Consider the following 55756-nt stretch of genomic DNA (forward strand, 5'->3'; position numbering starts at 1 on the left):
CGTATCTTCACGGAGTGCGTGCGCGCGGCCGGGATCACCGGACCGGCGTTCACCGGCAACGACGTCAATCTCGCCGCGCTCGCCGAGCACCGGCACGGCGCGGGGCGCGGCTCCCGGGACCTGCTGTGCGTGGCCACCGGGCACCGGGGCGTCGGCGGAGCGCTCGTGCTGGACGGCCGCCTGCACACCGGCAGTTCCGGCCTGGCCCTGGAGGTCGGCCACCTCACCGTCAACCCCGAGGGCAGACCCTGCCACTGCGGCAGCCGGGGCTGTCTCGACGTCGAGGCCGATCCGCTGGCCTTCCTCACGGCGGCGGGGCGCGAGCCGGGCCCCGAGGTCTCGCTGCTCCAGCAGGCCAAGGACCTGATCAGCAACCACTACGACGACCGGACGATCCGTACGGCCACCGAGGCCCTCATCGACCGCCTCGGGCTGGGCCTCGCCGGTCTGGTGAACATCCTCAACCCGGACCGCATCATCCTCGGCGGGCTCCACCGCACCCTCCTCGACGCCGATCCCGAGCGCCTGCGGGCCGTCGTCGCCGACCGCAGTCTGTGGGGCCAGAGCGGCGGCGTCCCGATCCTCGCGTGCACCCTCGACCACAACAGCCTGGTCGGCGCCGCCGAGTTGGCCTGGCAGCCGGTCCTGGACGATCCGCTGGGGGCGCTGGCCTAGGCCCTGCCGCAGACCGAGCCCGCCCGCGCACCCGGGCGGCGAGTCTCGCCGAGTAGGCTCGTGACATGCGGATCTCCGTTTCCTCGGACATGGACGAACCAGTGGCGCGCTCCCTCGTCACCGAGCTGCGCGATCGCGGCCACGAGGTGGTGACGTACGGTGCGCTGAGCCCCGGCGCCGACCCGCAGTGGGCCGCCTGCTCGGAAGCGGCCGCGCGCGAGGTCGCCGACGGCACCGTGGACCAGGCGGTGGTGTGCTGCTGGACCGGCACCGGTGCCTCCATCGCCGCGAACAAGGTGCCGGGCGTGCGAGCGGCCCTGTGCACCGACGCCTACACGGCGGACGGCGCCCGCCGCTGGAACGACGCCAACGTCCTCGCCCTGAGCCTCCGGCTGACGTCGGAGCCGCTGCTCAAGGAGATCCTCGACGCGTGGTTCGCCGGCGAGGCGAGCGGGGACGCAGAGGACCGGGAGAACGTGGCGCGGATCGGCCGACTGGACCTGGGCAGGTCCTAGTCCACCTCACGCCCCGGCAGACCGACGCTTCACAACCGCCGTGGCCTCGGCACGAGTTCGCCGCCGCAGTTGGGGCAGACGCCGCTCATCGTCTCGGTGCACGGAACGCAGAAGGTGCACTCGTACGAGCAGATGCGGGCCGGGGCGTCGGGAGGCAGCGGCGCGGTCTCGCACCGTTCGCATCGGTCGCGCATCTCCAGCGCCATGTCTTCCGCCTTCCTCGAGAACCGTCCGAACCGCCATCACCACTGCCGCCCCCGCGGCAACGCACCGCGCCCAGGCGCCGACAGATGCAGCACCTGGTACACCTCACCCTCCGCCTTGGGCAGGTCGCGCTCCCAGAGCGAGAAGTGGACCACCTCCCATGCCTGCGTGTCGACAGCGGCCGCGGCCAGCACGGCGCCGTCCTCCGCCGCCAGCCGCTCGGCCTCCTCCGCCGCGCCGGCCATGAACTCGGCCAACTCCACACCCTCCGGCACCGGTTGGCGCCGACGCACGGCGAGTGTGGCGGGGGAGCCCGCAGCGCCGCCCTCGGCATAGGCGAGCCCCGTCCACTGCCGTACCCGCGGCCGCCCGAAGTCGTTCACAGGCCCTTGGAAGGCGCCTCCCCACAGGAAGGCGTTCATGCCCTCCATGGTGTTCCAGAGGTAGAAGGGCCCGTACTGGTTGACCGGTGAGCCGTGCACACCGCGCTCGCGCAGCAGATACGTCTTGATGCCGAGGCCGTCCCAGCCGTCCAGCAGATGCCCGACGCGGGCCACACGGGAGCGGATGGCGTCCACGTCGTAGTCGGCGGGCAGCGTGAACTCGTACTGCATGGCGTGCATGCCAAGTCCCTTCTCGGGGCCGGATGGTCGGTCAGGTGCTCGTGCCGATCGCCGGGCTCGACGAAGTGGGGGTGTCGTCCCGCGGGGCGAGCAGCGACAGCAGCCCCCGGACGCTCGCGTCGAAGGCGGCGGGTGAACCGGACGCGCGGGCGAGGACGTAGCCGCCCTGGAGGGTCGCGACGATCGTCGCCGCGATCGACTCGCCGTCGAGGCCGGCCGCGAACCGCCCCTGCTCCTTGCCCTCCTCGACGATCCCGGCGAGCCGCTCGCGCAGCCAGTCGAGCGTCTCGTCGACGGGCGCCCGCAGCTCGTCGTCGGCGATCACGTCCGGATCCATCGTCAGCCGCCCGACCGGACAGCCACGCAGCACCTCGCGCTCGCGCCGCAGATACCCCTCGATGCGCTCGTACGGGGTGCCCGGCCCGTCGAGTACTCCCGCCGCGGTAGCCCGCATCTCCTCGGCGGTCCGCCGGATCGCGGCGAGCGCGAGATCCTGCTTCCCCTTGAAGTGGTGATACATGCTGCCCTGCCCGGCGCCCGAGCGCTCCAGGATGGCCTTCGGGCTGGTGCCCACATAGCCGCGCTCCCACAGCAGCTCACGGGTGGACTCGATGAGCCGGTCCGAGGTGCTCATGCGAGCACTGTACATACCAGTAGTTACAGAAGTCCAGGTGCTTCGGAGCCACCTGGCCGCCCCCTCCGGAGCAGCGGAACCGGCCCGTCGTACTCCCCGCGAGGTACACACACTGCCGCTGGCGGTACGACGACTCGGACCCCCTCCCGGCGAGAGCCTCGAGACATCACCGAACGACCCGACGAAACCGACCGAACCGACTCGGGAGATGACTCGAGATGCAGACCCTCGCACACTTCGCGGACGGCGGCCCCGGCCCGTGGATCCTTCTGTTCCCGCTGATCTGGGCGGCCGTCGTGGTCGGCGGCATCACGCTGCTGCGCCGCACGGTATGGCGCGGACGCCGCGGTCCCTGGCGCTCGGCCCCCGACGAGAAGTCCCCCATCACCGTGCTCGGCCACCGCTTCGCCTCCGGCGAGATCGACGAGGACGAGTACTGGCGCCGGCTGTCCGTGCTGGACGAGCAGTTCGGCCGTACGGGCAAGGGCGGTGCGGCATGACGACCACGACCGTCACGACGGCGACGCCGACGGCGGCCCGCGTCATCGACGCCGTGAAGGTGTACGGCAGCGGCGACACCAGCGTGCGGGCCCTGGACGGGGTGAGCGTCGACTTCCCGGTCGGCCGCTTCACCGCGATCATGGGGCCCTCGGGCTCCGGCAAGTCCACCCTGATGCACTGCGCGGCCGGCCTCGACACGCTCACCTCGGGCACCGCCCACATCGGGGACACAGAGCTGAGCAGCCTCGACGACCGTCGCCTCACCCTGCTCCGCCGGGAACGCGTCGGCTTCGTGTTCCAGTCGTTCAACCTGGTGCCGACGCTCACCGTCGCGGAGAACATCACGCTGCCGCTGGACCTCGCGGGCGGCAAGGGCGACCCGGAGTGGATCGACGCGCTGATCGACGTCGTCGGCCTGCGCGACCGGCTCCACCACCGCCCCTCCGAGCTCTCCGGCGGGCAGCAGCAGCGCGTCGCCGTGGCCCGTGCCTTCGCCGGCCGGCCCGACGTCGTCTTCGCCGACGAGCCGACCGGCAACCTCGACTCCCGCTCCGGCGGGGAGGTCCTCGGCCTGCTCGGCCGCGCGGTGCGCCAGACGGCCCGCACGGTCGTCATGGTCACCCACGACCCGGTGGCCGCCGCCCACGCCGACGAGGTCGTGTTCCTCGCCGACGGGCGCCTGGTCGACCGTATGGAATCCCCGACCGCCGACAAGGTCCTGGACCGCATGAAAGCCTTCGAGGTGCCGTCATGAACGCATCCATCCGCCTGAGCGTGTCCTCGCTGCGCGCCCACAAGCGACGCTTCGCCGGTACGTTCCTCGCGGTCTTCCTCGGCGTGGCCTTCCTCGCCGGGACGCTCGTCATGGGCGACACGCTCCGCGCCAGCTTCGACACGATGTTCGGCAACGCGACCAGCGGCACGGACGCCGTCGTCCGCAGCGCCGACGCGATCACCACACCCGGTGAGAGCCAGGGCGTACGCGAACCCGTCGACGCGGACCTCGTGAGCGCCGTCGAGCAGGTCCCCGGTGTCGCGGCCGCCGCGCCCAACATCCAGGGCGCCGGCCAGCTCGTCGGCAGGAACGGCGACCCGATCGGCGGCCAGGGCCCGCCCACCCTCGCCGGCAACTGGATCGACGACCCCGAGCTCAACGCGTACCAGCTCGCCGAGGGCCGCACTCCGCACAAGTCCGGCGAGGTGGTCATCGACCGCGGCACCGCCCAGCGCGGCGACCTGACGATCGGCGACACGACGACCCTGCGCACACCGGACCCCGTCAAGGTGACGATCGTCGGCCTCGCGACCTTCGGCGGCGAGGACGGCATGGCACAGGTGACCTTCACCGGCATGACCCGGGCCGACGCGGAGAAGTACCTCACGGCGCGGCCGGGCGAGGCGGCGAGCATCCAGGTGCGGGCCGGACCGGGCGTCAGCCAGCAGGAGCTGGTCGACCGGCTGAGTCCCGCGCTCCCCAAGGGAGTCGAGGCCATCACCGGCCAGGATTCGGCCGAGGAGAACACCGACATGATCTCCAGCCAGTTCCTGACCGTCTTCACCACCTTCCTCCTGGTGTTCTCCGGCGTGGCCCTCCTGGTCGCCACCTTCTCCATCCACAACACCTTCGCGATCGTCGTGGCCCAGCGCACCCGCGAGAATGCCCTCCTGCGGGCCCTGGGCGCCTCCCGCCGCCAGGTCACCTCCTCGACCCTCGTCGAGGCGACCGCCGTGGCCGTCACCGCGTCGGTGGCCGGGCTCGCGGGCGGCATCGGCATCGCGGCTGGGCTCCAGGCGCTGTTCCCGGCGATCGGATTCCCGTTCCCCGAGGGCGACTTGGTCATCAGCGGCCTGTCGATGGCCCTGCCGCTCGCGGTCGGCATCCTGGTCTGCCTCGGCTCCGCCCTGCTGCCCGCCGTACGGGCCGGCCGTACCGCACCGCTGGCCGCCCTGCGTGAGACGGCGGTCGACACCTCCGGTGCCTCCCGCTTCCGCGCCGTCACCGGACTGGGGCTCATCGCCCTCGCGGTGGCCGTGACGCTCACCGGCGTCCTGGTGTCCCCGTCCATCTGGCTGGCGGGTACCGGCGCGGTCCTCGCCCTGGTCGCCTTCGTGGTTCTCGGCCCGGTCGCCTCCACGACGGCCGTACGGATCCTCGGCGGCCCCCTCGACCGGCTGCGCGGTGTGACCGGTGGCCTCGCCCGCCGCAACGCCCTGCGCAGCCCGAAGCGCACGGCGGCCACCGCGAGCGCGTTGATGATCGGTGTGGCCGTGGTCTCGCTGTTCACGGTGTTCGGAGCCTCGCTGAAGGCGACCATGGACCAGACCGTGTCCCGGTCGTTCGCGGGCGACGTGGCCGTCAGCACCCCGTCGTTCGGCGCGGGCGGCAGCGGCCTGAGCCCGCGCCTCGCCGACGCGGTCCAGCGGCTGCCCGAGGTGGACACGGCAGTCGGTCTCGGCCGTGGAGTCGCGGAAGTCGACGGCAAGGGACGGGCGCTGACGGTCACGGACCCGATCGCCCTGGAGCGCACCTTCGATCTGGGCACCGTCCAGGGCTCCCTGCGCGCCCTCGGCACCGACGGCATCGCCATCACCGAGAAGGAGGCCGACAAGCAGAACCTGACGACCGGCGACAAGGCCCGCCTCACCTTCACCGACGGCCGGACGTCGACCTTCACCGTCCGCGCGGTCTACGGTCAGTCCGAACTCGCCGGCGACTACGTCGTCACCCGCGACGCCTGGGCCCCGCACCGCACCCAGGACGCCGACACCCTGATCGCCGTCTCCTTCAAGGACGGCGTCGGCACGGACGCCGGCAAGGCGGCGGTCGAGAAGGTCGCGGCCCAGTACGGCAACCCCGAGGTGCAGACCCGCGACGAGTACGCACAGTCCTCGGCGGGCGGCGTCGACATGATGCTCACCCTCGTCTACGCGCTGCTCGCCCTCGCGGTGCTCATCGCGCTCCTCGGAATCGCCAACACCCTGACGCTGGCGATCCACGAGCGCACCCGTGAACTCGGTCTGCTGCGAGCCGTCGGCCAGACCCGCTCCCAACTGCGGGCGATGGTCCGCTGGGAGTCGGTCCTGGTGGCCGCCTTCGGCACCGTCGGCGGCCTCGCGCTCGGCGCCTTCCTCGGCTGGGTCCTGGTCAGGGCCTCCGACGGCGCGAGCGACAGCGCGTTCGCCTTCGCGATGCCGCCCCTGCAACTGGTGGTGGTGGCCCTGGTCGGTCTGACGGCCGGAGCCCTGGCGGGCCTGCGCCCGGCACGCCGCGCGGCGCGCCTGGACGTACTGCGGGCCATTGCCACGGAGTGACCCGGCAGGGCCGGATTCACCCCCCTCACCGCCCGGTCAGCCCACCACGGCCGACCGGGCGGGAGCATGTCCCGGCCGACGCAGGTCCACCCGCTGCCCGACCTCCGCGAACTGCCGCGCGGGCTGCTCCACGGCCACCGCCGTCCGCCGCGGCGGACGCGCGGCCGATGCCCGGGTCGCCGCCGCGGCCGTCGGAAGGGTGAACCACACGACCTTGCCGGACTCGCCGTCCGGCCGTACGCCCCAGCTCTCGCTGACCGCGGCCACCATCGCCAGCCCGCGCCCACAGGTGGCGAGCGAGTCGGCGCTCTTGACGTCCGCCACGACCGGCAGCCGCGGGTCGTGGTCGCGCACCGAGACCATCAGCCGGTCGAGCAGCAGCTCGATCTCCACGGTGCACATCTTGTCGGGCCGGGCGTGCAGGTGGACGTTGGTCAACAACTCGGTCACACCGAGCGCGGCGCGGTCTATCAAGGGATCCAGATGCCAGTAGCGCAACTGCGCCGATACGATTCTGCGGACCTGACCGATCCGCGACGGCAGGGCTTGGAGCTCCACCGTGCAGTGCCTGCTTGGGTAACTGATCACGGCTGCGACTCCCCGACTGAAGTGGTCCGGAAGAACACGAAGTACGGATCCAGCAGGGTGCTTGAAGAAAACGGCCGCCTGCTGACATGGCCGGCGGGCTGGTTCGCAGCGTTATCGCCGGTAAACCCAGAGTGACGTGAGACCAGCGTGACGCAGGGGGTGACGTACCGCAACTCGCGGTGACTCAGACCTTGCGTCCGGAGGCCTTCCGTACGGCCTCGATGAACCGGCGCGCGGCGGGCGGACCCGGTTCGCCCGGCGCGGGGTCGTGATCGCCCAACGTCAGTGAATAGCGGTTGCCGTTGAGGTCCGCCAGTGCCTTGTCGTCCGGGGCGAACCAGGGCTTGGACGCCCGTACCGCCTGCACCGGCGCGCTGTCGATCTCGCTGCCGTAGCTGGTGAGCAACTGCACCCGCCCGTCGCTGATCCGTATCTGCCCGGCCCGGGTCAGCGAGCGCAGCCGCTTCCCGATCCGCACGCCCGTGGCCCTGAACTCCGGCTCAGCCATGCCCCGCCCCTCTTGGTGCGCCTCGGTGTGCCGGTCCGTCCCGCGTGGGCCGTGGCCGGCTCTGATCGTGATCCAGTGTGCCCCCGCCCGGGATCGCTGTCCCGTCCGATGCAGTCTGCCCGCGTACCGCGGCGAGCACCAGTGCGCACGTCACCCCTGGACGGGGCGCTCGGAGCACTCGCGCGAATGCGCCCCCAGGGGCCCGGTGAGAGCACTGGCCCAGGGCTGCCTTTGAGGCTCTCAAAGGTGTGTTTATGCAGGTGAGAAGCGTGCGGAAAGATGTCTATGCTCGAAGTGACGGCCGCGCGATTCGCCGCTGCCGCACAGCACGAGGAGCAGCGCCGTGAGTACCCTCCAGCAGACCCCGTCCGGCGTGACCCTCGACGTCGACCGCACCGACGCCGCCTACCGCGACTGGCTGAAAGAAGCCGTACGCAAGGTCCAGGCCGACGCCAACCGCTCGGCCGACACACACCTGCTGCGCTTTCCGCTGCCGGAGCAGTGGGGCATCGACCTGTACCTCAAGGACGAGTCGACCCACCCCACCGGCAGCCTCAAGCACCGGCTCGCCCGCTCACTCTTCCTGTACGGCCTGTGCAATGGCTGGATCCGGCCGGGCCGCCCGGTGATCGAGGCGTCCAGCGGCTCGACGGCCGTCTCCGAGGCGTACTTCGCGAAGCTGATCGGTGTGCCCTTCATCGCGGTCATGCCGCGCACGACGAGCGCCGAGAAGTGCCGCCTCATCGAGTTCCACGGCGGACAGTGCCACTTCGTGGACGACTCGCGGAAAATGTACGAGGAGTCCGCCCGCCTCGCGATCGAGACCGGCGGCCACTACATGGACCAGTTCACCTACGCCGAACGGGCCACGGACTGGCGCGGCAACAACAACATCGCCGAGTCCATCTTCCGTCAGCTGCGGCTGGAGCGGTTCCCGGAGCCCGCCTGGATCGTCGCCACGGCCGGCACCGGCGGCACCTCCGCGACCCTCGCCCGGTACGTCCACTACATGCAGTACGACACCCGCATCTGTGTCGCCGATCCGGAGAACTCCTGCTTCTTCGAGGGCTGGACCACCGGCGATCCGGACGTCACCTGCGACTGCGGCTCCCGCATCGAGGGCATCGGCCGCCCCCGTATGGAGCCGAGCTTCGTGCCCGGCGCCGTCGACCGGATGATGAAGGTGCCGGACGCGGCGAGCGTGGCCGCCGTACGCGCCCTAGAGCGGGCCATCGGCCGCAAGGCGGGCGGCTCCACGGGCACCGGGCTGTGGAGCGCGCTGAAGATCATCGCCGAGATGGTCGCCGAGGGACGGCAGGGGAGTGTGGTGACCCTGCTGTGCGACCCGGGGGACCGGTACCTCGACAAGTACTACTCGGACACCTGGCTGACCCATCAGGCCCTCGACATCGCGCCGTACTCGACCGCCATCGAGCAGCTGCTGGAGACCGGCGTCTGGCCCGAGTGACCCGCCGGCCTCAGCGTGCCGCCGCGGCCAGCCGCCGGTCCAGCGAGGTCACGGCGTCCCGGAACGCCCGGCCGAGGCCAGGCCGCGCGAGGCCGAACATGAACCGGAAGGGCGCCGTGCCGTCCACGGCGAAGGTCCACTGGACCCGGGTGCCGGTCCCCGCCGGAGCGAGCCGCCACTCCTCGACCATGGCTCGCGACCCGGGCGCGTTGGTGAGGTCGACGCGGTAGGCGTACGTCTCGGGGCTCTTCGCCACGAGGATCGTCTCCTCGAAGCGGGTGCCGCCCCTGAGCCGGACCTCGCGCCGGGCTCCGTCGTCGAGCGGGCGGGCCAGCGTCACCGCCGAGAACCACTCCGTCCAGCCCGGCACGTCCTCGGCGAGCGCCCGGTACACCGTCTCCGGGGAAGCGGATACCTCCCGCGCGAAGACATGCCGTACGGGCGCGCTCCCCACGAAGTCGATCCCGACCTCACGCAGCAGGTGAGCCATGGACGAAACCCCCTATGCCGACACCGCTCCGGGCAGCGTCACCATAGCTGGCGCCTCGTCAGATGTCTGCACCCTCATCGGGCTCACCGGCCACCACAAGCCGGCGCAGCTGCTCGGAGATCTCCGAGCGCGCGTCGGCCGCCAGCCCGGCGTCCGTCACCAGCGTGTCGACCTGCTCCAGCGCCGCGAACGAACTCAGCCCCACCACACCCCACTTGGTGTGGTCGGCGACCACCACGACCCGCCGCGCCGACTGCACCAGCCGCCGGTTGGTCTCGGCCTCCGCGAGGTTCGGCGTGGACAGGCCCGCCTCCACCGATATGCCGTGCACACCGAGGAACAGCACGTCGAAGTGGAGCGCCGCGATCGCCTGGTCGGCCACCGGGCCCACCAGCGAGTCGGACGGAGTGCGCACCCCGCCGGTCAGCACGACCGTGGCCGCGCCCTGCCGGGGGCCCGCTGTGCGCTGCGCGACGTGGAAGACATCGGCGACCCGCACCGAGTTCGTGACCACGGTGAGGTCGGGAACCTCGACCAGCTGATGCGCCAGCGCGTATGTCGTCGTACCGCCCGACAGCGCGATCGCGCTGCCCGGCGCGACCAGCTCGGCCGCCGCCCGCGCGATGTCCTCCTTGGCCGTCAGCTCCAGACCCGACTTGGCCTCGAACCCCGGCTCGTGCGTGCTGGCCTCGACCACCGGGACCGCGCCGCCGTGCACCTTCTCCAGTACGCCCTGCCGGGCGAGCGCGTCGAGATCGCGGCGCACCGTCATGTCCGACACACCGAGCTTGCGGGTCAGCTCATTGACCCGCACCCCGCCGCGGCGCCGTACCTCGTCCAGAATCAGGGCGCGCCGCTGCTCCGCGAGGAGGTTCTGATTCTCGCTCACGTACGCTCCGGTCCTTTCGCCGCTGCCGTCCGACATGCCCTGCCACCCCATCCGACAAGGCCATTCTCGCCCCTCCCGGGGCGCGGGGCGTCCCATCCTCGCACGGGTCGGTACAGGTGGCGCCACTGGCCGTCCCGACGCGCGCATGTCACTTCGGCATCTCCCGTTCCCCGGTCCGTCACACGGACCGGGGAGATTCCGTGAGGAGAGGTGTACGAGAGCGTCTCGGCGGAGATCCTTGTGCCCGCACGGCCACAAGCCGATGGCTCGTCACGGGGGAAGTACGAGAGATGGAACGTGCGCAGGAACGCGTCACGAAGAACGGGGCGGCTGCGGCGCCCGAGGACCCGAGAATCGCCCTGGAACTCCTGGTCCACGGCGTAGGCGGCACCACACCGCAGGAGATGCTGGACGATCCGCGGACCGTGCGGATCACCGGCGACGACACGGCAGCCGTCTTCCGCCGGGCCGACGACGTCGACGCCGAGGGCAGGCCGGACGACGACCGGGACGGGCCGGTGCCCGAGGCCTACGTCTGGTGCAACCTCACCTCGGGCAACAGCGCTCGCGCCCTGTGGCTGCTGTTATTGCCGTTCATGGTGGTGAACCTCGCCCACTGGATGCGCCCCACCACACACGACCGGGCGCGGACGGTGCGTCTGTACGGCCTGCTCGTGCGGCTCGCGGGGCTGACGCTGACGGTGCTGTTCGTCGCGGCCGCGTGCGAGGTCGCACTGGACCTCGCGGCCTGGCAGTGCGCGGGCACACACGCGTGCGCCGAGCGGCACAGCTGGCTGGGCTTCCTGTCCCCGACCGCCTCGAACGGCGGCTGGTGGAGCGACCCCGGCCGCAGGCTCGCCCTCGCGGCCGTGGTGCCCGCCGCGCTGACCGGCCTGTTGTGGTACCTCTCCCGCCGCACCTGGAGCGCATACGAGTCCCAGCAGCCGATGGCCCGTGAGCCCGAGCCGGACGAGGAGACCGGCGGCACCTCCCTGGGCCGCCCCGGCTTCTGGTACGGCCGTCGCCTGGTGGCCCGGCTGCGCGCTGCGCACACCGCCGCCGGCCTGCTGACCATCGCCGCCGCGGTCGGCTCGGCGGCGGCACGCTTCGACCGCCGGCCCGGCGGACCCGCGCTTCTCGACACCCTGGGATGGCTCCTGGACGCGGCCCTCGTCGGCTGCGCGGCCGTGGTGGTGTGGGTGGTCTGCCGCCGGGGCCGCAGCGAGAACCGCCTCGACCAGGAACTCGACTCGCATCTCGTACGACGCCTGCCGCTCGCCGCCCTCGTCCTGCTGGCGCTCGCCCTGGTGTACGCCGGGTGGGACCGGCCGGGCTGGCAGTCGACCGGCCGTCTCCCGGGCGACCCCACCTTCGGCGCCATCGCCTTCTTCCAAGGCCTGCTCGTCATCGTGCTCGCCGTCGTCGCCCACGTCCTCCACCGCACCCGGCCCCACGCGCGTGCCGCGATGCGCGGCCTCGGCGGACCGGCCGTGGTGATGCTGGCCTGCGCCCTGGGCGGGGTGATGTCCGGCGGGGTCGCCCAGCGGGTGGCCGACTGGCTGGACGGCACGGGCGCGTCGATCGTCGGCCCGCCCGTCCTGCTGACCTGGCAGGCTTCCGTGATCCCGCCGCTGCTGGTCCTCCTGCTGCTGCTCTGCGGCTGGCTGGCGTGGCGGGCCTGGCTGCTGCGCCGCACCGAACTGGGCACGGTGGAGCTCGACTACACCGGGGAGCCCCAGGACCCGGCACGGACCCGCCGTATCGCCACCACCCGTGCGATGGCCACGCTCACCGACCGCGCCCCCCTCGTCGTCGCCGTCACCTCCACCGCCACCCTGCTCCTGGGTGCCGGAGCCCTGGTCGGTGCCCTGACGACCGACGAGACACCGAGCGAGGCCGCCGACGGGACGTACGCTTTCGTCCACGGCGCCGCCGAGACCGCGCAGGCGCTGGGGTCCTGGCTGATCGGCCTCGGCTTCATACTGTTCGTCACCTGGGGCAGGCGCGCCTACAAGGACGCCTCGGCCCGGCGCACCATCGGCATCCTGTGGGACGTCGGCACCTTCTGGCCGCGCGCCGCACATCCGTTCGCGCCGCCCTGCTACGCCGAGCGCGCGGTGCCCGACCTGACCTGGCGGATGGCGACCTGGACCCGCGAAGGGGAGGGCCGACGCCTCGTCATCTCCGGGCACTCCCAGGGCAGCGTGCTCGCCGCCGCCGCGGCCTGGCAGCTGACGCCGACGGACCGCAGGCGGGTGGCACTCCTGACCTACGGCTCCCCGCTGGAGCGCCTGTACGGCCGCTGGTTCCCGGCCCACTTCGGCCCGGCGGCGCTGGCCTCCCTGCACGCCGAGGTCGACTGCTGGCGCAACCTGTACCGCGTCACCGACCCCATCGGGGGCCCGGTCCGGCTGTCCGACGGCTGCGACCCCGAGGTCGACCGTGAGGCCCTCAAGGACCCGCTGGCGTACGGCCGCACCGCCGAACACCCGCTGCCCGCCCCGATCCTCGGCCACGGCGACTACCAGGCGGACCCGGCGTTCGCGGAGGAACGGGAGCGGCTGCTGGCGCGGTTGAGGCCGGGGGTTCCGGCGCCGAGGCAGCAGGCCGCGGCCGAGAGCTGATCCGGTCGACCCGGGCGATCCGCCCGACCCGCGATGTCAGGTCAGGTCGGGCAGATCCTCGGCGTACAGCAGCGTCAGATCGTCCGTGCTGGGCTCCGGCAGCTGGGCGACCCGGCTCGCGTGCCGCTCCACCATGGCCTCGAAGGTCTGCCGTGCCGTACGGCCGTTGCCGAACGCCGGGCCCTTGGGGATCGCCGCGAAGTACTTCAGCAGGGCCTCGGCGACACCGGGGCCGAGCCGGTACTCGTGCTCCTCGGTCTGCTGCGCGACGATCCTCAGCAGCTCGTCGGGGCCGTAGTCGCTGAAGGTGATGGTCCGTGAGAAGCGGGACGCCACACCGGGGTTGACGGACAGGAACCGCTCCATCTCCGCCGTGTAGCCCGCCACGATCACCACGACCGCGTCGCGGTGGTCCTCCATCAGCTTCACCAGCGTGTCGATGGCCTCCTTGCCGAAGTCCCGGCCCGAGTCCTCCGGCGACAGCGCGTACGCCTCGTCGATGAACAGCACACCGCCGCGCGCCTTGTCGAAGGCCTCCTGCGTACGGATCGCCGTGGAGCCGATGTGCTCACCGACCAGGTCGACACGGGACACCTCGACCAGGTGGCCCTTCTCCAGGACACCGAGGGAGGCGAGGATCTCGCCGTAGAGGCGGGCGACCGTCGTCTTGCCGGTGCCGGGAGAGCCGGTGAAGACCAGATGCCGCTTGACCGACGCCGCCTTCAGGCCCGCTTGCTGACGGCGCCGGCCCACCTCGATCATGTCGGTGAGCGCGCGCACCTCGCGCTTGACGCTCTCCAGGCCCACCAGCGCGTCCAGTTCACCGAGGACGTCCTTGGAGGTCCGCGCCGGCTTCTCGGCCTGCGCGGCGGCGACGAGCGCCTCCTGCTCGGTGGCGCGCTGGCCGGGGATCGCGCCGAGGAGGCCGGGCGACTGGCTCGCCGTCTGCACGACGGGCTGCGGCGCGGGCGGCGGCTGCCTCAGGCCCGCGCTCTCGTCGCTGGTGCAGTCCTCGACGTCGGGGCCCGTCCCGGAGGCCGCGTCCGGGCCACCGTCCGCGAACTCGTAACCGCCGCGCGCGCACCGCTCCGTACGGCACTTCCGCAGCGTCGTACGGCAGCCGTCGATGACATGGAAGCCATAGCCGGCACTGCCCCTCACCCGGCAGTTCAGGAAGGTGCCGCGGCCGCCCGCCGAGACATAGAACCCGGCCTCCGCCGGGGAGTCGACCGTGCAGCGCTCGATGACGGGGTCGGCGCCCTTGGTGACGATCACGCCGGTCTGGGTGCCGTCCACGGTGCAGTTGTTGAGGGTGCCACCGCTGCCGTGGTCGCGGAACCAGGCACCCGTCGCCGCGTCCCGGATCCGGCAGTCGTCGAGCTGGGCCGTGGCGCCGTCGCTCACCGACACGGCCGTGTTGCGCACCTGGGACAGGTCGCTGTCGACGACGTCCGCGCGGGAGCCGCGGTCGAGGACGAACAGCGCGTCCGGCACGTCGTGCACCCGGCAGGAGTCCAGCACCGCGGTGGCGCCGTCGCTGACCCACACCGCGGGGTAGTCGCCCGTGCTGTCGAAGATCTCGCACTGGTTGGCGTCCACGCGTGTGCCGGGATCCCACACCGAAAGGCCGTTGCGGCCGAACTGACGCACCGTGGTGCGGGTCAGGGTGAGGACCGAACGGGAGCGCAGGTCGACCGCGTTCTCCGGGATGTCGTGGATCCGGCAGTCCGCCAGCGTCAGCACGGCGTCCGTGTCGAGCGTGACACCGTCGGCGGTGGTGCGGTGCACATCGCAGTCCGTGAGGTGGGCGGTGGCCCGGCCGGTGACCTGGACACCGGAGCCCCGGACCTCGTAGACCTCGCAACCGACCGCTTCCAGCGAGGAGTTCTCCCCGGTGGCCGTCAGCCCCGAGCCCGCGGCGTGGTGCACCCGGCAGCGCTCCAGACGGGGGTGCCCGCCGCCGCGCACGGCGATGCCCGCCTGACCGGCCGCGACGACCTCGCACTCCTCGAACACCCCGCCACCGCCGTCCAGTACGGCGATGCCGATGCCCGCGGGGTTGTCGACGGTGCAGCGCCGCACGGTCGGCCGAGCGCCGCCGCGCACCTCGATCCCTGCCGCGGACCGGGTGACGATCCTGACGTCCGTGAGTTCCGGGGCCCCCTCTTCGACGAGCAGCGCGGGCGCCGCCGCGTCCTGACCCTCCACATGCAGGTCCTGCACCACGGCCGAGGCGCGCACCGTCAACGGCACACCGTCCACGGGCGCGATCCGCACCGAGCCGGGGGAGCCCTCGGGGCCGCGCAGGGTCACCGCCCGCTGGACGACGAGGTTCTCCCGGTAGGTGCCGGGCGCGACGGTGAGGACGTCGCCGTCGGCCGCGGCCTCCAGGGCGGCGGCGAGCGATGCGTACTCACCCGTGCGGCGCCGCCACCGCGAGGTGCCGGTGTGCGTCACCTGGACCGTGCCCTGTGCCATGGCGTTGATGTGCCCCCACCTCGTAGTACGCGGGTTTGCTGCCGAAGAGTTCGGCCGGTCCACCGTAGCGTGCGCGCGGGCGGTGGGTTGACCAGAGCTGGAAGGCCGTCAGCTGCCGGTGCCAGTCCGGCCCCAGTCGGGGCCCGCCTTGTCCCAGGCCTGGTCCCAACGCTCGTACCGGCGACGGACCATGCGCCAGACGAGCAGCCGTCTGCCGCCCTCGACAAGACCGGCCGTCAGCAGGGCCGCCCCGAATCCGGCGAGCACGGCGTGCGTCGCGGCGGTCGCGGAGTCCAGCGGGCGGGCCACGGTGCGGCCCTGCTGGTCCGTCCATATCCGGAACCGGTCGCCCGGCCGCGGGCTGTCGAGGCTCGCCATGACCCGGCCCTGGCGCACGGTGCCGTCCGGTGCGGTCCATTCGGCCACGACCCGGGTGCGCATGTCCCGTCCGGTGGCCGCCTCGGGGTCCACGTCCAGCGGGGAGCCGTCCACCTCGCGGACCACCGTCGCCGTCACCAGGTGCCGGGACGTGCGCTGTTCACGCACGGACTGCTGCAGGGCGTCCTGGGCGAGGCCGCCGACCAGGGAGCCGGCCAGGGGCGTCACGACCAGGATCAGCAGCAGGGCCGCCAGGGCGACCCAGGCCTCGGCCAGATCGGTCGCACGGCGCAGCGGATTGTGCCGCCAGCGCCAGAGTCCGCTGATCGCGCGCATCGTCCGGCCACCCCCTTCCCGCTCCGTGATAACCCGTGGCGGAGTCGTTCACCCGCGAGCGCCGCCGAAGAGAGAGCGAAATCACCTGTGCCCCGGGGCCTCTCATGAACTTCTCACGAAAGGCCCAACGCGCGGGCACCCGGCCGAGGTTCCCGCCCTCCGTCACCCGCGGGGATCCTTCTCAGCTGAGAATCGTGACCGGGTCACCGACCCGGATCGTGCCTCGGGAGAGGGGCACCAGGTTCTGACCGAACAGCAGCTTGCCGCCCATGCGGCGGTGTCTGCCCAGGGTGAGCAGGGGCTCCCTGCCGCGCTCGGCGGTGGCCTGGTCGGTCGTGGTGACCACGCAGCGCCCGGACTTCTTAGGCGCGCGGAAGGTGACCTCGCCAATGGAGATGCGCGACCAGTCGTCCTCGGCCCAGGCGGCGGTGCCCGACACGACGACGTTCGGCCGGAAACGGTTCATCGGCAGCGGGCCCTCGTCCGCGTGATCGCCCTGTGCGATCAGGGAATTGAGGGCGTCGAGGGAGGCGGTGGTGGTGAGCAGCAGGGGGTAGCCGTCGGCGAAGCTGACGGTCTCGCCCGGCAGGGCGTACTCCGGGTCGACGGGCCGGCTCGTGGCGGGATCGGCCATGTACACGAGGCGCGTACCGACGCCGAGGTAGGCGCTGCACCAGGCGTGCGCGGTGTTGTCGGCGAGGGCCGCCTCGACCTTGTCGCGGAAGATCTCCACCGGCATCGTGCCGACCGTGCGGGGCACGGGCACCGTCAGCGGGTCCATGCCGGGCGCGGTCAGCCGAACGCCGCCGCCGGGCAGCAACTCGGCGGCGGCCAGCGCGAGGCGTGGCTGCTGGCGCTGTGTAACGACCTTTCCCCCGTCGTCTATCAGCATCCAGCGTCGATCTCCGGCCAGCCCCCAGGGCTCCACGACGGCTTCCGGGTGCGCTGTGCCCCGGAACGCCTTGACCGGATGAACGTGAATCGACTGCAGCTGTGCGTACCCCATGGGGTCATCGTGCCAGGTGGCACCGACAACCCCGGGGGGAACGGGTCAGTAGCCGCGGTACTGCTGGTTGTTGTACGGGTCCTGGTAAGGAGCCGCGGCGGGGCGGGGAGCCGCGGGGCGCATCGCCTCGTAGCCCATGCCGCCGGGCGCCACCGGCCGAGGCTGCTGTGCCTGCGGGCCCGGGTAGCCGCGCGGCGCGCCCGCCTGCTGCGGGATGTAGGCCGCGGGCGCCTGCTGCAGCGGAGAGGGCTGCTGGGCCTGCGGATAACCGTAGGAGGGCTGGGACGGCGCCGCCGGGAGGGCGGGCAGTGCCGACGGCAGCGCGGGCAGATTGCCGCCCGGCATGTCGTAAGCGGCGGGGACCCGGATCGGGGCGATCTGCGGGGTGCCCCGCTCGGCGACGAGCCTGTCGTAGATCGGGGTGTCCGGGAAGGAGGCGGAGTAGTAGCCGCCGCCATAGGTGGAGCGGGGGGAGGTCATGGCACATAAGGTAAGCCCACGATGTGCTGGTTGGGGAGACCGATAAGAGGGTTGTTTTATGTGTCCGTGGTGACGCCGGATCCCCAATGCGAGCGAACTCGGCAAAAAGGGACGCCAATCAGCGTGCGGATCGTGTAAATGCCGAGTTCCGGGCGGGTTACCGCGGGTTGACCACGGGTCTTTGCATGCCCCTCGTGGGACTTCGATGGCGCGGGGAATAGGTTGACCCTGTAGAAGAACCCAGTGGGCAGCCGGGACATGCCTGGCGCGGTGAGCAGGTGATGGGGGCGGACATGTCAATGCCGAAGGGATCGAATGTTCCGGTGCCGACGACGGCACTACGGGTCGAATTGGGCTGGCGTTCAGGGCCCGGCGTGCCCGATGCGGACGCCTCGGCGCTGCTCCTCGTCGGCGGAAAGGTCCGCTCCGACGGGGACTTCGTCTTCTACAACCAGCCCGCACACTCCTCCGGCGCCGTCCGGCACGAGGGCAAGCGGGACGCCGGTGGCCGGGTGACCGACAGCCTCCTCGTCGACCTCGCGCGCGTGGAGCCCGCCATCGAGACCGTCATCCTGGCCGCCTCCTCCGACGGCGGATCGTTCGGTCAGGTGCCGGACCTCTACATCGAGGTCAAGGACGCCGCCCAGGACACGGTCGTCGCCCGCTTCGACAGCACCGGCGCCACGGTCGAAACCGCTTTCGTACTCGGTGAGTTCTACCGCCGCCAGGGCGCCTGGAAGTTCCGCGCCGTCGGTCAGGGCTACGGCAGCGGCCTGGAGGGCCTCGCCACCGACTACGGCATCACGGTCGACGAACCCCAGGCGGCACCCGCACCGACACCCGCGATGACCACCCCGCCACCTGTGGCGCCCCCGGCGACCATGCCGCCCGCCATGCCGCCGGCCGCCCCGCCTCCGCCGCAGGCGCCGCCGGTGAGCCTCAGCAAGGTGACGCTCACCAAGGCGGCCCCCTCGGTCTCGCTGACCAAGCAGGGCGGCACCTCGGGCGCCATGCGCGTGAACCTCAACTGGGAGGTGCGCAAGCAGTTCTCCGGGTGGGCGAGCAAGCTGGGCCGCCCGGTCGCCATGCACAACGACCTCGACCTCGATCTGTGTGCCCTGTACGAGCTGGCCGACGGCAGCAAGGGAGTGATCCAGTCCCTCGGCAACGCCTTCGGCGCCCTGCACCAGCCGCCGTACATCCACCTCGACGGCGACGACCGCACCGGTGCCGTGGCCAGCGGCGAGAACCTCACCGTCAATCTCGACCACCGGCGGTCGTTCCGGCGCATCCTGATCTTCGTCACCATCTACGAGGGCGCGCGCTCCTTCGCCGACCTGCACGCCACGGTCACCCTCACGCCGCAGCACGGCGCCGCGATCGACTTCTCGCTCGACGAGTGCACGGTCCCCTCGACGGTGTGCGCGCTCGCCCTGATCACCAACACCGGCGACGACCTGGTCGTCCAGCGTGAGGCCCGCTACCTGGTGCCCGAGCGCGGGGTGAGCCCGCAGCGCACGGTCGACTACGCCTACGGGTGGGGCATGAACTGGACCCCGGGCCGCAAGTAGTCAGCCCTCGTCGGGCACCGTGTCCGGACGCGCGTAGGTGCGGCCCTTCCAGGCCGCGCCACGCCCCCTGTAGTGCTGCACCGCGGAGTCGACCGTCATCAGGAGATAGAGGAACGCGGTGAACGGCAGCAGCGGAGCGAGCCACAGCGGCTGGCGGTAGTAGCGGAGCATCGGTACATACGTCCCGGTCATCACCAGCCATGCGAGACCGCCGCCGACCGCCGCCGCCGTATCCCCGCCCGCCAGACCCACGACCAGGGCGGCCGCCGGCACCAGATACACCAACGCGAGCCCGGCGACCGTCCCGGCCAGCACCAGCGGGTTGTGTCGCAGTTGCGCGTACGCGCTGCGCGAGACCATCCGCCACAGGTCGGTCAGTCGTGGATACGGGCGCACGCTGTCCACACTCTCGGCCAGCCCCAGCCAGATGTGGCCGCCGCCGTGCTTGACGGCCCGAGCGAGTGCCACGTCGTCGATGACGGCGTGCCGGATGGCGTCCGGAATCCGCGCCCGCTCGGCGGCCTCGGCACGCAGCAGGACGCAGCCGCCCGCCGCTGCCGCCGTCCGCGTCCCCTTCTCACCGATCCGGCGGAACGGATAGAGCTGCGCGAAGAAGTACACGAAGGCCGGCACGACCAGCCGTTCCCACAGGCTCTCCACCCTCAGTCGCGCCATCTGCGATACGACGTCGAAACCGCCGGTGCGCGCTGCCGCCACCAGCTCCCGCAGGCTGTCGGGCGCATGCGCGATGTCGGCGTCCGTCAGCAGGAGGTACTCGGGGTCACGCGCGCGTGCCAGCGTGATGCCGTGCCGCACCGCCCAGAGCTTGCCCGTCCAGCCCGAGGGCGGCTCACCGGGGGAGTCCACCGTCAGCGGCAGCCCACCGTGCCGTTGCGCGAGCTCGCGCGCCAGCTCCCCGGTGCCGTCCGAACTGCCGTCGTCGATCAGGAAGATCTCCGCGCGCCCCGGATAGTTCTGAGCGAGCAGCGACGGCAGGCTCACCCGAAGGACCGCGGCCTCGTCGCGTGCCGGTACGACGACGCCGACCGACGGCCACTCCTCCGGCTGCGTCCGCCGCGGAAGTCTGACATCCGTACGCCAGAAGAAGCCCTGGCAGAGCAGCAGCCACAGCCAGGCGGCGAGTGACGCGGCGGCGGTCCACGCGATGGCGCTCACGTGCGCAGTCTGCCCCACCGGACGGGTCCGCCAGGGCCCATCGTCTATCGTGGCCGGGTGAAGATCGCGCTGATGGACTCCGGAATCGGCTTGCTGGCGGCCACGGCCGCGGTACGGCGGCTGCGACCCGACGCAGATCTGGTGCTCTCACTCGACCCCGACGGCATGCCCTGGGGTCCCAGGACTCCCGAAGACCTCACTCAGCGCGCAGTGGCCGTCGCCGACGCGGCCGCCGCGTACCGGCCCGACGCCCTGATCATCGGCTGCAACACCGCGAGCGTGCACGCGCTGCCCACCCTGCGCGACCGTCTTGAACCCGGCATACCGGTCATCGGGACGGTTCCCGCGATCAAGCCGGCCGCGGCCGGCGGGGGCCCCGTCGCGATCTGGGCCACCCCCGCGACCACCGGCAGCCCCTACCAGCGCGGACTGATCAAGGACTTCGCCGACGGCGTGACCGTCACCGAAGTGCCCTGCTTCGGGCTGGCCGAAGCGGTCGAGCACGCGGACGACACGGCGACCGACGTCGCGGTCGCCGCGGCCGCCGCGCTGACCCCCCAGGACGTGACGACCGTCGTCCTGGGCTGCACCCACTACGAACTCGTCGCCGACCGCATCCGCGCCGCCGTCCAGCGCCCCGGCTTCCCGCCGCTCGTCCTGCACGGCTCCGCGGGCGCGGTCGCCGCACAGGCGCTGCGCCGCCTCGGCGAGCAGCCCGCCCCCGCAGCCGTGCCGAGCGGCAACCTGACCGTGCTGCTGAGTGGCCGCGAGGGCGCGCTGCCCGAGCCCGCTCTCGCCTACGACGAAGGCCGTCTCCTCCAGACGATCAGCCCCGCACGGTGACGGAAGGCCGCAAAACGGACGACCTCGGTCCGCAGTGGTCCGGTCGGCGCAGTCACACTCCGCGACGCGGTACCAGCGCAGCGAATCCTGAGTAACCTCATAGCCATGAGGGACCACCCCCACAGCGGTAAGCCGCATCCCGATGTCTGGACCGGGCGGGCGACCAACCGGGTCCAGTGGTTGCTCGCGCTCGTCGGTGCCGCCTGTATGGCGCTCGGGATCGAGCTGGCCGTCGACTCGCCGTGGACGGACGGAGTCGCCGCGCTCGTCATGGCCGTCGTGGGCTGTATCGCGGCCGGGCTGCTGGTCCTCTTCGGCACCCTGGCGTTCGTGCATGTCGCCCTGAAGGTCGACCAGGAGTGCCTTGAGGTGCGCTGCGGCCACATCGGTGTGCCGCGCCGCCGGATCCCGCTGTCCGAGGTCGTGGGTGCCGACTTCGTCCCGCACGTCACTCCTCGTCACTGGGGCGGCTGGGGCTACCGGTGGCGGCCCGACAAGGGAACCGCCGTCGTCGTACGGCGTGGTGAGGGGCTGGTGCTGCGGCTGTGGGACGGCCACACCTTCACGATCACCGTGGACGATGCCGAGGCGGCCGTGGGCGTCATCAGGGATCGGCTGCGGTCTCGGGCGGCTGGTACGGCGCTCTGAGATCCGTGAGATCTGTGAGATCCATGAGATCTGTGAGATCCGTGGGGCCCAGGGCGATCCAGGGGATCTAGGCGGATCCAGGGATTGGCATCGAGGCGGTCGTCACTGCGGGTGGCTTTTGGGCCCATGTGCGTCGGCGACATTGCCGTACACCGGATCGTGGTGCCGTAGATCATGGTGCTGCACACCATGGCGCCGCACGCCATGGTGACCTCAGCCCATCGGGCTCGCGGTCATGGGGCCAACCGATCGCCACGCGCGCGTACGTCGTTCTCGGGCTGCGAAGAATCGCCGGCCATCGGGCGTGCCGTTGCCAGCCCCGCCAGCAGGCCCGCTCCCACCGACACCATCGTGAAGCTGAGCGCGTTGCCGACCGCGGCGATCACCGCCAGGGCCGTGAGGGCGGCACCGGCGGTGAGCGCGACAGGGGTGGGACGGGCGGTACGCCACAGCGCGAACAGCATCCAGCAGAAGGCCGCCGCCAGCAGCAGCACGCCGACGACCCCCTGTTCCGCCGCCTGCTGCAAGGGTGCCGAGTGAGGCTTGCCGTCGGACAGCAGCGTCCCGGTCGCCGTCGTACTGAGCTCGCCGAAGCGCCCCGGACCCACACCCAGGGTGGGCTCTTCGCGCGCCAGGTGCAGCGCGTCGTGCCACAGCTGGATCCGGTGCCCCGTCAGCCGGCCCTCCAGCCGGGCGAGCAGTCCGCCGGGTACCGCGTTGCCGGCGACCGCCCAGGTCAGGCCGGTGACCGAGGCCGCCGCCACGGCCAGTCCCGCGATGCCCACCCCGCGACGGCGGAGGTGGCCCGCGGCGAGCGAGCACAACAGGACGGCGGAGCAGGTGATGAAGCCGCTGGTCGAGCCGAGGGCCGCCGCGGTGATCGCGATTGCGGCGGCCAGTACGCGCAGGCCCAGGCGCACGACCGGCGCCGACGCGGCCCAGGCGGCGCAGCACGCGGCGCCCGCGGAGAGGGTCAGAACGGCGGCGGTGGCCCCCGCGTGGCCCAAGGGGGCGACGATTTGAGGGCCGGGGGTGAGATGCGGAACGGTCAGCGTCAGGCTCACTCCGGCCAGGGCTCCGGCGCAGGGTGCGGCGACCGGCAGCAGTGCCCCGCTGATCCGCCCGGCGGCATAACCGGCGGCCACGGCGAGAATCGCGAGCAGCACACCCTCGGGGCGGCCGTCGTGCACGGCAGCCGAGATCAGCGACCAGGAGGCGCAGGCCCCCAGGATCACCACGCCGGCCGCATCAGAAACGTTTCGTCTGTCGCCGGCCGCACCCGGACCTGCCACAGACGTCATCCCCGCGACACCCACCCCGCCCCCCGAACCCGGTCCCCCGACCTGTGACGGGCCTCAGCCACCGGACCTGACCGGCCGATACGACTGAGGCTCCGGCATACCGTAACGGCTTATGGCCGGATTGTGGACGTCTCGTGCAGGAACGATGCGTCACGAGAGTAGCGGGGGAGCGCCACACAGCCGGGGGTGACGGCGTTCGCAGGCTGGGCAGAGGCGCTCGGCAGGTGTCGGTCGGCGGCATTGTCGGCCGGGCTTCCTGCCGGGGGCGCGGTCACCCGGGCCATATGCATCGCGTGGGCCCGTGCAGGAGCCTTCCGCCGCCGGACCGCGCTGTCGGTGTCAAGGTCAACCGCCGTACACTCCCGGAGTGACCGTCACCGCAACCACCGTGGACGAGTCGGACCAGTTGGAGCCGCAGACCGCGCCCACTTCGCGCGCGGCACGGCTCGTGCGGCTGGTTCCGGCCCTCGCCGCGGCGCTCTCCGGAGTGCTGCTCTACGTCAGCTTCCCGCCGCGCACCCTGTGGTGGCTGTCCCTGCCCGCCTTCGCCGTCTTCGGCTGGGTGCTGCGCGGACGCAGTTGGAAGGCGGGCCTCGGCCTCGGCTATCTCTTCGGTCTCGGTTTCCTGCTGCCGCTGCTGGTGTGGACCGGAGTGGAGGTCGGACCCGGCCCCTGGATCGCACTTGTCGCGATCGAAGCGATCTTCGTCGCGCTGGTGGGCGCGGGAGTCGCCGTGGTGTCGAAACTGCCCGCCTGGCCGGTGTGGGCGGCGGCGCTGTGGATCGCCGGAGAGGCGGCACGCGCGCGTGCGCCGTTCCACGGCTTCCCCTGGGGCAAGATCGCGTTCGGCCAGGCAGACGGCGTCTTCCTGCCGCTCGCCGCGGTCGGCGGCACACCGGTGCTCGGCTTCGCCGTCGTCCTGTGCGGCTTCGGGCTCTACGAAGTCGCACGCCTCGTCATCGAACGGCGGCGCACCCGGACCGTCCAGCGCTCCGCCGCGGCCGTGGCCCTGCTGAGCGTGGCCGTGCCCGTGGTGGGCGCGGTGGCCGCACGGCCGCTGGTCAGCGACGAGGCCGAGAGCGGCATGGCGACCGTCGCGGTCATCCAGGGCAACGTGCCGCGCGCGGGGCTGGACTTCAACGCCCAGCGGCGGGCCGTACTGGACCACCACGCGCGCGAGACCGAGCGCCTGGCCGCCGAGGTCAAGGCAGGCAAGGTCGCACAGCCCGACTTCGTGCTGTGGCCCGAGAACTCCTCCGACATCGACCCCTTCGCCAACGCCGACGCCCGCGTCGTCATCGACACGGCGGCCAAGGCGATCGGCGCGCCCATATCGGTGGGCGGCGTCGTGGAGCGCGACGGCAAGCTGCTCAACGAGCAGATCCTGTGGGACCCGGCCAAGGGTCCCGTCGACACCTACGACAAGCGGCAGATCCAGCCGTTCGGCGAGTACCTGCCGCTGCGTTCGCTCGTCGGGGCGATCAACGAGAACTGGACCTCGATGGTCCGCAAGGACTTCAGCCGGGGCAGCGAGCCGGGTGTGTTCACCATGGACGGCGCCAAGGTCGGCCTCGTCACCTGCTACGAGGCGGCCTTCGACTGGGCGGTGCGCTCCGAGGTCACCGACGGCGCCCAGATGATCTCCGTGCCGAGCAACAACGCCACCTTCGACCGCAGCGAGATGACCTACCAGCAACTCGCCATGTCCCGCGTCCGCGCCGTCGAGCACAGCCGGACCGTCACCGTGCCGGTGACCAGCGGCGTCAGCGCGATCATCATGCCGGACGGCACGATCACGCAGCGGACGGGCATGTTCGTGGCCGACTCGCTCGTCCAGAAGGTCCCGCTGCGCTCCTCCGAGACCCCCGCCACGCGCCTGGGCATCCTGCCGGAGATCGCCCTGGTGCTGATTGCCGCGGGCGGTCTCGGCTGGGCGATCGGCGCCGGGGTGCGCGCGCGACGCGGCGGTGACGTGTAGCCGTACGCCGGTCGCACGCCCCCGGGAACTCGCCGGGGGCGCCGCCACCTGCCCGTTAGGGTCGGAGGCATGGCTACTCCCGACTTCATTCGTACGATCAGGGCCTCCGCCGGTCACCAGCTGCTGTGGCTTCCCGGGGTCAGCGCCGTCGTCTTCGACGACGAGGGACGTGTCCTGCTGGGGCAGCGCGCGGACAACCACCAGTGGACGGTGATCAGCGGCATCCCCGACCCCGGGGAGCAGCCCGCCGCCTGCGCCGTGCGTGAGGTGCACGAGGAGACGGGCGTCGAGTGCGTGGTCGAGCGGGTCGTCCTCATCGGTTCCGGCCATGAGGTCACCTACCCCAACGGCGACAAGTGCCAGTTCATGGACATCACGTTCCGCTGCCGGGCCGTCGGCGGCGAGGCACGCGTCAACGATGACGAGTCCGTGGAGGTGGGCTGGTTCGCGGTGGACGCGCTGCCCATGATGAACGAACATCAGGTCTTCCGGATCAAGCAGGCGCTGTCCGACGAACCCACGTGGTTCGAACCTATGACCTCGGCCTGAAGTATGGGTTGTGACCATATGTGGCCTGGCGAGGGCGGTGCCTAGGGTCGAATCATGACCCCGCTCAGCGCCCTCCCGGCTCACGGCCCGTCCTCGCCCTCTCCGCTCGATCTGGGCGGTCGTACCGCCCTGGTCACCGGTGCCGCCGGTGGCATCGGCCGGGCCTGTGCGCTGCGGCTCGCGGCCGCGGGGGCGAAGGTGAGAGCGGTCGACCGCGACTCCACGGGCCTGGAGGAGCTCGCCGAGCGGGCCCGGGGCCTTGCGGGCGCCGTCGAACCGCACGTCCTCGACCTCACCGATCTGGACGCCGCCGAACTCGCTGCCGCCGGCACCGACGTCCTCGTGAACAACGCCGGGCTGCAACTGGTGCGCCCCATCGAGGAGTTCCCACCCGACGTCTTCCACACGGTCCTCACCGTGATGCTGGAGGCACCGTTCCGGCTCATCCGTGGTGCCCTGCCCCATATGTATGGGCAGGGCTGGGGCCGGATCGTCAATGTGTCCTCCGTACATGGGCTGCGCGCCTCGGCCTTCAAGTCTGCCTATGTGGCCGCCAAACACGGTCTGGAGGGACTGTCCAAGACAGCCGCCCTTGAGGGTGCGCCACACGGCGTCACCTCGAACTGTGTGAACCCCGCCTATGTACGCACCCCACTGGTCGAGCGGCAGCTCACCGACCAGGCCCGGGCGCACGGCATTCCCGAGGAGCGGGTCCTATCCGAGGTGCTGTTGCAGGACAGTGCGGTCAAGCGGCTCATCGAACCCGAGGAGGTCGCCGAGGCCGTGGCGTACCTGTGCAGCCCGCACGCGTCCTTCGTGACCGGTACGTCGCTGGTGCTCGACGGTGGCTGGACCGCGCACTGACCGGCCGGGCGTCGGTGGAATTCCGAGTTATCCACAGGGCTGACGGGGTGACGGTGCGATGAGCAATCCTGTCGGCATGTCTCGCGATCACCTGCACCCCGCCGAGCGCTCCCCAGTCGATGCCGGAGCGCCCCTGAGCAGCGCCGAGACGCCGTTCCTGGAGCTGCTGGCCCGGGGCGCGTCCGCCGATGCCTATGAGCAGCCGGTGCTGCTCGCCCGTGCCGAGGGCAGATCCACCGAGTGGATCGTCGCCCTCGAACAGGCCAGGCTGCTCGCGCTGCGCGTCCGCTCCGAACTGGAGGGACGGCGCCGGCGCGAAGCCGAGCTGTCGGCCCTGTTCGAGACGGCCCACGACCTGGCCGGCCTGCGGGACCTGGACGCCGTGCTCCGGGCGATCGTGCAGCGCGCCCGGTCGCTGCTCGGCACGGACGTCGCCTATCTCAGTCTGAACGACCCGGCCAGGGGCGACACCTATATGCGGGTCACCGAGGGCTCGGTCGCCGCCCGCTTCCAGCAGCTGCGGCTCGGCATGGGGGAGGGGCTCGGCGGACTCGTCGCACAGACCGCCCGCCCCTATGTCACCGACGACTACTTCCAGGACGACCGCTTCCAGCACACCCTAGCCATCGACACCGGTGTGCGCGACGAGGGGCTGGTCGCCATCCTCGGGGTGCCGCTGATGCTGGGGCACCATGTCATCGGGGTCCTCTTCGCGGCGGACCGGCGTGCCCGGGTCTTCGAGCGGGAGGAAGTCGCCCTACTCGGCTCCTTCGCCGCCCTCGCCGCGGCCGCCATCGACACCGCGAACCTGCTCACCGAGACCCGCTCGGCCCTCGCCGACCTGGAGCGGGCCAACGAGATCATCCGGGACCGCAGCGGAGTCATCGAGCGCGCCTCCGATGTGCACGACCGCCTCGCCCAACTCGTGCTGCACGGTGGCGGAGTGCACGACGTGGCCGCCGCCGTCTCCCAAGTCCTGGACGGCACGGTCGAGTTCACTGAGGCCATCACCGCACCGGCCGAGGCCCTGGAGGCATCCCGTGCCGAGGGCCACGCCGTACGGCACGCCGACGACTGGATCGCCGCCGTGGTCGCAGGCGGCGAACTCCTGGGCGCGCTCGTCCTGCGCGGCCACCCCGGCCTGGACCCCGTCGACCAGCGCACTCTGGAGCGGGCCGCGATGGTCACGTCACTCCTGCTCCTCGCCCGGCGCTCCGCCGCCGAGGCCGAACAGCGCGTCCGGGGCGAGCTGTTGGACGACCTGCTCGACGCCCGCGACCGCGACCCGCGGCTGCTGCGAGAACGAGCGGCGCGGCTGTACGCCGACCTCGACGCCACCCACGTCGTCCTCGCCGCACGCCTCGACACCGTGGCGGCCGACGCCGACCAGGAGGCGGCCGCCCGCAGACGCCTGTGGTCCGCCGCGTCCCACCTCGCTGCGACCCGGCACGGCCTGGCCGTGGCCCGCGACGGCGGCACGGTGCTGCTCCTGCCCCTCGAGACGGGAGACACGGCCACCGCTGTGGCCCGCCGCACCGCCCGTCACCTCGGCACGGCCGTCCACGAAGCGGTCACCGTCGGCGCCTCCGCTCCGGTCGAGAACCTGGCCGCCCGACCGGAAGCCGTGGCCGCCGCCTATGAGGAGAGCCGGCGCTGCCTCGACGCGCTGGGCCTGCTCGGCCGTTCCGGGGACGGCGCCGCCGCCGAGGACTTCGGGTTCCTGGGGCTGCTGCTGGCCGGAGACCGGGACATCACCGGCTTCGTCGACCGTACGATCGGCCGGGTCGTCGCATACGACGAACGGCGCGGAACCGATCTGTTGCACACCCTCGACGCGTACTTCGCCTGCGGGATGAGTCCGGCCCGCACCAAGGACGAACTGCATGTCCATGTGAACACGGTCGCGCAGCGCCTGGAGCGCGTCGGCCGCCTCCTGGGCGGCGACTGGCAGAGCCCGGCCCGTGTCCTGGAGATCCAACTGGCCCTGCGCCTGCACCGGTTGTCCGCCCAGTCGCAACGCTGACCCCCGCACGCGGTGGCGTACGGGGGTCGGTGGCCGGCACTCGGCCGTTCGGGCCAGGAGTGGGTCAGACGGAGTGCGCGTCGGCCGCCCGGGCCGCCGAGGGCTCCGCTCGCTCCGAGGCATCGACGTCGGCCAGGTCCCGGTGGCGGGTTTCCTTGGCCACGCTGATCGCGATCACCGTCAGGACGGCCGCGGCGATGACGTACAGGGCGATCGGCGTGGAGCTGCCGTAGTCGTTCAGCAGCGCGGTGGCGATCAGCGGTGCGGGCGCGCCCGCCGCGACCGAGGCGAACTGGGCGCCGATCGAAGCACCGGAGTAGCGCATCCGCGTCGCGAACATCTCCGAGAAGAAGGCGGCTTGGGGCGCGTACATGGCGCCGTGCATCACCAGGCCCACGGTCACGGCGAGGATCAGGTTGCCGAAGCCACCGGTGTCGATGAGCCGGAAGAACGGGAACATCCACAGCCCGACGCCGACCGCGCCCATCAGATAGACGGGACGGCGACCGATCCGGTCCGACAGCGCGCCCCAGCCCGGGATGACCGCGAAGTGGACGGCCGAGGCGATGAGGACCGCGTTGAGCGCCGTCTGCTTGGAGACTCCGGCCGAGGTCGTGGCGTAGACGAGGATGAACGCCGTGATGACGTAGTAGCTGATGTTCTCCGCCATGCGCGCGCCCATCGCCACAAGCACATCACGCCAGTGGTGCCGCAACACGGAGACGAGCGGCAGCTTCTCGGCCTCGGCAGCGGCGGTGGGCGCGACCTTGCGTGCTTGCGCCTGTGCCAACGCCTGCTTGAAGACAGGCGATTCATCGACAGACAGACGAATCCACAAACCGACGATCACCAGCACACCGGAGAGCAGGAACGGGATCCGCCAGCCCCAGCTGCCGAAGGCGCTGTCCGACAGCACGGCCGTCAGCAGGGACAGCACACCGGTCGCCAGCAACTGGCCCGCCGGCGCACCGGTCTGAGGCCACGAGGCCCAGAAGCCACGCCGGCGCGCGTCCCCGTGTTCCGACACCAGCAACACGGCTCCGCCCCATTCACCACCGAGTGCGAAGCCCTGCACCAGCCGCAGCACGGTCAGCAGCACCGGCGCGGCGGACCCGATGGTCGCGTGCGTCGGCAGCAGCCCGATCGCGAAGGTCGCCCCACCCATCAGCAGCAGGCTCAACACCAACAGCTTCTTACGGCCGAGCCGGTCACCGTAGTGCCCGAAGACCAGCGCGCCCAACGGCCGTGCGGCGAACCCGACGGCGTACGTCAGAAACGACAGCAGGGTCCCGACGAGCGGGTCGGAGTCGGGAAAGAACAGCTTGTTGAAGACGAGGGCCGCAGCCGATCCGTAGAGGAAGAAGTCATACCACTCGATGGTGGTGCCGATGAGGCTGGCGGCGACGATGCGACGGAGGTTCGCGGGTGGTGGGGGAGCGGTGGTTCCGGAGGCCATGTGCGCCACTTCCTCGTGTGCGGTGGGGACGGGTACGTGCTGCCACACGGTAGAAACCTGCAGGTCAGGCGCACATGTGGTGGGGCAACATAGTTCGGGACGTGGTTATGCGTGGGGCCACCATGTCTTGTCGCGGAGCGGTGCTTCGGGGGTTCGTAGAGGGGCGAAGGGACTGCTGTCTGGAAAGCCTGGTTAGGGGTGATTTGATGGTGGCGTGCTGACTCCCGTGCTGGTTTGGTGCTGACTAAAAGCCCACGTCATCACCCGTCTTCGTCTCTCCCGTGCTGACTTGGTGCTGACTACGCTCCGTAGAACTCGGGCATCTGGGGCTCATCGACCCAGACTTGCGCCGGACCAGGCGACTCGACCGGAAGGCCAGGCCGGTTCTTGCGGCTCGGTCTCTGCGCGGACGGGCGCGGCGCCGGGTTCGGGTGCGGGCGCGTTCGTCCCAGCAGGGTTTTCGTCTGCTGGCAGTACAGGGCTCGCAAGTTTCTGGCGAGCTGAAATCGCACACGAGGAGGTGGGCTGCGGGCTGTTGGCCCGGACATGGTCAGGATCTCGATGTCAGATGTGGAACGACTGAGGCGGTCCGCTCTGTTATCGGGCATCGGCTCTCATGAGCATGGGCGCGGCAGGCCTGCGACCCGCCTGGAAATACGTCGTCGAGGCTGTCGAGTGGCGACAGGGTCATCCAGTCTTGTGGCCCCATCGGGGACCCACCAGGTCCCACTCTCGGCCCCACGCGTCGATACGCCGCCGGTCGAGCCGCCACCGGATCAGCGCACCTGCGCCGAACACCGTGCCGGCGAGGCCGAGGGCGGCGGCCGTGCCCAGGACGCCCGCCTCGACGGCCGCCTCCGTATGGCTCGGTGGCGAGTTCGCCTCGGGCATCCAGCCAGACCGTGATCTTGGCGCTGGCCTTCTGTCCTGTGGCCACCAGCGTTGTGTCCGTGCGCGTCGTGGCGTCGGCCGTCGTCCAGCGGACCTTCCCGAGCGCGCGCTGGGCCGTCGATGCGGCGGTGTCCGGGACGCCCGCGAGGAGCACGGCGCGCATGGAGTGCCGTTCGGTGCGCTGTCGGGCGAACACCTCGTCGGCTGCCTGGGCCGTGAGCAGGCCGGCCAGTGTGCCGCCCATCAGGACGGCCGCCCAGACGGCCAGCACGGTCCATGCCTCGACGATGTCGTCGCGTCGCCGCAACGGATTGTTGCGCCACCGCCAGAACCGCTTCCTCGTGCATGCGCCGTCGCTCATCGGTTCGCACCTCCTCCGCGTGTTCGCTGTCCCGACGGTGACAGCCGGCGCCAGGCGACGGCATGGGCCGGTCAGGGGGCGACGAGGGGCCGACCGGGACCAAGTCGTGCACGAAGCCGGGCCGTTCCGCCCTGATCAGGGACCATCGGCCACTCAACGTGCCGAGCCCGGCGGCTCACTCTCGGTGGACACCACCACTCCGGGGCGAGTGGAGGAGGACCCCATGCGCACCACGTCCTTCGACGCCGCGATCCTGGAGAAGTGCGTCTTGGCCGCGGTCGCCGCGCCCTCGATTCACAACTCGCAGCCGTGGCACTTCCGGCTGGATCCGGAAACAGTCACCGTTCATGTGTGCGCCGCCCCGTCGCGGGCCTGCGGCACACGGACCCGGAAGGCCGGGCCCTGTATCTCTAGGTGGGCGCTGCCCTGCTCAACCTCCGCATCGCGATGGCCCACTCCGGCTGGGGCACGGTCACCCGCCTCCTGCCCCGCCCAGGAAAACCGGACCTGCTCGCATCCGTCCGCCCGACCGAGCTCGCCCTCGGCCGTGCCCGTAGAGGCGACATCGACCTGTACGGTGCGGTCTGGCGCAGGCACAGCAGCCGCTTCCCGTTCTCCGACCGGCCGATCCCGCCGGATCTGTGCGTCGAACTCGCCGCCGCGGCGGACGCGGAGGGCGCACGGCTCTACTTCCCCGAGCGCGCCGAGACCGCACGCCTGCTCGTGAGAGAGCGGCCGCTGGGTGCGCGGGGATCCGTACGCAGAGGCCGACACCGGCCTGCCGTGGGCGGCACTCGGCCGGCAGGACGCCCGGGAAAGGCTCCCCATGCGCGACGTCACCACGCAACACCATGCCGAACAAGCTCCTCGCCCGCCCCTACGAGACAACCTCCGTAGTCGCCCCGCTGACCACAGAGCACGACCGCCGCACCGACTGGCTGCGCGCCGGACAGGCCCTTGAACGCGTCCTCCTGGTTGCTACGGCTCACGGGCTGCGCGCCTCGCTCCTGCACCAGGCGATGGAGTGGCCCGACCTGCGCGGGTCAGTGACCTCCGGGTCCGATCACGCGCACATGCTCGTCCGTCTCGGCTACGGCCCGAGGGACCTGCCACTCCGCGGCGCGCGGCGCGTACGGTCCTCGACGCCGGCCGGGTGAGCGGGTAGCCGGTCGGGGCGCGTCAGCCTGCCACGACGGTCACGACCTCCGCGACGAGGGACGTGGGCAAGCCGGGGTGGATCTCGAACACGTCCGCCAGACCGGCGAGGCGCAGTACGCGCCGGAAGCGGGCATTGTGGGCGACCAGTCGCAGTCGGCCCTGCCGGGCCAGGACGCGGTTGCGGGCCCGGCACAGGACGCCGAGCCCACTGCAGTCGATGAAGGACACGGCACGCAGATCGAGCACCAGATCGGGGCGCATGCCGGCCGTCAGTGCATCCAGCCGCGCCGCCAGGGCCGGCGCCGCGAGGAGGTCGATCTCGCCGCGCAGCTCCACGACGGTCGTACCAGCGACGTTGCGCACCGAGAGAGGGGGCGCGGACCTGGTGTGGTTCTCGGACATGCTCACAGCGAATGCCTTGCGGCGGTGCGGGCGGAAGGGCCGGTCGGCCCAGTTTGCCCGGTATCGCGGGGCCGACCGGCCCCTAGAGCGCGCCGCGGCCCGTCCGGCGGGCGATCGGGGCCGACCGGCCCAAGGCCATGCGCCCCGGCTCGGAACCAAACTGGACCTAAGGGGTACTACCGGCAACGGTGTTCCTGGCCGAGCCTCGGAGCCGCTGCCCCGGCGGCAACCGATGAGGGAAGGATCGTCATGAAGGGCTTCGTCTTCCACGGTCCCGGACACTTCTCCTGGGAGGACGTCCCGGACCCCGGTCTCAAGGACCCCACCGACGTGATCGTGCGCGTCGACACCGTCACCATCTGCGGCACCGACCTGCACATCCTCAAGGGCGACGTACCCGAGGTGCGTCCCGGCACGGTGCTCGGGCACGAGGCGGTAGGCGAGGTCGTGGAGGCCGGCGCCGATGTGCGCACCGTACGGCCGGGGGACCGGGTCCTGGTCTCCTGCATCACCGCCTGCGGCCGCTGCTCCTACTGTCGCAAGGCCATGTACGGTCAGTGCCGGGGCGGCGGAGGCTGGATCCTCGGTCACCTGATCGACGGCACGCAGGCCGAGTATGTGCGCGTGCCGCACGCCGACCTCTCCGTGCATGCGCTGCCCGGCACGCTGGACGCCAAGGACGCTGTCCTGCTGGCCGACATCTTCCCGACCGCCTACGAAGTGGGCGTGCTCAACGGGCAGGTACGGCCCGGCGACACCGTCGCCGTCGTCGGCGTGGGCCCCATCGGGCTCGCCGCCATCGCCACGGCCCGGCTGTTCGCACCCGCGCGGATCATCGCCGTGGACCTCGCCGCCACCCGGCTGGAGGCGGCTCGGCAGCTCGGTGCCGACGCTGTTGCCGACGCCCGCGAGGACCCCGAGCAACTGATCTCCGACCTCACTGACGGACTGGGAGCCGACGTGGCCATCGAGGCCGTTGGAGTTCCGGAGACCTTCGAGATGTGCACGCGGATGGTCCGCCCCGGCGGACACGTCGCCAATGTCGGCGTGCACGGCCGACCCGCGACCCTGCACCTCGAGGACCTGTGGATCAAGAACGTGACCATCACCACCGGCCTCGTCGACACCCACTCCACCCCCACCCTGCTGCGCATGGCAGCCGCCGGCCTACTGCCCACCGCGGAGTTGGTCACCCACACCTTCCCGCTGGACCTCATGGAGGAGGCTTACGACGTCTTCGGCCGCGCCGCCGACACCGGTGCCCTGAAGGTCGTCCTCGCCGGGGAGCAGCACGACGTGGTCGCCGTCCGGGCGGCCTGACGAGGGGCAGTGACGGGCCATGACCGAACAGGTCCCGTCGAGGGCGACCGATTCGGTGCCCGTGGGCGACCTCGGGAGCTGTCTCGCCCGGCGAGGCACAGAACCTGGCCACTTCCTGGAGGAGGCCGCGACCCGGTCGGGCATGGCCCCGAGCTGTCTGCGGTACTTGGAAGAGCATCCGGCTGCTGTGCCGGGTCCAGGTGCGCTCCACATGCTGGCGGAGATCCTCCACGCGGCCGTCAGGGAGTCCACCGGAGGCGACATCGGAATGCTGCCCGGCACCGCATCCGAGGCGTCCCGCCGCCCCGGCATCACCGAACTGTCCATGCCGGAGTACCGCGCTCTGCTGTCGACTCATGGCGTCGGACGCCCGGGCGCGCCCACCGTCACCGGGCCGGTCGTCGTTCCCGTCAAATACAGCGTCGTGGGCGGTGCCATCGTGTTCCGGAGCGCCCTCGGCACGACACCGTCGCAGGCGGCCGGCTGTCAGGTCGCCGTCGAGGTCGACCGCATCGATGAGGAGGCGTTCGCCCAGGGCTGGAGCGTGCTCGTACGGGGACACGCGCGGACCTTGACGGACCCTGACGAGGCGCGTCGGCTCGACGAAGAGGCATGCAACGCGCCCTGGACAGGTGGGCGGCGCGACCGGTGGGTGCGCGTCGATCCCGTTGATATCACCGGGCGGCGGATCACGGCGTGAAAAGGGCTGTTGTCCGGCATGTCCGGGACTGATGGCCCTCGCCCGCAGCCCTTGCAGGGCGAACGATGGACTTCTCAGCGCACCGCTGCATCAGGCGAAAGACGGACTGACTCATGTACCGCAACGACGGATTCCGCGAACTCGAACGGCAGGAGTGCCTGCGCCGGCTGGCGAAAGTGCCAGTGGGCCGGATCGTGCACACACGCCAGGCCCTGCCCGCGGTACTGCCCGTCAACTTCTGCCTGGACACCGACGGCGCCGTGCTGCTTCGCACCGCGGCCACGTCCGAACTGGTGCGCGCGATCGACGGCGCGGTGGTCGCCTTCGAGGCGGACGAGGTCGATGCGGACACACACTCGGGCTGGAGCGTCGTCGTCACGGGTACCGCCACCTTGGTCACCGATCCGGACGAGCACGAGCGCTTGGCCCGCACAGGTCCGCGTTCCTGGGTGCCCTCGCCTCGCGAGGTCTTCGTCCGCATCGAGCCCGAGCTGGTGACCGGTCGCGAACTGGTCGGCGGACGCAGCATGTACGGACTGGACCTCTCCTCCTGACTGGCTCTGCGACCTCTCGCGTTCGTCCGGGTGCGGGGCCGAATGGTCGTGCGGCTGGGGCCGTACGGCATGTCGCCGGGTTCGCGTGGCCCCTGCTCGTGACGTCGCGGAAGGACGAGCATCGACAGCACGGAGCAGAAAGGAGAGGGAGATGGTTCTCCACCATGTGGTCGTTGGAGTGGACGGTTCCCTGAACGCCGTACGAGCCCTTGACTGGGCCTCTTCCGAGGCAGTACGCCGCGGTGCCGAGCTGCGTGTCGTGTACGCGGTGCCCGACCGTGACGAGGCCGGACCCGTCCTCGCGTCGGCGGCCGCCCGGGTCGGGGAACGTGACCCCCGCCTGCCAGTGGTGACCAGGGCCGTCACGGGCAGTGCCGTAGGGGCGCTCGTGCGGGAGAGCGACGGAGCGGAACTCACCGTCGTCGGCACGCGATGGCTCGGCGGAGTCGCCGGGGTGCTGGTCGGCTCGGTGAGCCTGCGCCTGGCCGCGCACGTGCACGGCCCCCTGCTCGTCGTACGCGGCGACCACCGGTGCGATGACAGGCGCGAAGTCCTGCTGGGCCTGGAGAGTGACTCCGACGCCGACGCGGCCTCCTACGCCTTCCACGAGGCGGAGCGGCGCGGTGTCCGGCTGCGGGTCCTGCACTCGACCCACCCGTACGTCACCCCCGAACTGCCCTCGCTGATTCCCGCGACGAGTCCCGGGCAACAGCGGCTCGTCCAGGACGACCGGGCCGAGGAGGCCGTACCGCGCTTCAGCCTGGCCCGGTTGCGGGAGGAACACCCCGCCGTCGACGTCGAGGCCGGCACGGTGCGCACCGGACCGGGGCACGCCCTGGTGGACGCCCACGCGTGAGTCCGCCGTGGTCGTCATTGGCGCACACCGGCGCGCGAGCGGGCTGGGACCACAGCTCGGCCCGGTCGGCCACACCCTGCTGCACCACTCCCACTGCCCCGTGGTGCTGGTACCGACGACCGGCTGAGCGGCGAACACCCTGTCGCTCCGGTGCCACCGTCTCCTCAGACGCCTCCACGTCCGTCAGGACGGCCGTTGCAAAAGGCCGATCGGCTGCACTCGGGGCCTTGTGGTCCCTCCTGCCGCGGATCTCGGGACACGAGTGTGGGGGGACACACCGAAGGAGGCCCCTCATGTCCCGTACCGTCACCCTCGGCCTCGACGGTTCCCCGGAGAGCCTCGCCGCTGCCGACTGGGCCGCCCGCATGCTGCACGACGCCGGAGTGTCCTTGACGTACCGTCACCCCGGTCTGTGGCCCCGCACGGGATCGAGCCTGTGCGGCACTCGGTCTGCGCGCATGCCCCCTCGATCGGCGCCGTGCGGGACTGGGCCCGATCCTGACTACACATCCTGCCCTCTACGCCACGGCGGCGGCCTCGCCGACCTGCGCTTCGCTGTGCCGCACGTCGGCTGGCCGCGGAGCCGGTCCTGGAGGCGGTCCGCGAGTTCGTGCGCTGTGGCCTCGCTGGCGTGCACGACTATCAGGGCGTTGGCCACTCGTATCTAGGCCGGCCGCCGACCACGGCTGCTCGACGCGCCGCGCCGCGGCGCGGCTCGGGCGACCCGTACCGTGCCGTCGACGCCCGGAGGCCCCGCCCGGTCCAGGGCTGCCATCCGGCCCCGCGGCCCGGACCGTGGGGCCCGTCCGTCTGTCGGCATTCCGCACGGCAGAGCCGGATTGAGGGCCGACCGGCCCTGGCCCGAAGACGAGGAAGCGAGAAGCATCTCCGTAGTTACGGGTACTCGAAACGCGCACACGGATCACAGGACGAGGAGCATCCGATGACGGATGGCGGACAGCCCAGCACCGACGGCCCGATCCGGGTCTTCCTGCTGGACGACCACGAGGTGGTACGGCGCGGGGTGCACGACCTGCTGAACGACGAGCCGGACATCATCGTGATCGGCGAGGCCGCCAATGCCGAGCAGGCCCTGGTACGGGTACCGGCGCTGCGCCCCCAGGTAGCGGTGCTGGACGTGCGCCTGCCGGACGGCGACGGCGTGACCGTGTGCCGGGAGCTGCGCTCGCGAATGCCGGAGCTGGCCTGCCTGATGCTGACCTCCTTCGACGACGAGGAGGCCCTGCTCGACTCGATCATGGCCGGTGCCTCGGGATACGTGCTGAAGCAGATCCAGGGCTCGGACCTGGTGTCGGCCGTGCGGACCGTAGCCCGGGGCCAGTCCTTGCTCGACTCGAGTGCCACCGCCAGGCTGATGGACCGGCTGCGCCACGGGCAGGAGAAGGAGGAGGCGCCGGACGCCCTGCCCGGTCTCACGGACCGGGAGCGGGAGATCCTGGCCCTGATCGGCGAAGGGCTGACCAATCGGCAGATCGGTGAGCGCCTCTTCCTCGCGGAGAAGACGGTGAAGAACCACATCTCCCGGCTGCTGGCCAAGCTGGGCGTCGAAAGGCGCATCCAGGCCGCAGTTATCGCCACCCAGGCCCAGGACCGGCTGAAGCAACAGGGTCACTGAAGGGCGGTCCGCCGGCGACGGAATTGAGGCTGGACGTCCCGTCCCTCAGCCCCGTACGGCCCCTCCCGCACTGGATCCGCCGACCGCAGGCTGGCGGTGCACCGGACCCCGATCGGGAGGACGACGGACATGGGCGTGCGCGTGGGCATCAATGGGTTCGGCCGGATCGGCCGCAACTACCTGCGCTGCGTCCTGCAGCGCGCGGAGACCGCCGCCGGAACCTCGGTGGAGGTCGTGGCGGTCAACGACATCACCTCGCCGGCTGCACTGGCGCACCTGCTGACATACGACTCGATCACCGTGGACGGGCACCGCATCGCCGTGACCGCCGAACGCGACCCGGCCGCACTGGCCTGGGGCGATCTCGGCATCGAAGTCGTCATCGAGTCGACCGGCCGCTTCCGCACCCGGGAACAGGCCGGCTGGCACCTGAAGGCGGGAGCTCGCAAGGTGCTGCTCTCCGTGCCGGGCAAGGACGTTGACGCCACCGTGGTGATGGGAGTCAACGAGGGCACGTACGCCCCGCAGAGCGACCACGTCGTCTCCAACGCCTCCTGCACCACCAACTGCGTGGCCCCCATGGTGAAAGTCCTCGACGAGCACTTCGGCATCGTGAAGGGATTGATGACAACCATCCATGGCTACACCAACGACCAGGTGGTGCTCGACGGCCCGCACAAGGACTTGCGGCGCGGTCGCAGCGCCGCTGTCAACATCATCCCCACCTCCACCGGAGCCGCACGGGCCGTCGGTCTGGTCCTGCCGGAGCTGGCCGGCACCCTGGACGGCATCGCCGTACGCGTGCCCGTCGAGGACGGCTCGCTGACCGACCAGAGCGTGCTCCTCGACCGGCCGGTCGCCGCGGAGGAGATCAACGCCGCGTTCCGCGAGGCCGCCGACGGGCCTCTCAAGGGCCTGTTGCGGGTGTCCGAGGCCCCCGCGACATCGTGGGCGACCCCGCATCCTACGTCCTGGACGCCCCGCTGACCCAGGCGCACGGCGAGCTGGTGAAGGTGTTCGGCTGGTACGACAACGAGTGGGGCTATACCAACCGGCTGCTGGACCTCACCGAGTACGTCGCCGCCCGGCTGCCGCATGGCTGAGCCCGTGGCCTGATCCCGTATCGTCCTCCGCCCTGGACCGTTACCGTGACACTGACCGCGACGGTCGGCTTCGCGCGGGTCGCGGGGACGTGGAGGATCACCGGTGGAGAGCCAGGAGCATGCCGGGCAGGCCCGGGTGAGGCTGCCTCAGCTGAGGCTGGACGAACTGCTGGAGGAGCTGCAGGCCCGCCTCGACGCGGCCCGCGGCACGCGCGACCGGGTGCACAGTCTCCTGGAGGCGGTGCTTTCGGTCGGCCGGGAGCTCGATCTCGAGCAGGCGCTGCACAGCATCGTGGAGGCCGCGGCCGTGCTGGTCGACGCACAGTACGCCGCGCTCGGTGTGATCGGCTCCGATGGCAAGCGGCTTTCCGCCTTCCACACCGTCGGGGTCGACGAGGAGCAGATCGCCGGCATCGGTCACTATCCGGAGGGCCACGGCATCCTGGGCGAACTGATCCGCCACCCCGAGCCGCTGCGGTTGACGAAGATCTCCGAGCACCCCGCCTCGTACGGCTTCCCGGCGCACCACCCGCCGATGAACACCTTCCTCGGCGTTCCGATCCGGGTGCGCGACCAGGTTTTCGGCAATCTGTACCTGACCGAGAAGCGGGGCGGGGCGCAGTTCGACGAGGAGGACGAGTCGGTCCTGTCGACCTTGGCCGTGGCGGCGGGCGTCGCCATCGACAACGCCCGTCTGTACGAGGAGTCCCGGCTGCGGGAACGCTGGCTGCAGGCCAACGCGGAACTCACCCAGAGCCTGATGTCCGGCAGCGAGCGCGGCGAGGCCCTCGGCATGATCGCCGAACGCGCCAGGGAGATCACCGGGGCGGCGCTCGCCGTGGTCGCCATGCCGCTGGAGGACACCGAAGCGCTGAGGGTGGAACTGGCCGTCGGACTGAGCGCCGAGGCCCATCGCGGGCTCGTGCTGCCCATGAACGAGAGCCTGATTGGCCAGGCCTTCTCCACCGCCACTCCCGTCACCAGCCCGGACGTCACCCGTGATGAGCGCGTGCGGTCCGCCTCGCCTCGATTCGACGGGCTCGGGGCCGCCGTGGCCGTGCCCATCGGGGCGGGCGACGGGGTACGCGGCGTCGTGCTGCTGGTGCGCGAGGCGGCGCGCCCGGTGTTCTCCGAGAAGGAGATCGAGCCACTCCGGGGCTTCGCCGCGCAGGCCGCGATCGCCATGGAGCTGGCCGAGCGCCGCGAGGACGCGGAGCAGATCGCCCTGCTGCAGGACCGCGACCGGATCGCCAGGGACCTGCACGACCTCGCGATCCAGCGGCTGTTCGCGACGGGTATGACATTGCAGAGCGCCGGCCGCTTCATCGAGCACAAGGAGGCGTCGGACCGCGTGGCCCGGGCGGTGGACGACCTGGACGAGACCATCAAGATCATCCGCTCGACGATCTTCGGCCTGCGTGCCCGCGACGGCGACTCCCGGACCGGGCTGCGGGCCAGGGTGGTCCGGGTGGCCGGTGAGGCCGCCCCCGTGCTGGGCTTCGCGCCCAGCGTGCGCATGGAGGGACTGGTGGACACCGACGTACCTCGGGAGGTCGCCGACCATGTGGTGGCCGTGCTCTCCGAGGCCCTGACCAACGTCGGGCGGCACGCCCGCGCCGACCGTGTCGACGTCGCGTTGGAGACCAGCGGCCGTGAGGTGCGGCTGACGGTGTCCGACAACGGCGTGGGCATCCCGGCCGAGGGGCGCCGCAGCGGCCTGGCCAACTTGGCCGAGCGGGCTCAGCAGTTGGGCGGTGAGCTGGACGTGATCACCCCCGAGGGCGGCGGTAGCACGCTGGTGTGGAGGGTGCCACTGGCGGCGGAAGAGAAGTAGGCGGCAGAGGGCGCATGGGCCCGTCGGGCCTCTCTTGCGGGCCCTTCACTTCTGTCGGGGCACGGTGCGCGGTGCCGGGCTGAAACCCGCAACTGCCGTGGCTGTGCCGCGTCGAGAACGTAGCGGGCGCTGAGCGTCTCCCCGCAGCCCTGGCAGGCGCGATGGCCGGAATTGAGCGCGTTGGCCCGGTCCGGATCGGCGTGGCCCTGCTCTGCAATGCCGGGGCGAGCAGCCGGTTGCCGGAAACACGGGCACCCCCTCCCATACAGGTCCTCCTCCCGTCGTACCGCTACGACGGGCCGTGCCCCAGGGGCCGAACGATCCCGTACGGGGCCGACGGGCACAAGCCGGGAATACAGGCCCCTCCCGGTCCGACTCCTGCCGACCGAACCGGGAGGGATGTCTTCACTCGTGCGGCACGATCGCGACGGGGCAGCGGACGTGGTGCATCACAGCGTGCGCCACTGGACCGGTGTGCGCGCCGATCCTGGTCGGGCGGATCTTGCGGCCGACGGTCAGCAGGCCGGCGTCCCGCGCGGCGTACAGCAGGCGTTGCGCCGGACGGCCCTCCTCGACCAGCTCGGTGACCTCCACGCCTGGATACTTCTCCCGCCACGGTCCGAGCACGGCCTTCAGCGCCCGCTCGGCGGCCGCCCCCACGTCCCTGCGCGCCTTCGCCTCCAGCGCATGGGGCACATACGGCAGCTGCCAGGTGTGCACCCCCCGCAGCGGAGCGGCACGCAGCGTCGCGCTCTCGAAGGCGTACGCGAGCAGCTCGTCGCACGAGTGCGCCGGGTCCACGCCGACGACGACGGCGCGGTACGGGCTGTGTGCCGATGGCCGGCCCTCCGCGTCCGGCTCGTGATCGGCCTCACAGGTGTGGTCGGCCCGCACGAGCACGACGGGCCGTGCCACATGCGCGACCGTCGCCAGCGCCACCGAGCCGGCCATGAACCCGCCGAGGCCGCTGAACGCCCGGCTGCCCAGGACCAGCAGCTCGGCCTCGTCGCCCGCCGCCACCAGGGCGTCGGCCGCGGGCCGGGAGATCTGCTCGGCACTCAGATGGACCTGCGGATAGCGTTCGTTGAGCCGGTCCATGGCGCCGCGCAGGATCCGCCGCGCCCAGTAGCGCGGCGCCTCCAGCTCGGGCAGCTCCGACTCGTCGGGCGGCATTCCGCCCTCCCAGGCGTGCACCAGCCGCAACGGCAGGCCACGCCTGAGTGCCTCCCTGGCCGCCCAGTCGGCGGCTGCGAGGCTCTCTCGGGAACCGTCCAGTCCCACCACAACGGGTCGAAGCACAGCCAACACCTCCCCAGTTCTCGTCGGTGCCCGCGCGCCGGTGGGCTCCTCCACTACCAGGATCCCCGCGCGACCGGCGGCCCCGGCAGGGGCCAGTGCGGCCTGGCCCGGGGCCGAACGGCCCTTTGGCGCTGCTCAGTGCGGTGCGACGGCAGGACGCGGTGGCCGACCGCCCAGCGCACGCCCGTGGCGGTGAAGACCAGGGCGGCGGCCGCCACGACGGCGACCAGCACCAGTCCCAGCAGGTATGAGCCGAGGGTGCCGTAGAGCGAGCCCATCACCAGCGGCGACACGAGCCGCCCGGCACGCCCACCGGACGCCGTCCGCCGATGCCCAGGAAGAAGCCGCCCACCAGCAGCGGCTACCGCGGTGTCCGGGGACGCTTGCCCGCCTGTCTCCGCACAGAGCCCGCGAAGCCGTGGCATGGCGGCACTCGGCGGCAGGGGTGAGGCTGGAAGGACAGAACGGACGGTGGCGCGGAGATCTCCTGGAGGTGCCGTGACTGGTGCGGACGGGCGCTGGCCGATCGTGATGGGTGTCGACCCCGATCCTTCGAAGCGGCTGGCGCTGGCTTGGGCCGCCGACGAAGCGGGTCGCCGCGGCCTGCCGCTGCGGCTCGTCCACGCCCAGGGCATGCCGACCCGGGGATACCGGTCGGGCGAGCCACGGCCGTCCTGGGAGGAATGGAACCGGGCGCTGCACGGCGTCGGCGACCAAGTGCTCCAAGAGGCGGTCGCCTTCGTCGAGTCGCGCCAGCCGACGGTGGAGGTATCGACGCTGCTGGCGGAGGGTGAGCCGGCCTGGGTCCTGCGCGAGGAGGCGCGGACCGCCTCCCTGGCCGTGGTGGGCTCCTGGCACCCGAGCAGGCGCCGTGAGATGTTCTCCGCCACCTCGGTGGCGCTCCCGCTCACTGCCCACGCTCCCTGCCCGGTCGCCGTCGTACCGGAGCCGGAACACGTTGCTCAGAAGCCTCCGTACTTCGTGGTCGGCGTCGACGGCAGCGAGCATTCGGCCGCGGCGGTGGACATGGCCTTCGAGGAGGCGTCCCTGCACGGAGCGCTCCTGCGGGCCCTGTACGTGTGGCATCCCCCGCTCCTCGGTGCGCTGGACGAGGACGCCGTGGTGCGGGAGTCCCGCCGTGTGCTGTCCGAGACGGTCGCGGGCCGAGCTGCGAAGTACCCGGACGTGGAGCTGCACCATGAAGTCGTCCGCGGGCACCCGGTGCAGATCCTGACGGGCGCCTCGGAACATGCCCTGGGCCTGGTCGTGGGAACCCGGGGGCACGGAGGCTTCACGGGCATGCTGCTGGGCTCGGTGAGCCAGGGAGTACTGCACCACGCTCACTGCACCGTCATCACGGTCCCGGCGTGAAGGGGCCAACGGCCCGGGCCTCTGCCCCGGACGGCCCTGTTGGCGTCGTCCGGCCCGTCAGACGATGAGCAGGCGCCGCCGCATCGAGTGTGGTGAACCGGCGAAACGTCCGCCGATCTCCCTGGAGTACGTGATGGCAGCCTCGTCCAAGGCCCTCCGCGCAACCCGGCCGATTCCATCGGTGACGCGAATCGCGCCACCGCACGGGATCGGATGATGCGTACCGGCACGGACCCGCTGGTACCGGGCGGAGCGGGGGACGAGCCGGTCGGCGCCGCATCCGATGCGAGCCCGCGTCCTGCCGTACGACAACTCGCTGCCGATGAGGTCTTCGCTGCGCTGGACACGTCGCGGCGTGGCCTGTCGGCAGCGCAGGCGCGCGCCAGGCTGGCGAGGTACGGGGCCAACGAGCTGCCTCCTGCGCGGCGCCGCGCCGTGTGGCGGCAGCTGGGGGCGCAGTTCACCGACCTCTTCGCGGTCGTGCTGATTGTCGCGTCGGGGATCACCTTCCTGGCGTACGGGCTGGAAGAGCCGCGTGACATCGGCACCCTCCAGCTCGCGGTGGCGATCCTGGGCGTCGTCGTGCTGAACGCCGCCATCGGCTTCGCCCAGGAGTACTCGGCCGAGCGGACGGCCCAGGCGCTGGAGGCGATGGTGCCCCACACCTGTCGGGTACTGCGTGACGGCCAGCGGCTGGAGGTGCCCGCCCGGGAGCTGGCGCCGGGCGACGTGGTCGTGCTGGAGGCCGGTGACGCCGTGTCGGCGGACTGCAGGGTGGTAGAGGCGCACGAGCTGGCCGTGAACAACGCGCCGTTGACCGGGGAGAGCAACGCCGTGGGCCGTACGGCAGACCTGGTGGCGCCCGGAGCGCCGCTGGAGGCCCGGAACTGCGTGTTCATGGGTACCGACGTCGTCGCCGGGGCGGGGCGGGCCGTTGTCTTCGCCACCGGTGCGAGGACCGAGTTCGGGCGGATCTACCGACTGGCCGCGGCCGCTCCCCGGCAGAAGACCCCGCTGCAGCTCCAGGTGGCCTCCATGGCCCGGCGGGTGGCGGGAGCGGCCCTGGCGATCGGCGCACTGATGTTCGCCGTGCGGCTGCCCGCCGGGGAGCCCCCGGTGACAGTGTTCGTGTTCGCCCTCGGTGTGATGGTGGCGCTGGTGCCGGAAGGGCTGCCCGCCACCCTCTCGGTGTCGCTGGCGATCGGGGTACGGCGGATGGCGCGCCGCCACGCCCTGATCAAGCAGCTACTGGCGGTGGAGGCGCTCGGGTCGACCACGGTGGTGTGCACCGACAAGACCGGGACGCTCACCCAGGCGGAGATGACCGTCACGCAGGTGTGGGCGGGGAGCGTGCCGCATCCGGTGAGTGGTGTGGGGTACGCCCCGAGCGGTGAGGTCGCCGATGCTGCCCCGGTGCGTGACCTGCTGCGGGTGGCGGCCCTGTGCTGCAACGCCCGCTTGATTCCTCCCGAAGGCGCCGACGGCCGGGAACACTGGCGCGCGCTCGGCGACACCACCGAGGGCGCGCTACTCGTCGTCGCGGCCAAGGCCGGCCTCGAACTGGACGTGGAGGAGGCGGCGGCCCCGCGGGTTACGGAGTTCCCCTTCGACTCGGACCGCAAGCTGATGACCACGGTGCACAAGACCGGCGCGGGCTACCAGGCGTGCGTCAAGGGAGCGCCGGGGGAGCTGCTGGCGCGGTGTACCGACATGGAGTGGCAGGGGCGGCGCGGTCCGCTGACCGAGGAGGACCGCGCGGCAGTCGTGGCGGCAAGTAACGCGCTGGCGTCGCAGTGGCTGCGGGTGCTGGCCGTCGCGCGGCGGGAATTGGACGGGCCACACCCCGCGCAGCACGAGGTCGAGTCCGGACTCGCGCTGCTGGGACTGGTCGGCATGCTGGACCCGCCGCGTCCCGAGGTCACCGACGCGGTCGCCGCCTGCCGCCGGGCCGGCATCCGTATTGTCATGGTCACCGGCGACCACCCGCTGACCGGGGAGGCCGTGGCCCGCCGGGTCGGGATCGTACGGCTACCGGATCCGGTCGTGGTGACGGGCGCCCGGCTCGACGCGATGGACGACGAGGCGCTCGACGCGCTGCTCGCCGAACCGTCCGAGCTGCTGCTGTGCCGGGTCAGCCCAGAACACAAGATGCGTGTGGTCACCGCCTTCCAGCGGCGGGGCGAGGTGGTGGCGGTCACGGGTGACGGCGCGAATGACGCACCGGCGCTCAAACACGCCGACATCGGCGTGGCGATGGGAGCGTCGGGCACCGACGTCGCCCGGGAGGCGGCCTCGATGGTGCTGCTGGACGACTCCTTCGCGTCCATCGCGGCGGCGGTTCGGCTCGGCCGGGCGGTCTACCAGAACATCCGCAAGTTTCTCGTGTACCTCTTCAGCCACAACATCGGGGAGCTGGTCCCGATCCTGGCGGCGACCTTTGTCGGATTCCCGCTGGTGCCCATCAGCGCGGTGCAGATCCTGGCGATCGATCTGGGATCCGATGTGCTGCCCGCCCTGGCCCTGGGGGCGGAGCCGCCGGAGCCAGACGTGATGGACCGCCCACCGCGCTCCCGCCGGGAACGCCTGTTCTCGGCCGCCGTCGTGGGGCGGATCCTGTTCCTCGGTGGCATCCAGGCGGTCTGCGTGAGCGCCGTGTTCTTCTGGCACATCGGCTCCTCCGGCATACCGTTCGACGACTTCACCGAGGACACCCTCGCCTACCAGGAGGCGATCACCATGGTCCAGGCCGGGATCGTGCTCAGCCAGTTCTTCAACGCGCTCGCCGTGCGCACGGACCGCCAGAGCATCCTGAAAGTGGGACTGTTGTCCAACCCAGCTCTGCTGGCCGCGGGCGGCTTCGGCGTCGCCCTCATGGCCGCCATCAGCTATCTGCCGCCTCTGCAGGCCGTCTTCAACACCGCCCCGCTCGACGCCGCCGACTGGGCGCTCCTCGCCGGGCTCGGCACCCTGCCCCTGCTCGCGGACGAGGCCCGCAAGGCGTGGCTGCGTCGCAGCACCCACCGCCGGAAAGGAGTCCCACGGTGAAGGTGATCGTCGTCGGCTGCGGACGGGTGGGATCCACGCTCGCCGGTCTGCTCGCTACCGAAGGGCACGACGTGCGGGTCGTCGACCGGCGTCCCAAGGCCGCCCGGCGGCTGCCCGAGAGCCCTCGCATCCGCTTCCACGAGGGCAACGGCTACAGCCGAGCCGTGCTCCAGGCCGCCGGGATCGAGCACGCGGACGCGTTCGTCGCGGTCACCTCCGGGGACAACAGCAACATTGTCAGCGCGCGGACGGCGAAGGAGACCTATCAGGTGCCGATCGTCCTCGCCCGCATATACGATCCCCGGCGCGCCGACATCTACCGCGACCTCGGCATCCCCACCATCGCCAGCGTCCGCTGGACCGTGCACCAGATCCACCAGATGCTGCTGCACCGCCACCTGAGCCCCGAGCTCAGCTTCGGCAATGGAGAGACCCTGCTCGTCCGTTCCGAGGTGCCCGACTACCTCATCGGGCGGCGGCTGACCGAGTTCGACCTCGACGGCGAGATCCGCGTCGTCGAGGTCACCCGCGCGGGCCGCTCCCTGATTCCCGCACACGGCACGCCCGCGCAGGCGGGCGACCTGGTCACCTTCGCCGTCTCCGCCACCGCGCTGGGCAGGCTGCGCGGCTTTCTCGACAAGGAGCTGGGGACGTGAACGTGCTCATCGCCGGTGCGGGACGGCTCGGCACCCAGATCGCCCAGGTGCTCTCCGCGGCCCGCAACGAGGTCACTCTGATCGACATCGACGACGACCGCGTGGCCGAACTGGAGGGCCGCATCGCCGTGCGGCTGGTCGCCGGGGACGCCTGTGAACCGGCGCTCCTGGAACATGCGGGTGCCCTGACTGCCGACCTCGTCATCGCCAGCACGGGGGACGACGAGGACAACCTCGTCATCAGTCTGCTCGCCAAGCGCCAGTTCTCGGTTCCTCGCGTGGCCGCCCGGGTCAACGACGCCGACAACGCTTGGCTGTTCGACGGGCGCTGGGGCGTTGACGTCGCTGTTCCCGCGGCCACACCGCTGATCTCCCTCATCGAGGAGGCCACCGGCGCTACCGACACGGTCGCCCTGCTGCGGCTCAGCAAGGCGGGCGTCGATGTCATCGAAACGGCCATCACACCGCAGTCCAAGGCGGTGGGCCGTGCCCTGGGAGACGTCCGACTGCCCGTAGGGACGGTCGTCGCCACCGTCGTCCGCGACGGACAGCCCACGGTGCCGGATCCGTCGATACGGCTCAGGCCCGGCGACGAACTCCTCCTCGTCTCGCACTCCGCGACAGAACAGGAGATCCACGCGGCGTTCCAGTGATGCGCCCGCGGATGTGGAGCACTGCGGAAGCCGGAACGGTCACTGCCCGCCCCGCCGCCCCGCCGCCCCGCCGCCCCGCCGTCCTCGCGGCCCAGCGCCGGCGGACGCTGTCCTCGTGCTCGGCCTGCTCCAGGGCGAGGTCGGCCCGGTCGAGTGCCTCCCGCAGGCGGGGGATCTAGTGGTGGCGCAGGACACGGACCCGGTGCCGGGTGCTGGTTACCTCCGCGCCGAGCAACTCGGCGGTGACCCGCTGCTCGCCGAGGATGCGATACCAACGCCGGGCGTCGTAGTCGCCCTCATCGACGACCAGCGTCACGCCGGGGACCAGCGGGGCGATGATCCCGTACGACATGCCGGTGACCCAACCGGCGTCGGCGGTGCACCAGTACACGTCCTCGGGGTGCAGGTCGAGCGCGTACGCGGCTGTGGCGTAGTGCGCGACCACTGCCTCGTGCACCTGGACCGCGCCTTTGGGAGTGCCGGTGGTCCCGCTGGTGAAGTGCAGCAGGGCCATGTCGTCCGGCGACGTCGGCGGGATGGTGAAGGCGTCCGGGGCACAGGACATCAGGTCGTCGAACGACGCGGTGCCCGGCAGATCCTCCGCGCCGGGTCCGACGATCAGGACGTGCCTCAGCCCGGGGACCGATGCCCGGCGCTCGGCGACCTTGCGCCGGTAGAGGGCCGCGGTGGTGACCAGGACCTGCGCATCGCCGAGACGCAGCCGCTGCTCCACCGGATCGCGTCCGAACGCGGAGAAGAGCGGGCAGAGCACGCTGGTGTTCTTCAGCGTGCCCAGCACCGCGGTGTACAGCTCGGGGCAGCGGCCGAGCAGGGTGAACACACGGTCCCCGTGGCCGACGCCGAGTGACCGCAGGATGTTCGCGAAGCGGGCCGTACGGCGCGCCAGTTCCGCGTACGTGACGGTCGAAACGGAGTCGTCCCGGCCGACGCACCGGAGTGCGACCTTGTCCGCGTGGTCCGAGGGCGCGTGCCGCTCGACGGCCTCGTGGGCCATGTTCAGCCCGCCGTCGGGCAGCCCCGTCAGAGCGGTGCGGGCCTGCGCCCAGGTGAATTCGGAGCAGGCCCGGTCGTAGTCGGCGAGACGGGGCGGGACGGCCGGTGTGGTGTCTTTGTGGATCGTTTCCCAGTGCATGGGTGCTCCTCCCGGCACTGCCCCGATCTCCAGGGTCGCCGAGCCAGGCGGCGGCTGCACTTCGGCCACAGGAGACCACCCGACGGGGACGGCTTGCGGCGTACAGCCGACGTGTCTGGCGCCGAGGGCCGCCCGCTTCTTGCGGGCCCGAATTGCACGGTGCGCGGTATCGCTCCGTTTCGCCGTGTCTCCTTGTGGCCCTCGGCTCACTTCCATGGCACCGCCCTCGGCCGACGAGGGGTAGGGCCGAACGGGCCGGGACAAGGGACTGGACGGCCTTGTCCGGACTCTGCGACCGGCCTTCACTCACGATGCAGCACGACTTTGAGGGCGCCCGTGGTGGTGCTCTGCACGGCCGCTTCGTAGGCGTCCTCCATCCGATCGAGGCCGAAGGTGTGGGTGACCAGCCCGGAGACGGGCAGGTGCCCGAATCGCACCAGCTCCAGCAGCCACGGCGTTGAGGACGTGTCCACCTGGCCGGTGCTGATCGTCACGTTCTTGCGCCACAGGGACTCGAGGTGCAGCGTGACCGGTTTGCCGTGGGTGCCGATGTTGGCGATGTGCCCTCCGGCGCGGACGGCACGGGTGCACAGGACGAATCCGTCCGGTTCCCCAGATGCCTCGATGACCACGTCGGCGCCCGGACCCTCGGACAGATCAGCGATCATCGTTCCCGGTGGTTCGGCGGCATCGGCACCCACCCGAGCCGCGGCTTGCAGCCGGGCGGGGGACAGGTCCGCCACGATGATCCGACGGGGCGAGTAGAGCCGTGCGAGGATCACCACGGCGAGACCGACGGGACCCGCGCCCACCACGACGACGGTGTCTCCAGGGCTCACGTGTCCGTTCCGCACTCCGACCTCATAAGCGGTGGGGAGGAGCTCGGAGAGCAGGACCGCGTCATCGAGCGGGAGCGCGTAAGGCCGCTGGGTGGTGGAGCAGTCGGCGAAGGGCACCCGCACGAACTCGGCCTGGGTCCCGTTGATCTGGTTGCCGAGGATCCACCCGCCGCCCCCACTGCACTGTCCGAGCTTGGTGTCACGGCAGGCCGGACAGTGGCCGCAGGCCGATACCGACGACACGATCACCTGACTCCCGGGGGTCAGGTCGTGGACGTCGCGGCCCACCTCCACGACCTCGCCCACTGCCTCGTGACCGAGGACCGTCCCCGGCTTCACCTCGGGCAGGTCTCCGCGCAGGATGTGCAGATCGGTGCCGCAGATGGTGGTGGCGTCGACGCGCACGACCGCATCCGTCGGTTCCTCGATCGCCGGATCCGTGACCGTGTCCCAGGAGATCTGTCCGGGGCCGTGGTGGACGAGGGCTCGCATGGTCACCCACTCCCTGGCTACTCGGCCGGCTCTCTCCACCGTCGCTCCGGAAGGGCACCCGGGCAACCGGGGCCGTCTGGCCCTTGGACTCCTCAGGACCATTGACTTCATGGCCTGGTGTTCATGAGCCCGGTGTTCACGGCTGGACGTGTGAAGATGCCGCTGCGCCGATCAATGCCAGCCAGCTGCTCAGCCCAGCAGGGTCGGCGGTCCCGCACCGGAAGCCGACATGCCCGTCCGGACGGACGGCCACGAGACCGCGGCCGGGGCTGTTCGCCAGCCGGATGACTTCGATCGAGCGGACCGCGTACCCGGATCCTGGGCGGAGGAGGCCACGGACTCCAACGAGCACCAGCTCGCGCTGCTGCTGGCCCCTTGAAGTCGTACGACATGCTGCCCAACCCCGACCACTCGATCACCTCGATCGCCAAGCTCCTCGGGGTGAGCCCCGGCACGCTCTACAACCACATCCCGGACCTGCAGGAGCTGAGGGCCAGCCGCATTCCGGCCCAGCTCGAAGCGGGCAGCCGGTGATCCCCGGCGAGGCACCGGCTCAAGGCCCTGTTCTCGGATAGCTACGGCGAACGGACATGTAGCGCTGTGTGACTCCCGTGGCCTCGTTTCCCCTGGCTGGGCGCCTCGTTGAGCTGAACGAGTGATCTCGGTCGGGGCGGAGGAGTACGGGTGCAGCAGAAGTGGGAGCCGGAGGACCTGATCGAGGTCTGGACGCTGCTCAAAGATGACATGAAGAGGGTGCGGAACAAGTCCTGGGCGACCCGGCTCGGTTTCGCTGGGGCCCGATTCCAGCCATGAAGCGGAGGCTAGGCAGGGCCCTCGGCAGGAAAGCCGCCGGGGCCCGGGCTTGGCCGAGGATTTCGACGGCGTGGCTCAGGACGGACAGGCTGCTGGAGAAGGGAGGATCGTGATCCTCTCAACTCGCCTCGGGGCAGGAACTGCTGTAAGCCCTCGCTGGTCAAGCGTGCTCGTCCGATGGCTGCTGGGCAGGCTGGACCGACCAGCTTGGTGGCTCGTCGTTGACTGAGTCCTCGTCGCGCTCCGCGTCGGCGGCTGTCGCATGGATCTTGCCCGATGCGTGGTGGACCGGCGCGTATACGGCGTAGAGCTGCAGGGTCTCGTCACCGATGTTGGTGACGTTGTGCCACGTGCCGGCGGGCACGAAGATCGCCCAGCCATCCTTGACCTCCCGGTCGAAGTCGAGCCGATCCTTCGTGCGGCCCATCTGGACGCGGCCCCGGCCCGCGTCGAGTCGTAGGAATTGGTCAGTCTCCGGGTGGGCCTCCAAGCCGATGTCCTCACCCACCGGGATCGACATGAGGGTCAACTGGAGGTACTTCCCGGACCAGGCGACCGCGCGATAGTTCGTGTTCTCGAGCGTCGCCTTCTCGAGGTCGAAGCTTTGAGGTTCCGGCCCGATGTCCTTTATGGTCATATTTCTCTCCCGGTCAACAAGGCGGTACGCGTTCGCAGTCTTGCGCCAGCCCACGTCAGAATTCTCAGGCCCTGGGCTCTTCTGGCCACAAGCACGTGAGCCGCTACCGCACAAGCGGCCGCGACCCGTTGCCACATTCCTCCGTGCGTCCGGTCGTGTAGTCGACCGGGTCCGTGCAGTCGATGACAGTCTCGACAGCCAAGCGCCGAAGCGACACCTCCATGATCGATTTCGACTATAGGAGGAAGTAAGTCCGTGGCGCGCGGGCTGTCAGGCCATTCGGTTCAGTACGACGTGCCCGGCATACATCCGCACACCGGGCACGTCGTTCTGCTCAGTGAGGTGTCCAGCAAGGAGGCACGAGGCAGGACAGCACGTAGCGCCACATGTCCGTTCGCCGTAGCTATACGAGAACAGGGCCTCAAGGGCGGGGCCCTCCTGCTCGGCGCCGACGAGCCCGGCCTGCCTGGGCCCTTCGGAGCCTGGACCGATCAGGACGGCCAGGAAGACGAGCAGGACCCAACCGAGGACGCCTTCGTCGAACCGCACTGCTGATTCGCCAAGATCATCCCACTGCCCCTTTTGGGCTCACCTTGGCTGGACCCCCGGTACCCGGGCGGAGGTGTCGTCGGCGAAGCAGAGTCGCATCCCCAGCCGTTTCTTCGACAGGTGGACCCGGTGCCGCGCGAGCAGCGCGAAGCTGGGGACAATGCATGCGGCCACGGCCCGCCATGCATCGCCAGAGGCGAGCGGTGTCTGTTCACTCGTGGTGGCGCCCATGGTGGCCTCCTCCCGAAGGGCCGTAACAGGCGTACGGCGCCCAATTCTGCTGCCTAGGCCAGGCCGGTCGGCTTCCGCCGTACTCCCACCGTGCGGGAATGCGCCACGTCGCGCGAACTCGGGAGGCTTCCCCGCTCTTCCAGGGCCCGTATCAGGTCGTGATCAATCTGACTGCCCCCGCCACTGCCGCTACGCAGGTGGAGGCGGCCGGCGAGGAAGATCGCTCCTGGTTAGCTACGTAGCTCTTTGAGACGCTCGAGGTCGTCGCGCATGGACTCGCGCTCCTGCGCGGTCAGGTGGACAGCGGCAGCCTTGGCATGCGTGGACGCCGCGGTCTCCTCGTCACCGAGGCGCCCAGCGACATCCGCACGCAACACGAGAAGGCGAAGCAACTGCACGGACGTGGGTCGCTCGTCCTCAATGCGCAACACCCGGTCGATGACCTTCGCTGCGCCCGCCGGGTCGTCCCTCAAGTCCGCGAGGAGGGCGGCGTGATGCAGAGCGCGGAGAAAAGTCTCCTTGGGCGCAGGCCGGTGGTGGTGGTCCTGGCTTGTCTGCTGCCCGATCCGTAGGCAGTTGCCACCCGGATCGGTCACAAGGAACTGCCGCACACCGTGTGACGTGTCCTTCAGCGCCCCTATGCGCGGCAGCCCGCGGGTCGGGACTCTGCCGTACGCCGCCTTGAGTCTGGTCCGGAAGGCCTCGTGCAGCCCATCGACGTCATCGGTTTCGATGTAGCACGTGCTGTAGGACTCGTCCGGTTCATACCCCTTCATCCCGAAGAAGTGAAGATGGATGCCGCCGCGTGTCACGACTGCGTACGGATTGGGGTTCTTCTGCTGGAAGGTCACCTCGAACCCGAGGACGCCGTAGAAGTCGAGAACAGGCTGGATGGTGCGGCACGGCAGGATCGGAACGGTCTTTTCACCCATGCGAACAATCTAATCAAATTTGAATAGTGGGGGGAGGTTCATCCGAGAACCACTTTCGCAACAACCCGCCTAGGGCGCGCCTGGAGTTGCGGGCAAGGGCAGTTCTCGTGAGGCCCTTGTTCCAGATTCCCCGTCGGTCGGTTGCACTCGCGTCTCGCAAGAAGATCTACCGGTCCAGGCCCCGCCACGAGGGAGAATCCCGCAGATTGATCACGACCCGATACGCGCCCTAGTCCGGCTCCATGTAGGGCCGGCGGAAGACCGGGGCCTGGCTGGTGGTCCACGGGCGTACGGTTGCCAGTGCCTGGGCGACTGCGGACTCCAACGGGCCACTGGTGTCGACCGCGACAGCCTCGGGCCACGGCGGTTCCGCGGCCGCCATGGCGGAGGCGATGTCGAGGTCGGCGTCGGATGTTCCGGGGGCACGCGCGCTCAGGCGGGCCGCTGACACCTCGCCCGGTACGTGGCAGTGCAGGGCTACGAGTTCGGCACTGGTGCGTTCAGCCACGCGCAGAGCCGCCTCACGCTGTGTCGCGTCGGACCAGGTGGCGTCCAGGACGACGGATTCGCCGGAGGACAGCAGGGTGGAGGCGCGGTCGAGGAGGGTGGCGTAGGTTCTGGACGTCCACTCGGGTGTGTACAAGCCCTCGCCGTAGCCGGCCGCCGCCGACTGCTCGGCGGGGATGCCCGCCGTTTCCTTGCGGAGGCGGTCGCTGCTGAGCAGCGTGACCCCCAGCCGGTCTGCCAGAGCTCCGGAAAGGGTGGACTTCCCACTGCCTGGCAGCCCGCCGACCAGGATCAGGCCGACGGCGGAGGTGCGCAGGTGACGCAGCGCCGTCGAGACCAGGCGCCGCGCCACTGCCTCAGCGCCGGGCGCGCCTTGGCGTGCCTGGATCAGGGAGACCTTGGCGCGGACGAAGGCACGGTAGGCGACGTAGTGGTGCCACAGGGAGGGGGGTGCGGGGTCGCCGGAGTACTCGCTGTACTGGGCGAGAAAGTAGGCCGCGGCTTCCGGGGCGCCGAGCTGTTCCAGGTCCATGGCGAGGAAGGCCGCGTCGTCGAGGCCGTCGACATAGCGGAGGTGGTCGTCGAACTCAAGGCAGTCCAGGACGCGGGGACCGTCGTCGAGGCAGAAGATGTCCTCGGCGAGCAGGTCACCGTGGCCGTCGACCACCCGCCCATGTTCGATACGGGAGTCGAACAACTGCTTGCGGCCGTCGAGATAGCGGCGCACCAGCCGTTCGACCTCCGCCACCCCGTCGGGCACGAAAGCGTCGTCGGTCAGCGTTCGGACCTGCGCGAAGCTGGATTCCCAGCGCGATGACAGAGCGTCCCGCGTGCCCTGTTCGTTCACCTCCCGGCTCCGGGGCGCATCCGCGTGCCATGCGGCGAGGTGTCGGGCGACGGCCCGCAGGACGTCGTCGACGGCTGCCCCTTCTCGTACCAGGCGGGAAAGGCGGCGGTCCGCCGGCATGCGGCGCATCACTACAAGTGGTTCGGCTTCTTCCGAGTCGGGGCTGTGGATCTCGCCCAGGCCCAGGTAGACGTCGGGGGCGAAGCGCCGATTGAGGTCGACTTCGCGTTCGCACGCGGCCCGGCGAGCCGTCACCGTCGTATAGTCCAGGAATCCCAGGTCCACCGGTTTCTTGAGCTTGTAGACGCGGTCGCCGGCGAAGAACACAATCGCCGTGTGGGTCTCGCGTACCTCCGCGCGTGGCAGCGGCGCGCCGTCGTGGTCGGCACTGGACCGGAGGACGGACGAGTCGGCCCACCCCACCGATTTCCTGCGCAGCCCAGGCTCAGCCATGAGGAACGACGACGACGGGGCAGCGACCGTGGTGAATGGCGGCCTGGGCGACGGGACCCAAGTGAGGTGCGAGGCCGCGACGGTGCTCCCGTCGGCCGACGACCAGCAGCGCGGCACCTTCGGCCGCCTGTACGACGGCCTTGGCGGGGCTTGCGAGACGGATGCTGTCGGCCACCTCCACATGCGGGTACTTCTCGCGCCAGGGGCGGAGCGCCGTGCTCAGCTGCGCCTGCGCGTCCCGCGTCATCTCTTCGGTGGCGTCGTGGTCCACACCCCAGGGCACACGCGCGTGGAGCGGCACGCTTCGGCCGTGGACGGCCAGGAGAGGGATGTCCCTGGCCGCAGC

Annotated in this window: 53 protein-coding genes and 3 pseudogenes (2 of these 56 only partly in view); 30 read left to right on the forward strand and 26 right to left on the reverse strand. The window is 71.1% G+C overall.

The features are described 5' to 3' along the window. Together ACZ7NC_RS21990 and ACZ7NC_RS21995 are read left to right on the forward strand one after the other, a co-directional pair. On the forward strand, window positions 1-675 hold the 3' portion of the coding sequence (locus tag ACZ7NC_RS21990) for an ROK family protein (protein ID WP_471490551.1). 564 nt of this gene lie to the left of the window's left edge; 675 of the gene's 1239 nt are visible here — the last part of the coding sequence; its start codon lies beyond the left edge, outside the window; the stop codon is at window positions 673-675. Window positions 676-740: 65 nt separating this feature from the next. Beyond that, entirely contained in the window at window positions 741-1190 is a 450-nt protein-coding gene (locus ACZ7NC_RS21995; protein ID WP_471490552.1) for an RpiB/LacA/LacB family sugar-phosphate isomerase, read from the forward strand. 29 nt (window positions 1191-1219) lie between these two features. On the opposite strand, the gene ACZ7NC_RS22000 is transcribed toward ACZ7NC_RS21995, so the two are convergent. Genes ACZ7NC_RS22000 through ACZ7NC_RS22010 form a run of 3 tightly spaced genes read right to left on the reverse strand, consistent with a single transcriptional unit; the run spans window position 1220 to window position 2666 of the window. Beyond that, window positions 1220-1396: a DUF1272 domain-containing protein gene (locus ACZ7NC_RS22000; RefSeq protein WP_471490554.1), complete on the reverse strand. Its 177-nt coding sequence runs from the start codon at window positions 1394-1396 to the stop codon at window positions 1220-1222. A gap of 36 nt (window positions 1397-1432) precedes the next feature. Continuing rightward, window positions 1433-2017: a DUF4865 family protein gene (locus tag ACZ7NC_RS22005; protein ID WP_471490556.1), complete on the reverse strand. Its 585-nt coding sequence runs from the start codon at window positions 2015-2017 to the stop codon at window positions 1433-1435. Window positions 2018-2048: 31 nt separating this feature from the next. Next, window positions 2049-2666, reverse strand: a complete 618-nt coding sequence (locus ACZ7NC_RS22010; RefSeq protein ID WP_471490557.1) for a TetR/AcrR family transcriptional regulator — start codon at window positions 2664-2666, stop codon at window positions 2049-2051. A gap of 203 nt (window positions 2667-2869) precedes the next feature. Between ACZ7NC_RS22010 and ACZ7NC_RS22015 the strand changes: the two genes are divergently transcribed. Genes ACZ7NC_RS22015 through ACZ7NC_RS22025 form a run of 3 tightly spaced genes read left to right on the forward strand, consistent with a single transcriptional unit; the run spans window position 2870 to window position 6464 of the window. Further along, window positions 2870-3151, forward strand: a complete 282-nt coding sequence (locus tag ACZ7NC_RS22015; RefSeq protein WP_383406125.1) for an SHOCT domain-containing protein — start codon at window positions 2870-2872, stop codon at window positions 3149-3151. Next, entirely contained in the window at window positions 3148-3906 is a 759-nt protein-coding gene (locus ACZ7NC_RS22020) for an ABC transporter ATP-binding protein (protein ID WP_471490559.1), read from the forward strand. Before ACZ7NC_RS22015 ends, ACZ7NC_RS22020 begins: the two co-directional genes overlap by 4 nt. Further along, window positions 3903-6464, forward strand: a complete 2562-nt coding sequence (locus tag ACZ7NC_RS22025) for an ABC transporter permease (protein ID WP_471490561.1) — start codon at window positions 3903-3905, stop codon at window positions 6462-6464. Before ACZ7NC_RS22020 ends, ACZ7NC_RS22025 begins: the two co-directional genes overlap by 4 nt. 36 nt (window positions 6465-6500) lie before the next feature. Here the strand turns inward: ACZ7NC_RS22025 and ACZ7NC_RS22030 are convergent, their stop codons facing one another. Both ACZ7NC_RS22030 and ACZ7NC_RS22035 read right to left on the reverse strand, forming a co-directional pair. Beyond that, a complete protein-coding gene (locus tag ACZ7NC_RS22030) occupies window positions 6501-7052 on the reverse strand; it encodes an ATP-binding protein (RefSeq protein ID WP_471490562.1) in 552 nt (183 codons plus the stop codon). Between the two features lie 184 nt (window positions 7053-7236). After that, on the reverse strand, window positions 7237-7560 hold the full coding sequence (locus ACZ7NC_RS22035; protein WP_471490564.1) for a hypothetical protein: 324 nt from the start codon (window positions 7558-7560) through the stop codon (window positions 7237-7239). Between the two features lie 343 nt (window positions 7561-7903). Here ACZ7NC_RS22035 and cds1 point away from each other — a divergent pair, with 343 nt between their 5' ends. After that, the gene (gene cds1, locus ACZ7NC_RS22040) at window positions 7904-9028 is read left to right on the forward strand and encodes an L-cysteine desulfhydrase Cds1 (RefSeq protein WP_471490565.1); all 1125 of its coding nucleotides are present in this window, start codon (window positions 7904-7906) and stop codon (window positions 9026-9028) included. A 10-nt stretch (window positions 9029-9038) separates the two neighbouring features. Here the strand turns inward: cds1 and ACZ7NC_RS22045 are convergent, their stop codons facing one another. Both ACZ7NC_RS22045 and ACZ7NC_RS22050 read right to left on the reverse strand, forming a co-directional pair. Then, window positions 9039-9518: an SRPBCC family protein gene (locus tag ACZ7NC_RS22045; protein WP_471490567.1), complete on the reverse strand. Its 480-nt coding sequence runs from the start codon at window positions 9516-9518 to the stop codon at window positions 9039-9041. A gap of 58 nt (window positions 9519-9576) precedes the next feature. Continuing rightward, window positions 9577-10407 (reverse strand): DeoR/GlpR family DNA-binding transcription regulator, encoded by an 831-nt coding sequence (locus ACZ7NC_RS22050; protein WP_471490568.1) that lies wholly within the window; start codon window positions 10405-10407, stop codon window positions 9577-9579. Between the two features lie 290 nt (window positions 10408-10697). Between ACZ7NC_RS22050 and ACZ7NC_RS22055 the strand changes: the two genes are divergently transcribed. Then, on the forward strand, window positions 10698-13031 hold the full coding sequence (locus tag ACZ7NC_RS22055) for a hypothetical protein (RefSeq protein ID WP_471490569.1): 2334 nt from the start codon (window positions 10698-10700) through the stop codon (window positions 13029-13031). Between the two features lie 36 nt (window positions 13032-13067). Here the strand turns inward: ACZ7NC_RS22055 and ACZ7NC_RS22060 are convergent, their stop codons facing one another. The 4 genes from ACZ7NC_RS22060 to ACZ7NC_RS22075 form a co-directional block, all read right to left on the reverse strand. Continuing rightward, complete coding sequence (locus ACZ7NC_RS22060; protein ID WP_471490570.1) at window positions 13068-15509, reverse strand: right-handed parallel beta-helix repeat-containing protein; 2442 nt, start codon at window positions 15507-15509, stop codon at window positions 13068-13070. A gap of 108 nt (window positions 15510-15617) precedes the next feature. Continuing rightward, a complete protein-coding gene (locus ACZ7NC_RS22065; RefSeq protein WP_471490571.1) occupies window positions 15618-16223 on the reverse strand; it encodes an Rv1733c family protein in 606 nt (201 codons plus the stop codon). Between the two features lie 181 nt (window positions 16224-16404). Then, on the reverse strand, window positions 16405-17229 hold the full coding sequence (locus ACZ7NC_RS22070) for an MOSC domain-containing protein (RefSeq protein WP_471490572.1): 825 nt from the start codon (window positions 17227-17229) through the stop codon (window positions 16405-16407). A 45-nt stretch (window positions 17230-17274) separates the two neighbouring features. Further along, window positions 17275-17709: a DUF6643 family protein gene (locus ACZ7NC_RS22075; RefSeq protein ID WP_471490574.1), complete on the reverse strand. Its 435-nt coding sequence runs from the start codon at window positions 17707-17709 to the stop codon at window positions 17275-17277. Window positions 17710-18008: 299 nt separating this feature from the next. Between ACZ7NC_RS22075 and ACZ7NC_RS22080 the strand changes: the two genes are divergently transcribed. Further along, the gene (locus ACZ7NC_RS22080; RefSeq protein WP_471490575.1) at window positions 18009-19280 is read left to right on the forward strand and encodes a TerD family protein; all 1272 of its coding nucleotides are present in this window, start codon (window positions 18009-18011) and stop codon (window positions 19278-19280) included. Here ACZ7NC_RS22080 and ACZ7NC_RS22085 read toward each other — a convergent pair whose 3' ends face one another. Next, window positions 19281-20474, reverse strand: coding sequence for a glycosyltransferase (locus ACZ7NC_RS22085; protein WP_471490577.1), 1194 nt, complete (start codon window positions 20472-20474; stop codon window positions 19281-19283). Window positions 20475-20513: 39 nt separating this feature from the next. Between ACZ7NC_RS22085 and ACZ7NC_RS22090 the strand changes: the two genes are divergently transcribed. Both ACZ7NC_RS22090 and ACZ7NC_RS22095 read left to right on the forward strand, forming a co-directional pair. After that, the gene (locus ACZ7NC_RS22090; RefSeq protein ID WP_471490579.1) at window positions 20514-21299 is read left to right on the forward strand and encodes a glutamate racemase; all 786 of its coding nucleotides are present in this window, start codon (window positions 20514-20516) and stop codon (window positions 21297-21299) included. Window positions 21300-21404: 105 nt separating this feature from the next. Continuing rightward, a complete protein-coding gene (locus ACZ7NC_RS22095; RefSeq protein WP_471490580.1) occupies window positions 21405-21947 on the forward strand; it encodes a hypothetical protein in 543 nt (180 codons plus the stop codon). Between the two features lie 233 nt (window positions 21948-22180). Here ACZ7NC_RS22095 and ACZ7NC_RS22100 read toward each other — a convergent pair whose 3' ends face one another. After that, complete coding sequence (locus ACZ7NC_RS22100) at window positions 22181-23248, reverse strand: O-antigen ligase family protein (protein ID WP_471490582.1); 1068 nt, start codon at window positions 23246-23248, stop codon at window positions 22181-22183. A 367-nt stretch (window positions 23249-23615) separates the two neighbouring features. On the opposite strand from ACZ7NC_RS22100, the gene lnt reads away from it, so the two are divergent. The 4 genes from lnt (at window position 23616) to ACZ7NC_RS22120 (ending at window position 28662) form a co-directional block, all read left to right on the forward strand. Further along, the gene (lnt, locus tag ACZ7NC_RS22105) at window positions 23616-25226 is read left to right on the forward strand and encodes an apolipoprotein N-acyltransferase (protein WP_471490583.1); all 1611 of its coding nucleotides are present in this window, start codon (window positions 23616-23618) and stop codon (window positions 25224-25226) included. Window positions 25227-25295: 69 nt separating this feature from the next. Further along, on the forward strand, window positions 25296-25775 hold the full coding sequence (locus ACZ7NC_RS22110; protein ID WP_471490585.1) for an NUDIX hydrolase: 480 nt from the start codon (window positions 25296-25298) through the stop codon (window positions 25773-25775). 54 nt (window positions 25776-25829) lie between these two features. After that, window positions 25830-26639: a 3-hydroxybutyrate dehydrogenase gene (locus tag ACZ7NC_RS22115; RefSeq protein WP_471490586.1), complete on the forward strand. Its 810-nt coding sequence runs from the start codon at window positions 25830-25832 to the stop codon at window positions 26637-26639. A 76-nt stretch (window positions 26640-26715) separates the two neighbouring features. Next, window positions 26716-28662 carry a helix-turn-helix domain-containing protein gene (locus ACZ7NC_RS22120; RefSeq protein ID WP_471490588.1) on the forward strand — a complete coding sequence of 649 codons (1947 nt, stop codon included), beginning with the start codon at window positions 26716-26718 and terminating at the stop codon, window positions 28660-28662. Between the two features lie 64 nt (window positions 28663-28726). Here ACZ7NC_RS22120 and ACZ7NC_RS22125 read toward each other — a convergent pair whose 3' ends face one another. The 3 genes and pseudogenes from ACZ7NC_RS22125 to ACZ7NC_RS22135 form a co-directional block, all read right to left on the reverse strand. Further along, a complete protein-coding gene (locus tag ACZ7NC_RS22125) occupies window positions 28727-30118 on the reverse strand; it encodes an MFS transporter (RefSeq protein ID WP_471490590.1) in 1392 nt (463 codons plus the stop codon). A gap of 687 nt (window positions 30119-30805) precedes the next feature. Further along, window positions 30806-31009 (reverse strand): hypothetical protein, encoded by a 204-nt coding sequence (locus ACZ7NC_RS22130; RefSeq protein WP_471490702.1) that lies wholly within the window; start codon window positions 31007-31009, stop codon window positions 30806-30808. 28 nt (window positions 31010-31037) lie between these two features. Further along, window positions 31038-31370, reverse strand: a pseudogene (locus tag ACZ7NC_RS22135) (Rv1733c family protein); the annotation flags it as partial. 851 nt (window positions 31371-32221) lie between these two features. Between ACZ7NC_RS22135 and ACZ7NC_RS22140 the strand changes: the two are divergent. Further along, a complete protein-coding gene (locus ACZ7NC_RS22140) occupies window positions 32222-32527 on the forward strand; it encodes a hypothetical protein (RefSeq protein WP_471490591.1) in 306 nt (101 codons plus the stop codon). Between the two features lie 22 nt (window positions 32528-32549). Here ACZ7NC_RS22140 and ACZ7NC_RS22145 read toward each other — a convergent pair whose 3' ends face one another. Further along, window positions 32550-32930, reverse strand: coding sequence for an STAS domain-containing protein (locus ACZ7NC_RS22145; protein ID WP_471490593.1), 381 nt, complete (start codon window positions 32928-32930; stop codon window positions 32550-32552). Window positions 32931-33179: 249 nt separating this feature from the next. Here ACZ7NC_RS22145 and ACZ7NC_RS22150 point away from each other — a divergent pair, with 249 nt between their 5' ends. The 7 genes and pseudogenes from ACZ7NC_RS22150 to ACZ7NC_RS22180 all read left to right on the forward strand — a co-directional run bounded on the left by ACZ7NC_RS22150 (window position 33180) and on the right by ACZ7NC_RS22180 (window position 40933). Then, complete coding sequence (locus ACZ7NC_RS22150; protein ID WP_471490594.1) at window positions 33180-34250, forward strand: zinc-dependent alcohol dehydrogenase family protein; 1071 nt, start codon at window positions 33180-33182, stop codon at window positions 34248-34250. Window positions 34251-34461: 211 nt separating this feature from the next. Then, on the forward strand, window positions 34462-34950 hold the full coding sequence (locus tag ACZ7NC_RS22155; protein ID WP_471490595.1) for a pyridoxamine 5'-phosphate oxidase family protein: 489 nt from the start codon (window positions 34462-34464) through the stop codon (window positions 34948-34950). Between the two features lie 113 nt (window positions 34951-35063). Next, window positions 35064-35504 carry a pyridoxamine 5'-phosphate oxidase family protein gene (locus tag ACZ7NC_RS22160; RefSeq protein ID WP_471490596.1) on the forward strand — a complete coding sequence of 147 codons (441 nt, stop codon included), beginning with the start codon at window positions 35064-35066 and terminating at the stop codon, window positions 35502-35504. Between the two features lie 151 nt (window positions 35505-35655). Next, window positions 35656-36487, forward strand: a pseudogene (locus tag ACZ7NC_RS22165) (universal stress protein). Window positions 36488-37303: 816 nt separating this feature from the next. Beyond that, on the forward strand, window positions 37304-37996 hold the full coding sequence (locus ACZ7NC_RS22170; protein WP_471490597.1) for a response regulator: 693 nt from the start codon (window positions 37304-37306) through the stop codon (window positions 37994-37996). 129 nt (window positions 37997-38125) lie between these two features. Continuing rightward, window positions 38126-39099, forward strand: a pseudogene (locus ACZ7NC_RS22175) (type I glyceraldehyde-3-phosphate dehydrogenase). Between the two features lie 103 nt (window positions 39100-39202). Continuing rightward, complete coding sequence (locus ACZ7NC_RS22180; protein WP_471490598.1) at window positions 39203-40933, forward strand: GAF domain-containing sensor histidine kinase; 1731 nt, start codon at window positions 39203-39205, stop codon at window positions 40931-40933. A 405-nt stretch (window positions 40934-41338) separates the two neighbouring features. Here the strand turns inward: ACZ7NC_RS22180 and ACZ7NC_RS22185 are convergent, their stop codons facing one another. Next, window positions 41339-42232, reverse strand: coding sequence for a universal stress protein (locus tag ACZ7NC_RS22185; protein ID WP_471490600.1), 894 nt, complete (start codon window positions 42230-42232; stop codon window positions 41339-41341). Between the two features lie 53 nt (window positions 42233-42285). Beyond that, on the reverse strand, window positions 42286-42525 hold the full coding sequence (locus ACZ7NC_RS22190; protein WP_471490601.1) for a hypothetical protein: 240 nt from the start codon (window positions 42523-42525) through the stop codon (window positions 42286-42288). Window positions 42526-42730: 205 nt separating this feature from the next. On the opposite strand from ACZ7NC_RS22190, the gene ACZ7NC_RS22195 reads away from it, so the two are divergent. The 4 genes from ACZ7NC_RS22195 to ACZ7NC_RS22210 all read left to right on the forward strand — a co-directional run bounded on the left by ACZ7NC_RS22195 (window position 42731) and on the right by ACZ7NC_RS22210 (window position 47957). Further along, window positions 42731-43603, forward strand: a complete 873-nt coding sequence (locus ACZ7NC_RS22195) for a universal stress protein (RefSeq protein WP_471490602.1) — start codon at window positions 42731-42733, stop codon at window positions 43601-43603. Window positions 43604-43819: 216 nt separating this feature from the next. Beyond that, window positions 43820-46648: a cation-translocating P-type ATPase gene (locus ACZ7NC_RS22200; RefSeq protein WP_471490603.1), complete on the forward strand. Its 2829-nt coding sequence runs from the start codon at window positions 43820-43822 to the stop codon at window positions 46646-46648. Continuing rightward, on the forward strand, window positions 46645-47304 hold the full coding sequence (locus ACZ7NC_RS22205) for a potassium channel family protein (RefSeq protein WP_471490604.1): 660 nt from the start codon (window positions 46645-46647) through the stop codon (window positions 47302-47304). Before ACZ7NC_RS22200 ends, ACZ7NC_RS22205 begins: the two co-directional genes overlap by 4 nt. After that, a complete protein-coding gene (locus tag ACZ7NC_RS22210) occupies window positions 47301-47957 on the forward strand; it encodes a potassium channel family protein (protein ID WP_471490605.1) in 657 nt (218 codons plus the stop codon). Before ACZ7NC_RS22205 ends, ACZ7NC_RS22210 begins: the two co-directional genes overlap by 4 nt. A 175-nt stretch (window positions 47958-48132) precedes the next feature. On the opposite strand, the gene ACZ7NC_RS22215 is transcribed toward ACZ7NC_RS22210, so the two are convergent. Further along, complete coding sequence (locus ACZ7NC_RS22215) at window positions 48133-49110, reverse strand: AMP-binding protein (RefSeq protein WP_471490606.1); 978 nt, start codon at window positions 49108-49110, stop codon at window positions 48133-48135. A gap of 302 nt (window positions 49111-49412) precedes the next feature. Continuing rightward, window positions 49413-50441, reverse strand: a complete 1029-nt coding sequence (locus ACZ7NC_RS22220) for an alcohol dehydrogenase catalytic domain-containing protein (RefSeq protein WP_471490607.1) — start codon at window positions 50439-50441, stop codon at window positions 49413-49415. Between the two features lie 229 nt (window positions 50442-50670). Here ACZ7NC_RS22220 and ACZ7NC_RS22225 point away from each other — a divergent pair, with 229 nt between their 5' ends. The 3 genes from ACZ7NC_RS22225 (at window position 50671) to ACZ7NC_RS22235 (ending at window position 51254) form a co-directional block, all read left to right on the forward strand. Next, window positions 50671-50820 carry a hypothetical protein gene (locus ACZ7NC_RS22225; RefSeq protein ID WP_471490609.1) on the forward strand — a complete coding sequence of 50 codons (150 nt, stop codon included), beginning with the start codon at window positions 50671-50673 and terminating at the stop codon, window positions 50818-50820. Further along, a complete protein-coding gene (locus ACZ7NC_RS22230; RefSeq protein ID WP_471490610.1) occupies window positions 50817-50975 on the forward strand; it encodes a hypothetical protein in 159 nt (52 codons plus the stop codon). The genes ACZ7NC_RS22225 and ACZ7NC_RS22230 overlap by 4 nt, the downstream gene beginning before the upstream one ends. Before the next feature lie 150 nt (window positions 50976-51125). After that, window positions 51126-51254, forward strand: a complete 129-nt coding sequence (locus tag ACZ7NC_RS22235) for a hypothetical protein (protein ID WP_471490611.1) — start codon at window positions 51126-51128, stop codon at window positions 51252-51254. 160 nt (window positions 51255-51414) lie between these two features. Here ACZ7NC_RS22235 and ACZ7NC_RS22240 read toward each other — a convergent pair whose 3' ends face one another. Then, window positions 51415-51891, reverse strand: a complete 477-nt coding sequence (locus ACZ7NC_RS22240) for a cupin domain-containing protein (RefSeq protein ID WP_471490612.1) — start codon at window positions 51889-51891, stop codon at window positions 51415-51417. A 255-nt stretch (window positions 51892-52146) separates the two neighbouring features. Here ACZ7NC_RS22240 and ACZ7NC_RS22245 point away from each other — a divergent pair, with 255 nt between their 5' ends. Continuing rightward, on the forward strand, window positions 52147-52446 hold the full coding sequence (locus tag ACZ7NC_RS22245) for a hypothetical protein (protein ID WP_471490613.1): 300 nt from the start codon (window positions 52147-52149) through the stop codon (window positions 52444-52446). Between the two features lie 33 nt (window positions 52447-52479). On the opposite strand, the gene ACZ7NC_RS22250 is transcribed toward ACZ7NC_RS22245, so the two are convergent. From ACZ7NC_RS22250 to ACZ7NC_RS22265, 4 genes are all read right to left on the reverse strand, one after another. Continuing rightward, on the reverse strand, window positions 52480-52671 hold the full coding sequence (locus ACZ7NC_RS22250) for a hypothetical protein (RefSeq protein WP_471490614.1): 192 nt from the start codon (window positions 52669-52671) through the stop codon (window positions 52480-52482). 230 nt (window positions 52672-52901) lie between these two features. Then, window positions 52902-53603, reverse strand: coding sequence for a bleomycin resistance protein (locus ACZ7NC_RS22255; RefSeq protein ID WP_471490616.1), 702 nt, complete (start codon window positions 53601-53603; stop codon window positions 52902-52904). A 229-nt stretch (window positions 53604-53832) separates the two neighbouring features. After that, window positions 53833-55410 carry a bifunctional aminoglycoside phosphotransferase/ATP-binding protein gene (locus tag ACZ7NC_RS22260; RefSeq protein WP_471490617.1) on the reverse strand — a complete coding sequence of 526 codons (1578 nt, stop codon included), beginning with the start codon at window positions 55408-55410 and terminating at the stop codon, window positions 53833-53835. Further along, on the reverse strand, window positions 55403-55756 hold the end of the coding sequence (locus ACZ7NC_RS22265; RefSeq protein ID WP_471490618.1) for a universal stress protein. Its footprint extends 516 nt past the window's final position; the window shows 354 of its 870 coding nt (coding positions 517-870); its start codon lies beyond the right edge, outside the window — the gene reads right to left on this strand; its stop codon occupies window positions 55403-55405. Before ACZ7NC_RS22265 ends, ACZ7NC_RS22260 begins: the two co-directional genes overlap by 8 nt.

The organism is Streptomyces sp. NPDC111802, assembly GCF_055634335.1.

Bases quoted from the DNA above. Each gene is read 5' to 3' on its own strand.
- ACZ7NC_RS21995 (WP_471490552.1), top strand. From the start codon at position 741: ATGCGGATCTCCGTTTCCTCGGACATGGACGAACCAGTGGCGCGCTCC.
- ACZ7NC_RS22000 (WP_471490554.1), bottom strand. From the start codon at position 1,396: ATGGCGCTGGAGATGCGCGACCGATGCGAACGGTGCGAGACCGCGCCG.
- ACZ7NC_RS22005 (WP_471490556.1), bottom strand. From the start codon at position 2,017: ATGCACGCCATGCAGTACGAGTTCACGCTGCCCGCCGACTACGACGTG.
- ACZ7NC_RS22010 (WP_471490557.1), bottom strand. From the start codon at position 2,666: ATGTACAGTGCTCGCATGAGCACCTCGGACCGGCTCATCGAGTCCACC.
- ACZ7NC_RS22015 (WP_383406125.1), top strand. From the start codon at position 2,870: ATGCAGACCCTCGCACACTTCGCGGACGGCGGCCCCGGCCCGTGGATC.
- ACZ7NC_RS22020 (WP_471490559.1), top strand. From the start codon at position 3,148: ATGACGACCACGACCGTCACGACGGCGACGCCGACGGCGGCCCGCGTC.
- ACZ7NC_RS22025 (WP_471490561.1), top strand. From the start codon at position 3,903: ATGAACGCATCCATCCGCCTGAGCGTGTCCTCGCTGCGCGCCCACAAG.
- ACZ7NC_RS22035 (WP_471490564.1), bottom strand. From the start codon at position 7,560: ATGGCTGAGCCGGAGTTCAGGGCCACGGGCGTGCGGATCGGGAAGCGG.
- ACZ7NC_RS22045 (WP_471490567.1), bottom strand. From the start codon at position 9,518: ATGGCTCACCTGCTGCGTGAGGTCGGGATCGACTTCGTGGGGAGCGCG.
- ACZ7NC_RS22055 (WP_471490569.1), top strand. From the start codon at position 10,698: ATGGAACGTGCGCAGGAACGCGTCACGAAGAACGGGGCGGCTGCGGCG.
- ACZ7NC_RS22060 (WP_471490570.1), bottom strand. From the start codon at position 15,509: ATGGCACAGGGCACGGTCCAGGTGACGCACACCGGCACCTCGCGGTGG.
- ACZ7NC_RS22065 (WP_471490571.1), bottom strand. From the start codon at position 16,223: ATGCGCGCGATCAGCGGACTCTGGCGCTGGCGGCACAATCCGCTGCGC.
- ACZ7NC_RS22070 (WP_471490572.1), bottom strand. From the start codon at position 17,229: ATGGGGTACGCACAGCTGCAGTCGATTCACGTTCATCCGGTCAAGGCG.
- ACZ7NC_RS22075 (WP_471490574.1), bottom strand. From the start codon at position 17,709: ATGACCTCCCCCCGCTCCACCTATGGCGGCGGCTACTACTCCGCCTCC.
- ACZ7NC_RS22080 (WP_471490575.1), top strand. From the start codon at position 18,009: ATGCCGAAGGGATCGAATGTTCCGGTGCCGACGACGGCACTACGGGTC.
- ACZ7NC_RS22095 (WP_471490580.1), top strand. From the start codon at position 21,405: ATGAGGGACCACCCCCACAGCGGTAAGCCGCATCCCGATGTCTGGACC.
- ACZ7NC_RS22100 (WP_471490582.1), bottom strand. From the start codon at position 23,248: ATGACGTCTGTGGCAGGTCCGGGTGCGGCCGGCGACAGACGAAACGTT.
- ACZ7NC_RS22110 (WP_471490585.1), top strand. From the start codon at position 25,296: ATGGCTACTCCCGACTTCATTCGTACGATCAGGGCCTCCGCCGGTCAC.
- ACZ7NC_RS22115 (WP_471490586.1), top strand. From the start codon at position 25,830: ATGACCCCGCTCAGCGCCCTCCCGGCTCACGGCCCGTCCTCGCCCTCT.
- ACZ7NC_RS22120 (WP_471490588.1), top strand. From the start codon at position 26,716: ATGTCTCGCGATCACCTGCACCCCGCCGAGCGCTCCCCAGTCGATGCC.
- ACZ7NC_RS22125 (WP_471490590.1), bottom strand. From the start codon at position 30,118: ATGGCCTCCGGAACCACCGCTCCCCCACCACCCGCGAACCTCCGTCGC.
- ACZ7NC_RS22130 (WP_471490702.1), bottom strand. From the start codon at position 31,009: ATGCCCGAGGCGAACTCGCCACCGAGCCATACGGAGGCGGCCGTCGAG.
- ACZ7NC_RS22140 (WP_471490591.1), top strand. From the start codon at position 32,222: ATGCCGAACAAGCTCCTCGCCCGCCCCTACGAGACAACCTCCGTAGTC.
- ACZ7NC_RS22145 (WP_471490593.1), bottom strand. From the start codon at position 32,930: ATGTCCGAGAACCACACCAGGTCCGCGCCCCCTCTCTCGGTGCGCAAC.
- ACZ7NC_RS22150 (WP_471490594.1), top strand. From the start codon at position 33,180: ATGAAGGGCTTCGTCTTCCACGGTCCCGGACACTTCTCCTGGGAGGAC.
- ACZ7NC_RS22155 (WP_471490595.1), top strand. From the start codon at position 34,462: ATGCTGGCGGAGATCCTCCACGCGGCCGTCAGGGAGTCCACCGGAGGC.
- ACZ7NC_RS22160 (WP_471490596.1), top strand. From the start codon at position 35,064: ATGTACCGCAACGACGGATTCCGCGAACTCGAACGGCAGGAGTGCCTG.
- ACZ7NC_RS22170 (WP_471490597.1), top strand. From the start codon at position 37,304: ATGACGGATGGCGGACAGCCCAGCACCGACGGCCCGATCCGGGTCTTC.
- ACZ7NC_RS22200 (WP_471490603.1), top strand. From the start codon at position 43,820: ATGCGTACCGGCACGGACCCGCTGGTACCGGGCGGAGCGGGGGACGAG.
- ACZ7NC_RS22215 (WP_471490606.1), bottom strand. From the start codon at position 49,110: ATGCACTGGGAAACGATCCACAAAGACACCACACCGGCCGTCCCGCCC.
- ACZ7NC_RS22220 (WP_471490607.1), bottom strand. From the start codon at position 50,441: ATGCGAGCCCTCGTCCACCACGGCCCCGGACAGATCTCCTGGGACACG.
- ACZ7NC_RS22225 (WP_471490609.1), top strand. From the start codon at position 50,671: ATGCCCGTCCGGACGGACGGCCACGAGACCGCGGCCGGGGCTGTTCGC.
- ACZ7NC_RS22240 (WP_471490612.1), bottom strand. From the start codon at position 51,891: ATGACCATAAAGGACATCGGGCCGGAACCTCAAAGCTTCGACCTCGAG.
- ACZ7NC_RS22250 (WP_471490614.1), bottom strand. From the start codon at position 52,671: ATGGGCGCCACCACGAGTGAACAGACACCGCTCGCCTCTGGCGATGCA.
- ACZ7NC_RS22255 (WP_471490616.1), bottom strand. From the start codon at position 53,603: ATGGGTGAAAAGACCGTTCCGATCCTGCCGTGCCGCACCATCCAGCCT.
- ACZ7NC_RS22260 (WP_471490617.1), bottom strand. From the start codon at position 55,410: ATGGCTGAGCCTGGGCTGCGCAGGAAATCGGTGGGGTGGGCCGACTCG.